Source organism: Achromobacter sp. D10 (assembly GCF_035282245.1).
Classification (GTDB): domain Bacteria; phylum Pseudomonadota; class Gammaproteobacteria; order Burkholderiales; family Burkholderiaceae_B; genus Achromobacter; species Achromobacter insolitus.
Genome location: NZ_JAYJLE010000002.1, coordinates 397,856 through 453,090, shown reverse-complemented (window position 1 = coordinate 453,090; position 55,235 = coordinate 397,856). Strand labels below are relative to the sequence as shown.

The 55,235-nt window shown below is 65.0% G+C and carries 58 protein-coding genes and 1 tRNA gene (2 of these 59 running past the window's edge); 24 read left to right on the top strand and 35 right to left on the bottom strand.

The genetic code is table 11. From position 1 onward, the window contains the following. Nucleotides 1-323, top strand: partial view of a LysR family transcriptional regulator gene (locus tag VCS63_RS08955; RefSeq protein ID WP_042796699.1) — the final stretch only. 583 nt of this gene lie to the left of the window's left edge; only the last 323 of its 906 coding nucleotides appear in the window; the start codon falls outside the window, past its left edge; the stop codon is at nt 321-323. 123 nt (nt 324-446) lie between these two features. Here the strand turns inward: VCS63_RS08955 and VCS63_RS08950 are convergent, their stop codons facing one another. The 3 genes from VCS63_RS08950 to VCS63_RS08940 all read right to left on the bottom strand — a co-directional run bounded on the left by VCS63_RS08950 (nt 447) and on the right by VCS63_RS08940 (nt 3,053). After that, nucleotides 447-890 (bottom strand): hypothetical protein, encoded by a 444-nt coding sequence (locus VCS63_RS08950; RefSeq protein ID WP_308022908.1) that lies wholly within the window; start codon nt 888-890, stop codon nt 447-449. A gap of 186 nt (nt 891-1,076) precedes the next feature. After that, nucleotides 1,077-1,799, bottom strand: coding sequence for an META and DUF4377 domain-containing protein (locus tag VCS63_RS08945; protein WP_076815942.1), 723 nt, complete (start codon nt 1,797-1,799; stop codon nt 1,077-1,079). 429 nt (nt 1,800-2,228) lie between these two features. Beyond that, nucleotides 2,229-3,053, bottom strand: a complete 825-nt coding sequence (locus VCS63_RS08940) for a lysozyme inhibitor LprI family protein (RefSeq protein WP_063642112.1) — start codon at nt 3,051-3,053, stop codon at nt 2,229-2,231. A gap of 295 nt (nt 3,054-3,348) precedes the next feature. Between VCS63_RS08940 and VCS63_RS08935 the strand changes: the two genes are divergently transcribed. Continuing rightward, nucleotides 3,349-4,116 carry a substrate-binding domain-containing protein gene (locus tag VCS63_RS08935; RefSeq protein ID WP_076815945.1) on the top strand — a complete coding sequence of 256 codons (768 nt, stop codon included), beginning with the start codon at nt 3,349-3,351 and terminating at the stop codon, nt 4,114-4,116. Nucleotides 4,117-4,215: 99 nt separating this feature from the next. Here VCS63_RS08935 and VCS63_RS08930 read toward each other — a convergent pair whose 3' ends face one another. Next, the gene (locus VCS63_RS08930) at nt 4,216-4,815 is read right to left on the bottom strand and encodes a nitroreductase family protein (protein WP_012478218.1); all 600 of its coding nucleotides are present in this window, start codon (nt 4,813-4,815) and stop codon (nt 4,216-4,218) included. Nucleotides 4,816-4,996: 181 nt separating this feature from the next. Between VCS63_RS08930 and VCS63_RS08925 the strand changes: the two genes are divergently transcribed. From VCS63_RS08925 to VCS63_RS08875, 11 genes are all read left to right on the top strand, one after another. Next, a complete protein-coding gene (locus tag VCS63_RS08925) occupies nt 4,997-5,368 on the top strand; it encodes a tRNA-binding protein (RefSeq protein WP_042796694.1) in 372 nt (123 codons plus the stop codon). Between the two features lie 112 nt (nt 5,369-5,480). Continuing rightward, nucleotides 5,481-6,617 (top strand): NAD(P)/FAD-dependent oxidoreductase, encoded by a 1,137-nt coding sequence (locus tag VCS63_RS08920; protein WP_042796692.1) that lies wholly within the window; start codon nt 5,481-5,483, stop codon nt 6,615-6,617. A 29-nt stretch (nt 6,618-6,646) separates the two neighbouring features. After that, nucleotides 6,647-7,063: a RidA family protein gene (locus tag VCS63_RS08915; protein ID WP_323879352.1), complete on the top strand. Its 417-nt coding sequence runs from the start codon at nt 6,647-6,649 to the stop codon at nt 7,061-7,063. Between the two features lie 126 nt (nt 7,064-7,189). Next, entirely contained in the window at nt 7,190-8,635 is a 1,446-nt protein-coding gene (locus VCS63_RS08910) for a M81 family metallopeptidase (protein WP_063960090.1), read from the top strand. 53 nt (nt 8,636-8,688) lie between these two features. Next, nucleotides 8,689-10,260: an ABC transporter substrate-binding protein gene (locus tag VCS63_RS08905; protein ID WP_063642115.1), complete on the top strand. Its 1,572-nt coding sequence runs from the start codon at nt 8,689-8,691 to the stop codon at nt 10,258-10,260. Between the two features lie 51 nt (nt 10,261-10,311). Then, on the top strand, nt 10,312-11,247 hold the full coding sequence (locus tag VCS63_RS08900) for an ABC transporter permease (RefSeq protein WP_042796689.1): 936 nt from the start codon (nt 10,312-10,314) through the stop codon (nt 11,245-11,247). Between the two features lie 12 nt (nt 11,248-11,259). Then, nucleotides 11,260-12,135, top strand: a complete 876-nt coding sequence (locus tag VCS63_RS08895) for an ABC transporter permease (RefSeq protein ID WP_063642116.1) — start codon at nt 11,260-11,262, stop codon at nt 12,133-12,135. 8 nt (nt 12,136-12,143) lie between these two features. Beyond that, nucleotides 12,144-13,151 carry an ABC transporter ATP-binding protein gene (locus tag VCS63_RS08890; RefSeq protein WP_063642117.1) on the top strand — a complete coding sequence of 336 codons (1,008 nt, stop codon included), beginning with the start codon at nt 12,144-12,146 and terminating at the stop codon, nt 13,149-13,151. An 8-nt stretch (nt 13,152-13,159) separates the two neighbouring features. After that, on the top strand, nt 13,160-14,173 hold the full coding sequence (locus VCS63_RS08885) for an ABC transporter ATP-binding protein (RefSeq protein WP_063960088.1): 1,014 nt from the start codon (nt 13,160-13,162) through the stop codon (nt 14,171-14,173). Nucleotides 14,174-14,185: 12 nt separating this feature from the next. Continuing rightward, nucleotides 14,186-15,640 carry an N-acyl-D-amino-acid deacylase family protein gene (locus tag VCS63_RS08880; RefSeq protein ID WP_063642119.1) on the top strand — a complete coding sequence of 485 codons (1,455 nt, stop codon included), beginning with the start codon at nt 14,186-14,188 and terminating at the stop codon, nt 15,638-15,640. Between the two features lie 84 nt (nt 15,641-15,724). Continuing rightward, nucleotides 15,725-16,360, top strand: coding sequence for an XRE family transcriptional regulator (locus tag VCS63_RS08875; RefSeq protein ID WP_323879349.1), 636 nt, complete (start codon nt 15,725-15,727; stop codon nt 16,358-16,360). Nucleotides 16,361-16,380: 20 nt separating this feature from the next. Here VCS63_RS08875 and VCS63_RS08870 read toward each other — a convergent pair whose 3' ends face one another. The 7 genes from VCS63_RS08870 to VCS63_RS08840 all read right to left on the bottom strand — a co-directional run bounded on the left by VCS63_RS08870 (nt 16,381) and on the right by VCS63_RS08840 (nt 23,513). Beyond that, entirely contained in the window at nt 16,381-17,517 is a 1,137-nt protein-coding gene (locus tag VCS63_RS08870; protein WP_042796686.1) for a CaiB/BaiF CoA transferase family protein, read from the bottom strand. Continuing rightward, entirely contained in the window at nt 17,514-18,755 is a 1,242-nt protein-coding gene (locus VCS63_RS08865; protein ID WP_323879348.1) for an acyl-CoA dehydrogenase family protein, read from the bottom strand. Before VCS63_RS08865 ends, VCS63_RS08870 begins: the two co-directional genes overlap by 4 nt. Before the next feature lie 28 nt (nt 18,756-18,783). Further along, entirely contained in the window at nt 18,784-19,740 is a 957-nt protein-coding gene (locus tag VCS63_RS08860) for a Bug family tripartite tricarboxylate transporter substrate binding protein (RefSeq protein WP_042796685.1), read from the bottom strand. Between the two features lie 65 nt (nt 19,741-19,805). Further along, nucleotides 19,806-20,816 carry an NADPH:quinone oxidoreductase family protein gene (locus tag VCS63_RS08855; RefSeq protein ID WP_076815958.1) on the bottom strand — a complete coding sequence of 337 codons (1,011 nt, stop codon included), beginning with the start codon at nt 20,814-20,816 and terminating at the stop codon, nt 19,806-19,808. 3 nt (nt 20,817-20,819) lie between these two features. Further along, a complete protein-coding gene (locus VCS63_RS08850) occupies nt 20,820-21,596 on the bottom strand; it encodes a crotonase/enoyl-CoA hydratase family protein (RefSeq protein WP_063642123.1) in 777 nt (258 codons plus the stop codon). A 94-nt stretch (nt 21,597-21,690) separates the two neighbouring features. Next, entirely contained in the window at nt 21,691-22,332 is a 642-nt protein-coding gene (locus VCS63_RS08845) for a TetR family transcriptional regulator (protein WP_063642124.1), read from the bottom strand. Nucleotides 22,333-22,373: 41 nt separating this feature from the next. Continuing rightward, nucleotides 22,374-23,513: a CaiB/BaiF CoA transferase family protein gene (locus tag VCS63_RS08840; protein ID WP_063960079.1), complete on the bottom strand. Its 1,140-nt coding sequence runs from the start codon at nt 23,511-23,513 to the stop codon at nt 22,374-22,376. Nucleotides 23,514-23,770: 257 nt separating this feature from the next. Here VCS63_RS08840 and VCS63_RS08835 point away from each other — a divergent pair, with 257 nt between their 5' ends. Next, on the top strand, nt 23,771-23,950 hold the full coding sequence (locus tag VCS63_RS08835) for a hypothetical protein (RefSeq protein WP_042796681.1): 180 nt from the start codon (nt 23,771-23,773) through the stop codon (nt 23,948-23,950). A 153-nt stretch (nt 23,951-24,103) separates the two neighbouring features. Next, nucleotides 24,104-25,312 (top strand): NAD(P)/FAD-dependent oxidoreductase, encoded by a 1,209-nt coding sequence (locus tag VCS63_RS08830; RefSeq protein WP_323879345.1) that lies wholly within the window; start codon nt 24,104-24,106, stop codon nt 25,310-25,312. A gap of 33 nt (nt 25,313-25,345) precedes the next feature. Here the strand turns inward: VCS63_RS08830 and VCS63_RS08825 are convergent, their stop codons facing one another. The 6 genes from VCS63_RS08825 to VCS63_RS08800 all read right to left on the bottom strand — a co-directional run bounded on the left by VCS63_RS08825 (nt 25,346) and on the right by VCS63_RS08800 (nt 29,784). Continuing rightward, nucleotides 25,346-25,912 carry a GrpB family protein gene (locus VCS63_RS08825; protein ID WP_323879342.1) on the bottom strand — a complete coding sequence of 189 codons (567 nt, stop codon included), beginning with the start codon at nt 25,910-25,912 and terminating at the stop codon, nt 25,346-25,348. Between the two features lie 41 nt (nt 25,913-25,953). Continuing rightward, on the bottom strand, nt 25,954-26,223 hold the full coding sequence (locus tag VCS63_RS08820; protein WP_076815964.1) for a hypothetical protein: 270 nt from the start codon (nt 26,221-26,223) through the stop codon (nt 25,954-25,956). Between the two features lie 103 nt (nt 26,224-26,326). Beyond that, on the bottom strand, nt 26,327-27,502 hold the full coding sequence (gene argE / locus VCS63_RS08815; protein ID WP_042796679.1) for an acetylornithine deacetylase: 1,176 nt from the start codon (nt 27,500-27,502) through the stop codon (nt 26,327-26,329). Between the two features lie 41 nt (nt 27,503-27,543). Beyond that, the gene (locus VCS63_RS08810; protein WP_042796678.1) at nt 27,544-28,509 is read right to left on the bottom strand and encodes a LysR substrate-binding domain-containing protein; all 966 of its coding nucleotides are present in this window, start codon (nt 28,507-28,509) and stop codon (nt 27,544-27,546) included. 169 nt (nt 28,510-28,678) lie between these two features. Next, nucleotides 28,679-29,350, bottom strand: a complete 672-nt coding sequence (locus tag VCS63_RS08805; protein WP_063642337.1) for a DUF1028 domain-containing protein — start codon at nt 29,348-29,350, stop codon at nt 28,679-28,681. 20 nt (nt 29,351-29,370) lie between these two features. Next, on the bottom strand, nt 29,371-29,784 hold the full coding sequence (locus VCS63_RS08800) for a RidA family protein (protein WP_063642128.1): 414 nt from the start codon (nt 29,782-29,784) through the stop codon (nt 29,371-29,373). Between the two features lie 381 nt (nt 29,785-30,165). Here VCS63_RS08800 and VCS63_RS08795 point away from each other — a divergent pair, with 381 nt between their 5' ends. The 8 genes from VCS63_RS08795 (at nt 30,166) to VCS63_RS08760 (ending at nt 36,900) form a co-directional block, all read left to right on the top strand. After that, complete coding sequence (locus VCS63_RS08795; protein ID WP_042796676.1) at nt 30,166-30,963, top strand: Asp/Glu racemase; 798 nt, start codon at nt 30,166-30,168, stop codon at nt 30,961-30,963. Nucleotides 30,964-31,008: 45 nt separating this feature from the next. Then, nucleotides 31,009-31,800 carry a transporter substrate-binding domain-containing protein gene (locus VCS63_RS08790; protein ID WP_063642130.1) on the top strand — a complete coding sequence of 264 codons (792 nt, stop codon included), beginning with the start codon at nt 31,009-31,011 and terminating at the stop codon, nt 31,798-31,800. An 84-nt stretch (nt 31,801-31,884) separates the two neighbouring features. Beyond that, nucleotides 31,885-32,598, top strand: coding sequence for an ABC transporter permease (locus VCS63_RS08785; RefSeq protein WP_042796674.1), 714 nt, complete (start codon nt 31,885-31,887; stop codon nt 32,596-32,598). Beyond that, nucleotides 32,588-33,277 (top strand): ABC transporter permease, encoded by a 690-nt coding sequence (locus VCS63_RS08780; protein WP_042796673.1) that lies wholly within the window; start codon nt 32,588-32,590, stop codon nt 33,275-33,277. Before VCS63_RS08785 ends, VCS63_RS08780 begins: the two co-directional genes overlap by 11 nt. 37 nt (nt 33,278-33,314) lie before the next feature. Next, nucleotides 33,315-34,100, top strand: coding sequence for an amino acid ABC transporter ATP-binding protein (locus tag VCS63_RS08775; RefSeq protein ID WP_063642131.1), 786 nt, complete (start codon nt 33,315-33,317; stop codon nt 34,098-34,100). Between the two features lie 25 nt (nt 34,101-34,125). Beyond that, nucleotides 34,126-35,151 carry an ABC transporter substrate-binding protein gene (locus VCS63_RS08770; protein WP_063642132.1) on the top strand — a complete coding sequence of 342 codons (1,026 nt, stop codon included), beginning with the start codon at nt 34,126-34,128 and terminating at the stop codon, nt 35,149-35,151. Nucleotides 35,152-35,222: 71 nt separating this feature from the next. Then, nucleotides 35,223-36,077 (top strand): ABC transporter permease, encoded by an 855-nt coding sequence (locus tag VCS63_RS08765; RefSeq protein WP_042796671.1) that lies wholly within the window; start codon nt 35,223-35,225, stop codon nt 36,075-36,077. 1 nt (nt 36,078) lies between these two features. Beyond that, nucleotides 36,079-36,900 (top strand): ABC transporter permease, encoded by an 822-nt coding sequence (locus VCS63_RS08760; protein WP_063642133.1) that lies wholly within the window; start codon nt 36,079-36,081, stop codon nt 36,898-36,900. A gap of 292 nt (nt 36,901-37,192) precedes the next feature. Here the strand turns inward: VCS63_RS08760 and VCS63_RS08755 are convergent, their stop codons facing one another. From VCS63_RS08755 to VCS63_RS08735, 5 genes are all read right to left on the bottom strand, one after another. After that, on the bottom strand, nt 37,193-38,152 hold the full coding sequence (locus VCS63_RS08755) for a 2-hydroxyacid dehydrogenase (protein ID WP_063642134.1): 960 nt from the start codon (nt 38,150-38,152) through the stop codon (nt 37,193-37,195). Between the two features lie 12 nt (nt 38,153-38,164). Then, entirely contained in the window at nt 38,165-38,635 is a 471-nt protein-coding gene (locus VCS63_RS08750) for a type II 3-dehydroquinate dehydratase (RefSeq protein ID WP_042796668.1), read from the bottom strand. A 10-nt stretch (nt 38,636-38,645) separates the two neighbouring features. Continuing rightward, a complete protein-coding gene (locus VCS63_RS08745) occupies nt 38,646-39,260 on the bottom strand; it encodes a glutathione S-transferase (RefSeq protein WP_063642135.1) in 615 nt (204 codons plus the stop codon). Nucleotides 39,261-39,274: 14 nt separating this feature from the next. Continuing rightward, on the bottom strand, nt 39,275-40,273 hold the full coding sequence (locus VCS63_RS08740; RefSeq protein WP_063642136.1) for an NAD(P)H-quinone oxidoreductase: 999 nt from the start codon (nt 40,271-40,273) through the stop codon (nt 39,275-39,277). 90 nt (nt 40,274-40,363) lie between these two features. Further along, nucleotides 40,364-41,485, bottom strand: coding sequence for an ABC transporter ATP-binding protein (locus VCS63_RS08735; protein WP_042796665.1), 1,122 nt, complete (start codon nt 41,483-41,485; stop codon nt 40,364-40,366). A 408-nt stretch (nt 41,486-41,893) separates the two neighbouring features. Here VCS63_RS08735 and VCS63_RS08730 point away from each other — a divergent pair, with 408 nt between their 5' ends. Then, nucleotides 41,894-43,144: a flavin-containing monooxygenase gene (locus VCS63_RS08730; RefSeq protein ID WP_042796664.1), complete on the top strand. Its 1,251-nt coding sequence runs from the start codon at nt 41,894-41,896 to the stop codon at nt 43,142-43,144. A 203-nt stretch (nt 43,145-43,347) separates the two neighbouring features. Here the strand turns inward: VCS63_RS08730 and VCS63_RS08725 are convergent, their stop codons facing one another. The 13 genes from VCS63_RS08725 to VCS63_RS08665 all read right to left on the bottom strand — a co-directional run. Continuing rightward, nucleotides 43,348-43,617, bottom strand: coding sequence for a hypothetical protein (locus VCS63_RS08725; RefSeq protein WP_042796663.1), 270 nt, complete (start codon nt 43,615-43,617; stop codon nt 43,348-43,350). A gap of 55 nt (nt 43,618-43,672) precedes the next feature. Further along, nucleotides 43,673-44,059 carry an Hsp20/alpha crystallin family protein gene (locus VCS63_RS08720; RefSeq protein ID WP_042797589.1) on the bottom strand — a complete coding sequence of 129 codons (387 nt, stop codon included), beginning with the start codon at nt 44,057-44,059 and terminating at the stop codon, nt 43,673-43,675. A 34-nt stretch (nt 44,060-44,093) separates the two neighbouring features. Beyond that, the gene (locus VCS63_RS08715; RefSeq protein WP_149065089.1) at nt 44,094-44,537 is read right to left on the bottom strand and encodes an Hsp20/alpha crystallin family protein; all 444 of its coding nucleotides are present in this window, start codon (nt 44,535-44,537) and stop codon (nt 44,094-44,096) included. A 310-nt stretch (nt 44,538-44,847) separates the two neighbouring features. Beyond that, a tRNA-Leu gene (locus VCS63_RS08710) sits at nt 44,848-44,932 on the bottom strand. Nucleotides 44,933-45,098: 166 nt separating this feature from the next. Beyond that, nucleotides 45,099-46,088: a Bug family tripartite tricarboxylate transporter substrate binding protein gene (locus VCS63_RS08705; RefSeq protein WP_042796662.1), complete on the bottom strand. Its 990-nt coding sequence runs from the start codon at nt 46,086-46,088 to the stop codon at nt 45,099-45,101. Between the two features lie 98 nt (nt 46,089-46,186). After that, complete coding sequence (locus VCS63_RS08700) at nt 46,187-47,362, bottom strand: alpha-hydroxy acid oxidase (protein ID WP_112966547.1); 1,176 nt, start codon at nt 47,360-47,362, stop codon at nt 46,187-46,189. Continuing rightward, entirely contained in the window at nt 47,359-48,756 is a 1,398-nt protein-coding gene (locus VCS63_RS08695) for a VOC family protein (RefSeq protein WP_323879335.1), read from the bottom strand. Before VCS63_RS08695 ends, VCS63_RS08700 begins: the two co-directional genes overlap by 4 nt. An 81-nt stretch (nt 48,757-48,837) precedes the next feature. Next, the gene (locus VCS63_RS08690) at nt 48,838-49,779 is read right to left on the bottom strand and encodes a LysR substrate-binding domain-containing protein (RefSeq protein WP_042796660.1); all 942 of its coding nucleotides are present in this window, start codon (nt 49,777-49,779) and stop codon (nt 48,838-48,840) included. Between the two features lie 171 nt (nt 49,780-49,950). Further along, the gene (locus VCS63_RS08685) at nt 49,951-52,206 is read right to left on the bottom strand and encodes a phosphocholine-specific phospholipase C (protein WP_164793346.1); all 2,256 of its coding nucleotides are present in this window, start codon (nt 52,204-52,206) and stop codon (nt 49,951-49,953) included. A gap of 37 nt (nt 52,207-52,243) precedes the next feature. Continuing rightward, complete coding sequence (locus VCS63_RS08680) at nt 52,244-52,414, bottom strand: hypothetical protein (RefSeq protein WP_165609263.1); 171 nt, start codon at nt 52,412-52,414, stop codon at nt 52,244-52,246. An 85-nt stretch (nt 52,415-52,499) separates the two neighbouring features. Continuing rightward, a complete protein-coding gene (gene phnE, locus VCS63_RS08675) occupies nt 52,500-53,492 on the bottom strand; it encodes a phosphonate ABC transporter, permease protein PhnE (RefSeq protein WP_323879333.1) in 993 nt (330 codons plus the stop codon). 11 nt (nt 53,493-53,503) lie between these two features. Continuing rightward, the gene (locus tag VCS63_RS08670) at nt 53,504-54,340 is read right to left on the bottom strand and encodes a phosphonate ABC transporter ATP-binding protein (protein WP_323879330.1); all 837 of its coding nucleotides are present in this window, start codon (nt 54,338-54,340) and stop codon (nt 53,504-53,506) included. A gap of 23 nt (nt 54,341-54,363) precedes the next feature. Continuing rightward, on the bottom strand, nt 54,364-55,235 hold the 3' portion of the coding sequence (locus VCS63_RS08665) for a phosphate/phosphite/phosphonate ABC transporter substrate-binding protein (RefSeq protein ID WP_063642141.1). The gene runs 64 nt beyond the window's last position; 872 of the gene's 936 nt are visible here — the last part of the coding sequence; its start codon lies beyond the right edge, outside the window — the gene reads right to left on this strand; the stop codon is at nt 54,364-54,366.

Sequence of the window (55,235 nt, the reverse complement as noted above, 5' to 3'; positions counted from 1 at the left end):
AGGAATACCCCTGGATCGCGCCCGGCGCTTCAACACCGATGCGGATCCGCATCGATTACGAACTGGCGCTGGCCGGCCAGCCCGCGCCCTGGCATCAGGTGGAATCGTCGTCGGTGCTGGTCAACCTGGCGCTGCTGGACGGATCCGACCTGGTGCTGCCGATCTCGGAGCGGCTGGCGCGACATTTCGCCAAGCAGCACATGATCAAGGTATTGCCGCTGGCGATGCGCAGCCGGGGCATTACCGGCATGGTGTGGCGCGATGCCGCGCTGGCCTCCGAACATGCGGCGTATTTCATGGAATGCCTGCGGCTGGCGCGCTAAGTCCGGCTCGGGAAAATGACAGATCATCCGCCGAATCCTGATCGCCTATCGGACCTATCCATGACCCAATCCGAGCCTTGCCGGCCTAGCCGCGCTGCCGCGCAACCCCGGCCGCAGGCGCGCTCACCAAGACACGTGGAACATTGCCTTGGCCAGCACCACGATGAACGCCATGTGGCAGAACACGCTGACATGCATGCGCCGGCTCAGGGCGCCGGTCAGATGCTGGCGCCGCGCCAAGGTCAACGCCGTGGCGACATGAACCAGCACGCTCAAGGCCAGCGCGATCTTCAGCAACAGCAGGATGCCAAAAGACGAGGCGAATGGATCCGCAAGCGCGCTGCGGTACTGCCAGGCCAGTCCCAGACCGGCCAGGTACAACACCACCACCGACCACGGCAGCACCGCTCGCACCCGCGGCGCCAACTGGCTGCCCAGCGCATGGCGCACCTCGGGTGGCAGACGTTTATGCACGGGCTCCAGGAACAGCACCTCGAAGGTGACGGTGCCGACGAAAAGAAAGGCGGCGAGCAGGTGCAGGATGAGCAGCAAGGGGTAGGTATTCATGGCTGCGTGTAGTTCCCACGGATGGGGGTGACCGTCAGTAGCAATTTTCCCATCCGGGCGCGACCCGTGAAGTGATGAATGTCAAACTCCTGCCGCACCGGCCCGCCAGAGCAACCCGCACGAAAAAAACGCGCCCGAGGGCGCGTTTATTGGGAGGGAGGCCTGCAGCAAACTGCGGCGCGCAGTCTACTTGCGCGACGCGTCCTGCTCCACCACCATATCCAGCACATACACCTGCTTGGGCGCATCCGCGGGCGGATTCTTCCAGTCGTAGCGCTTCACGCGCAGCACGGTGCGCACGCCGTCCTGGTGCTGGAAGCCTTCGATGGACTGATACAGCGGATGCCACTTGTCCTGGGTGGGCTGCTGCACGCCAGCGTCGTTGTAGCGGCGCTCGCGCACCATCAGGCACTGATAGTTGGGAATCAGCGGGTGGCTGCACTCGGTCTTCTTCGCGGCGACTTCCAGGAACATGATTTCGCCGGCGCTGCCGTACAGGGTCTCGGGCGTCGGTTCGCCGACGAACTTCAGCACGCTGCCGTCCTGCGCGACCAGTTCCAGCCCGGGTTCGGATGCTTGTCCGCTGAGCGTGGCACGCAGTTCGCCCTTCATGCGCTGGCCGATTTCGGCGTCCAGGCGCATCAGGCTTTGGTCGCAGGCTTTCATGGTCGACGCGAGGTTCGCCACGCGCAGCACGCCATTCGTGTAGGTGTAGCCGCCGAACTGCGCGTTGCAGCCGCCGCGGATATTCAGCGCGTCCTGCGTGAACGACAGGCGCAGTTGGTGTTCGACGCCGGCCTGCAGCGCGGCGATCGGCTTGCCCGCCGCATCGGTGGCGGAAGCCAGGCGCCAGTAGTAGGCGGGCAGGCTCACTTCAGGGCTGGCGGGCGTGGTGGCGGTAGTGGGCATGGAGGACGATCCTTCGCGGGGAGAGGAAGTCGGAGCGCAAGCTTGCAGCAGCGCGGCGCATACGGACGCAAGGAGGATGGTTTTCTTCATGGTTCGTTCCTGTCAGCCGGATGGCACTGATGAAAAGCGGGATTCTACGTTCGCGGGATGGACGTTTTGAACGCGCGGCCCTCCAGTGGGTTTCAAAATCTTGCCGCCGATCCGGCCCGAAAAATATCCTCCGGGCAACGTCTCCTACGGGTTTTCCCTAGGCAAACGCGTACTGCTCTAGTCTGCCAGCGAACAGCCGAGAGGTCTTCGCTGGCTTACAACTAAATACATAACCCTCAAAATACTGCAAGTATTGCCAATACACCGGGAACTGCACGCAATACGCGCAAACCGTCGCGACACCGGCCTGATCGCGCAGGCGCGATCAACTCACCGGCGTCAGTTGGCGGGGTAGGACGCGCCCGTCAGGCAGGCTCGGGCCCACTCATAGTCGTCATCGCCCACGATCTCTCCATCGATCTTGGGCAGCGGCTGGGAGGGATAGGAAAAGTCCGGCTTTTGCGGCTTCATGTTCCATTTTGTCTCGCCTGCCGTATCGGAGCATGCCTCGTCCGAGTTGCTGAACGAGCAGGACGCAGCCAACTGCGGTTTGCCGTGCACGATGTTGGCGACATAACGCTTGGTATAAACGCCGCCCGAAGCCCAGTACTCGTCGACCGAGCAGATGCGGTCATGGTTCTGGTAGTGGCGCGTCGCGAAGCAACCGTAGTAGGCATGTTCGCCCGGCAAGATGTCGCATGAAGTCGAGTAGCCGGCGTAGGCGCCGCCGGTGAATTGCGCCTGGAACTGCTGCTGGCGAACGGCGCTGCCGATCATGTCGGGCAGCGCGGCGCCCTTGTGTGTTTCCTTGAGTTGCGCCGTACGGCTTTGGATCAAATCGCGAGCAACGCCTGCAACCGTCTTGCCGGCGGGAACCGAACCCGGATCCTCGATCAGGTTCATCAGCGCGCCGTCGCGCGCCACAATCCAGCGCTTCTGGCTGTGCGCCAGCATGGCGCGGATATCGCCGTCGGGGGCCTGTTTCAGTATCGCGGCGTAAGCCCGGTTCAACTCGGCGTCCGCCGCCACGGTCTTGCGGTCCGAGCAGATCAGCTTTTCCACGGCGGTGGCGGCTTTGGCGCAATCGATCGCGTAGGCGGGCGCGGCAAGCGCGTATAGGCTCGCCAAGCACAACAGGCGGCCCGCGGAGATTCCAGATTTCATGTGACGTTTCCCTTTGAGGATGCGCCTCGCGTTGTCTCGATGCCTGAAGACGGTGTCGTCGTCCAGCGCGAAGCGGCAGCAAGGCTGCACTATGCACGCGACTTTTTAACAGACTGAAAACGGAGTTCATCCCTTTGCACCGCGGCGCGGATTGCAGGTCCGCTGGAATATTCCCCTTCCCCTGCTCGTCTACTCAGTGGCAAGCCGCGCAAGAGATCACGCGGCGCACCGCGTATCAACCAGCCGAACACGCCGGACGCCCGGCGTCGGTCAGCGCAGAAATGGAAGTCTTGATATGAAGTCGATCAGATCGTTTGCCTGCGGCATTGCCCTGGCTTGCACCGCCGCCGGCAACGCCTGGGCCGCTCCGAGCCTGAACGTATACGGCCCCGGCGGTCCCGCGCCCGCGATGAAGGAAGCGGCCGCTGCATTCGGCAAGCTGCACGGCATTGACGTCAGCGTCACCGCGGGCCCGACGCCGGCCTGGGCCGACCAGGCCAAACAGGACGCCGACGTGATCTACAGCGGCGCCGAAAACATGATGAGCGGCTTCGCCTCGGCGCTGCCGGGCGTGTTCGAGCTGCGCGAGGCCCGCACGCTGTACCTGCGGCCCTCGGCTATCCTGGTGCGGCCCGGCAATCCCAAGGCCATCAAGGGCTTCAAGGACCTGCTCCAGCCCGGCATCAAGGTCATGGCCGTGTCCGGCGCGGGCCAGACGGGACTGTGGGAAGACGTGGCCGGCCGTCTTGGCGACATCGAAACCGTGCGCGCCTTCCGCGCCAACCTCGTGCTGCCGGAGGCCGGCAACAGCGCGCAGGCGCGCACCCAATGGACCGAGGACAAGACCATAGACGCCTGGCTGATCTGGAACATCTGGCAGGTGTCCAACCCCGGGCTCGCCAGCGTGGTCGAGGTGGAAGAGCCGTACCGCATCTATCGCGACGCGGGCGCCGTCGTCACCAAAAAAGGCAAGGGCAATGCGCAGGCGCAAGCCTTTGTCGACTTCCTGACCGCAGCGGAAGGACGGGCGATCTTCAAGAAATGGGGCTGGAAGACGGATTGAAGTCCATCAGGAGCCGGACACAAAAAAAGCCCGCGATTCCCAGGGATTTGCGGGCTTTCGGAAAAGCTCGGACCGGGACGCGCAAGGCGCCCCGAGAACTCAGCCGACCACGCGGAAGCGCTCGGCGTCGTCCATGAACGCCTTCTCGCCGAAGCCGTTCTCGTTGGAGCCGAACGGCATCTGCGCACGCAGCTTCCAATAAGCCGGAACGTTCCATTCGCGGGCGACGGAGGCGTCGATCAGCGGGTTGTAGTGCTGCAGGCTGGCGCCCACGCCGGCGCTGGCCAGGGTGCTCCAGACCGACAACTGAGCCATGCCGCCCGCTTGCTCGGACCAGACCGGGAAGTTGTCCGCGTACAGCGCAAATTTTTCCTGCAGACCCTGCACCACGCCCTGGTCTTCGTAGAACAGCACGGTGCCCACGCCCGCGGCGAAGCTCTTGAGCTTGGCTTCGGTCTGGGCAAAGCTCTCGGCCGGCGCGACCTTGCGCACTTCTTCGATTGCGATGTTCCAGAGCTTCTCGCTCTCGGCGCCGAACAGGATCACGGCGCGCGAACTTTGCGAGTTGAACGACGAGGGGCTGTGCTTGATCGCGTCCTGGATCAGGGAGGTCAGTTCCTCCTTGGAGATCGACAGGTTGCGGCCCAGCGAATACTGCGTGCGACGCTGCTTGAGGGCGTCCAGATATGCGTTGCTCATGACGATTTGGCCTTCCGACGAGTAGATAGAGGAAAATGCATGAGGAATTCTAACGAGCGGCGATTGTTCCGAATACGTACCAGAGCTAAAAAAACCCCTCATCGTGCGGAACAAACTGTTCTGCCCATGAAGCTAATCTGCTCCGTACACAACAAGCGCTATCCCAATTCAAGGAGCCCGCGTGCATTACACCCAAGACCCGAACACCCCGGCCAGCGCCGACATCGGCTTTGACGATTTTCTCAAGGTCGACATCCGCGTCGGCACGATCCTGTCGGCGCAGGCCTTTCCCGAGGCCCGCAAGCCCGCTTACAAACTGACGATAGATTTCGGCTCCGGCGTGGGCATTCGAAAAAGTTCGGCGCAGATCACCGCGCGCTACGCGCTGCCAGAGCTGGCCGGCAAGCGCGTCATGGCGGTGGTGAATTTTCCGCCGCGCCAGATCGGGCCGGTGAAGTCCGAAGTACTGGTGCTGGGTTTCGCGGACGAAGCCGGCGGCATCGTGCTTGCGGTGCCGGATGACCAGGTTCCCAACGGCACGCGCCTGACCTGATCCCCCAAGCCCCGGAGTTCCTCCATCGGGGCTTTCCCCTATTACTTGTCTGCCGTCAAAAAACTATCGTATTCGAGAATTATCAAATAAGAGAATTCTCGCTTCCGACAAAATGACAGCAGAACCCCTATTCGATTACGCCGTGATCGGCGCCGGTATCGCCGGCGCTTCCGTGGCCTACCGCCTGAGTGCCACGGCCACGGTCGCCGTGTTGGAACGCGAAGCCCAGCCGGGCTACCACTCCACTGGCCGCTCCGCCGCCATGTTCATGGAAACCTACGGCACGGCCCAGATCAAGGCGCTTACCCGCGCCAGCCGCGCCTTCTACGAAAATCCGCCGCAAGGCTTCAGCGAGCATCCGCTGCTCAGCCCGCGCGGCGTGCTGTACATCGCCACGCCCGAACAGCAGGACCTGCTGCGCGAGGTCTACGACGACTTCCGCAGCCAATCGCCCAATGTGGCGCTGATCGACGCCGAACAGGCCGTCGAGCGTGTGCCCTGCCTGCGCGGCGACCAGATCTGCGGCGCCATCGAAGAACCGGACGCTCGCGACATCGACGTGCACGCCTTGCACCAGGGTTTTCTGCGCGGCATGGTCCGCCAAGGCGCGGTGCTGCACAACAATGCGGAAGTGGTGTCGGCCGCGCACGCTGGCGACGCCTGGACGCTGACCCTGGCCGACGGCCGCAGCCTTCGAGCGCGCGCGCTGGTCAATGCGGCCGGCGCCTGGGCGGACCATACCGCGGCCCTGTGCGGCGCGTCGCCCGTCGGCCTGCAGCCTTGCCGGCGCACCGCTTTTACCTTCTCCGGCCCGCAGGACATGGACTTTTCACATTGGCCGGCAGTGGTGGGAGTCGACGAAAGCTTTTACTTCAAGCCCGACGCGGGGCAGTTGCTGGGCTCGCCGGCCAACGCCGATCCAGTCGCGGCCCACGACGTGGTACCGGAGGAGCTGGACGTCGCTACCGGCATTTACCGCATCGAAACCGCCACCTCGCTCACCATCCGCCGTCCCAAGCACACGTGGGCCGGCCTGCGCTCCTTTGTGCGCGACGGCGATTTCGTCGTCGGGTGGGACGCCGATGCGCCCGCTTTCTTCTGGCTGGCGGCGCAAGGCGGCTATGGTATCCAGACGGCCGCGGCGACCTCCGAACTGGCTGCTGCCCTGCTCACGCGCCAACCGGTGCCCGCCCATCTGCATGCGCACGGCGTGGACGCCGAAGCCGTGCGTCCCGCGCGCCTGCGCTGACCCCTCCCCTTGCCTCCAGAGAGCCCATCATGACTTCCATCGTCCGCTACCCCAGCCCTCTTCCCCTGCCGTTCTCCCGCGCCACCCAGGCCGGCGGCTTCCTGTTCCTGTCGGGCCAGATTCCGATGGACGCCAACGGCCAGGTCGTGCGCGGTGACATCACCGTCCAGACCCATGCCGCTATCGAGCGCATCAAGGAAACGCTGGCCCTGACGGGCGCCACGCTCAAGGACGTCGTGCGCGTGACGGTATGGCTGTCGGACCTGGCGCTGTTCGCGCAATTCAACGACGCCTACCGCAGCCACTTTTCGTCTGACTTCCCCTCTCGTTCGACGGTCGAGGCCAAGCTCGCCTTGGACGTGGACGTGGAAATCGAAGTGCAGGCCTGGCAGGGCGCGGCGGCGGGCCACGGCGGCTTCACGCCCGGCCCTGTGTCCGAAGCCTGAGCCCGCGCCGCGGGCTTGTTCGATCGCTTGACATCGCCAGGCCCCCGCGCCAGGCGGTGCGGCCTTTCCCTCGCGCTCGCGGCAACGCCTGCGCCCCCTGTGCACATCTTTACGCGGAGCGGCAGCATGAAAATTTTTTCCGGGTCCCTGGCGACCGAGACGAACACCTTCTCTCCCATCCCGACCGGGCTGTCCGCCTATCGGGCGCGTGGCTACTATCCCGCGGGCCAGCACCCGGACCGCATGCAGATGTTCTCCGGGCCGCTGTGGGCGGCGCGCCAGCGCGCGCAAGGCAAGAACTGGACCCTGATCGAAGGCCTGACCGCGGGCGCCACGCCGGCCGGCATCACCACGCGCCACGCCTATGAGACCCTGCGCGACGAACTGCTGGGAGACCTGAAGCGCGCGGGCAAGGTCGACATCGCGTTGTTCGGCCTGCACGGCGCCATGGTGGCAGACGGCTATGACGATTGCGAAGGCGATCTGCTGCGCCGGGCGCGCGAGATCGTCGGTCCCGACGCCGTGATCGGCGCCGAGCTGGACCCGCATTGCCACATGACGGCCGACATGATGGAAAGCGCCGACTTCCTGGTCTGCTTCAAGGAATATCCACACACCGACATCCTGGAACGCGCCTACGACCTGGTGGACCTGTGCGTAGCGCGCGCCGAAGGCCGCATCAAGCCCACGCGCGCCGTGTACGACTGCGAGATGATCTCCATCATGCACACCAGCCGCGAACCGATGCGCGGCTTCGTGGACCGCCTGCTTGCCATGGAAGGCAAGGAAGGCGTGCTGTCCGTATCCATTGCACATGGCTTCCCCTGGGGCGACACGCCCGACATGGGTTCCAAGGTGCTGGTCTACACGGATGGCGACCAGGCGCAGGCCGATGCCCTGGCGCGCGCGCTGGGCGAAGAGATCATCGGTTTTCGCGACCAGTTGGCGCCGCCCTACCCCGGCGCCGACGAAGCGCTGGACCAGGCGCTGGCACTGAACGACTTCCCCGTGGTCCTGGCCGACTCCGCCGATAACGCGGGCGGCGGCGCGCCCAGCGACGCCACTTTCATCCTGGAGCGCGTGCTGGCGCGCGGCATCACCGATGTGGCGACTGGTCCGTTCTGGGACCCGGTGGCCGTGCAGCTGTGTTTCGAGGCCGGCGAAGGCGCGCGCATCCAGCTGCGCATCGGCGGCAAGGTAGCGCCCGTATCCGGCCAGCCGCTGGACCTGGACTGCGAGATCGTGGCGCTCAAGCGCGACGCCATCATGACCGGGCTGGCCGGCACGCCAGCGCTGCTGGGCGACGTGGCCGTCGTGCGCAGCCAGGGCGTGACCATCGCGCTGACCACCAACCGGACCCAGGCCATGGGCACCGACCTGTTCACACAGTTCGGCGTGGACCTGCAGGCCATGAAGCTCATCATCGTGAAGTCGTCGCAGCATTTCTACGCCTCGTACTCGAAGGTCGGCCGCCACGTCATCTATGTGGAAACGCCGGGCGCCATCACGCAAAACTACAACGCGCTGCCTTACACCAAGCGCAAATTGCCGAAGTGGCCATTCACGGCCTGAGGCGCCATCCATCGCCGCCCGGCATGGACACGGGAACAACCTAGGGGATAACAATGATCAGACGTTTCAGTTTGCTGGGCGCAGCCGCCCTGCTGGCCATGGGGGCCGCCACGGGCGCGTTCGCGCAGACCAAGACCCTGCGCCTGGTTCCGCATGCGGACCTCAAGACGCTCGACCCGCTCTTCAACACGGCCTACATCACGCGCAACCACGGCTACATGGTGTTCGACACCCTGTTCTCGCAGGATAGCCGCGGCCAGGTCAAGCCGCAGATGGTGGACAGCTGGACCGCCTCGGAAGACGGCAAGAGCTGGAGTTTCACGCTGCGTCCCGGCCTGAAATTCAACGACGGCACGCCGGTCAAGGCCGAGGACTGCGTGGCGTCGATCCAGCGCTGGGCCAAAAAGGACACCCTGGGCCAGGCTTTGATGGCCGCGGGCGCCGAATTCGCGGTTACGGGCGACAACAGCTTCACGCTCACGCTCAAGGAACCTTTCGGCCTCGTGCTGGATGCCTTGTCCAAGCCTTCGGGCATGCCGCCCTTCATCATGCCCAAGCGCCTGGCCGTGACGGATCCGAACACCCAGGTCACCGAGATGGTCGGCTCGGGCCCCTTCCTGTTCAAGCGCGACGAATGGGTGCCCGGCAACAAGGTCGTCTATGTGAAGAACCCGGCCTACGTGCCGCGCGCCGAGCCCGCGGATGGCCTGGCAGGCGGCAAGAACGTCAAGGTTGACCGCGTCGAATGGGTCTACATCCCGGATGGCAACACGGCCACCGCTGCCCTGATGAACGGCGAAGTCGACATGATCGAACAGACCACGCCGGACTTCCTGCCTGTACTGGAAAGCAACAAGGACATCACCCTGAACACGTCGGTGGCGACGCAGGGCATGGTCATCCTCAATTCGCTGCATCCGCCGTTCGACAACCCGCTCGCCCGCCAGGCGCTGTACCACCTGGTCAACCAGAAAGAAATGCTGTCGGCCATGGGCTACCCGGAAAAATACCGCGTGGACTATTGCCCCAGCCTCTTTGTCTGCGGTTCGCCCCTGGCCAGCGACGCCGGCGCCGCGCCCTATGCCAAGACCGATCCGGCGCGCGCCAAGCAGCTGCTGCAGGAAGCCGGATACAAGGGCGAGAAGGTTGTGGTCCTGTATCCCACGGACCACCTGAGCGCACCCGCCGTCATGGTACTGACGCAGAACATGAAAAAGGCCGGTATCAACGTCGACCTGCAGTCCATGGACTGGGCTTCGCTGGCTGGACGCCGCCTGAAGAAGGATCCTCCCGCGCAAGGCGGCTGGAACGTGTTCCTCACCTGGGGCGGCTATTACGACGCCAGCACGCCGGTGACCAACCCCTGGATGTCCGCCGCCTGCGGCAACAGCCTGCCGGGCTGGCCCTGCGACAAAGAGCTCGATGCATTGCGCACCAGCTGGATCCGCGAGACCGACGCAGCCAAGCGCAAGGACATCGCCGCGCAGATGCAGGCGCGCGCCTACCAGACCGTGCCTTATGTCATGTGGGGCGAATTCAAGCCCGTGTCCGCGTTCCGCGGCCTCGCGCATACCGAGCTGCTGAAGACCGGCATCCCGGTGATGTGGAACATCGAGAAGCAGTAAGGCACGTGCCGGGCGCCGCGCGCGCCCGGCCGCAAGCCGGGGGAAAACAGCGTGAAATACATACTGCGCCGCATCGCGGCCGTCATTCCTGTCATGGCCGTGGTCGCGGTCGTGGTGTTCCTGCTGATCCACCTGTCGCCAGGTGATCCCGCAGCCGTGATCGCGGGCGACAACGCCACCGCAGACGACGTGGAGAAGATCCGCCAGAACCTGGGCCTGGACAAACCGCTGCTGCAGCAGTTCGGGATCTGGGTCAGCCATATCGCCACGGGCGATCTGGGTACCTCGATCTCTACGCAGATGCCTGTCTCGCAACTGATCGGCCAGCGCATGGGGCCGACGCTGTCCATTGCCATCTTCACCATGCTCTTCGCGGTGATCGCGGCGATTCCGCTGGGCGTGCTGGCGGCCTGGCACGCTGGACGCTGGCTGGACCGGCTGGTCATGATCGGCGCGGTCTGCGCGTTTTCGGTGCCGGTGTTCCTGATCGGCTACAGCCTCGTCTACGGATTTTCCATCAAACTGGGCTGGCTGCCGGTGCAAGGCTACAAGCCGCTGGCGGACGGCGTGGCGCCCTATCTGCGCCATCTGGTGCTGCCCTGCCTGTCCCTGGGCCTCGTTTACATGGCGCTGCTGACACGCATGACGCGCGCCACCATGCTGGAAGCCTTGTCCGAGGACTACATCCGCACCGCCCGTGCCAAGGGCCTGGCAGCGGGGCCCATCGTCTGGCATGCGCTGAAGAATGCCGCCAATCCCATCGTCACCACGATCGGCGTGGGCGTGGCCCTGCTGATCGGCGGCGTCGTGGTCACGGAAACCGTGTTCGCCATACCCGGCCTCGGCCGGCTGACCATCGACGCCGTGCTGCGGCACGACTATCCCGTGATCCAGGGCGTGTTGCTGGTGGCCTCGGGCATCTATGTACTGATCAACCTGCTGGTCGACCTGAGCTACCGGCTCTTCGATCCGCGCATCCGCTATTGAACGGGGCAACGCATGACTACCACTACCCTGTCCCTGCCCGCGCGGCGTCCGCGCCACCGGCGCCTGCTGCGGTCGCTGCGCCGCCATCCCATGCTGTACCTGGGCGGCGTCATCCTGCTGGCGCTGGCCGCGATTGCGCTGGCCGCCCCCTGGCTGGCCACCGTCGACCCGCAAGACATCAATCCGCTGGCGCGCATGAAGCCGCCCTCATCGGAACACTACTTCGGCACCGATGCGCTGGGCCGCGATGTCTATTCACGCACCGTCTGGGGCGCCCGCGTCTCGCTTGTGGTCGGCATCGTCGTGGCGGTGGTATCCACCGTCGCCGGCGTGGCGCTGGGCATGGCGGCGGGCTACTTCCGCCGCATCGACGCCTTCATCATGCGCATCATGGACGGCCTCATGGCCATTCCGGGCGTTTTGCTGGCCATTGCGCTGATGGCCACCCTGAAGGGCGGCCTGGGTACCGTGATCATCGCCATCGTCATTCCGGAAGTACCGCGCGTGGTGCGCCTGGTGCGGGCGCTGGTGCTGACGATACGCGAACAACCGTACATCGAGGCGGCGGTCTCCTGCGGCACGCGCGTGCCCGCCATACTGCTGCGCCACATCCTGCCCAACCTGTTCGCCCCGCTGATGGTGCAAGCCACCTTCATCGCGGCATCCGCCATCCTGACCGAAGCGGTGCTCAGCTTCCTGGGCGTGGGCATTCCGCCCCAGATCCCCAGCTGGGGCAACATCATGGCCGAAGGCCGCAACTTCGTCGCCGTGGCTTTCCACATCATCCTGTATCCAGGCCTGTTCCTGGGCGTGGCCGTCCTGGCCGTCAATCTGGTGGGCGACGGGTTGCGCGACATGCTCGATCCCCGCCTGGCCAAGAAGCTGTAGGAGCACACATGCAAACCCAACCCGTCTTGCGCGTGCGCGACCTCACCACCTGTTTCGACGGCGACGAAACCACCGTGGTCGCCGTGGACCGCCTGTCCTTCGACCTGATGCCCGGCGAAACGCTGGGCCTGGTCGGCGAATCCGGCTGCGGCAAGAGCGTCACGTCCCTGTCCATCATGCGCCTCCTGCGCGCCCCCGGACGCGTGGCCGGCGGCAACATCGAATTCGACGGCCAGGATCTGCTGGCGCTGCCCGAGAAGTCCATGCGCTCGATCCGCGGCAACCAGATTTCGATGATCTTCCAGGAGCCCATGACCTCGTTGAACCCCGTGTTCACGGTCGGCCGGCAGATCTGCGAATCGCTCATGCTGCACCAGGGCATGTCGCGGCGCGCGGCCATGGCGCAGGCTGAGTCGCTGCTGGAGCTGGTGCAGATCTCCGATCCGGCGCGCCGCGTGCGCGAGTATCCCTATCAGCTTTCCGGCGGCATGCGTCAACGCGCCATGATCGCCATGGCGCTGGCCTGCCAGCCCAAGGTCCTGATCGCCGACGAGCCGACCACCGCGCTGGACGTCACCATCCAGGCGCAGATCCTGCACCTGTTGCGCGAAATCCAGCAACGGCTGGGCACGTCCATCGTGCTCATCACCCACGACCTGGGCGTGGTGGCACAGATGTGCCAACGCGTCATCGTGATGTACGCCGGACGCAAGGTCGAAGAAGGCAGCGTGGATGACATCCTGGACCGCGCCCAACATCCCTATACCCAGGCGTTGATCCGTTCGCTGCCGGATTTCGCCGAAGGCCAGGACCACACGGCGCGGCTGGCCGAATTGCCCGGCATCGTGCCGGTCATGACGCCGCAGTCGCGCGGCTGCGCCTTCGCGGCGCGCTGCCCGGAAGCGCAGCCGCGCTGCGCCGAGCAGGCGCCCAGCGCAGCCGACGCCGGCAATCGCCACCGCGTCTGGTGCTGGGCCCGCGAGGCCGCCCCCGCGTCCGCCGCACTGACCGCCTGAGGCCCGCCATGAATCTGCACGACATCCCCCTTTCGAGCGCCGTTCCGGCGACCGCCGCCGAGGCCCCGCCCATGCTGGAAGTCATCGGCCTGAAGAAGCACTACCCCGTGGACAGCGGCAGCGGCGCCAAGGTATTGCGCGCAGTCGACGGCGTGTCCTTGTCGGTGCCGCGCGGCCAGACGCTGAGCCTGGTCGGCGAGTCCGGTTGCGGCAAGTCCACCACAGGCAAATGCCTGATCCGACTGACGGACCCTACCGAGGGCCGTATCCTTCTGGAAGGACGCGACCTGGCCGCGATGAACAGCGGCGAACTGCGCGCCATGCGCCAACGCATGCAGTTCATCTTCCAGGATCCGTTTTCCTCGATGAACCCGCGCATGCGGGTGCGCGACATCATCGGCGAGCCCCTGCGCGCCTTTGGCCACGGCCGCGCCGCGATCCGCGACCGCGTCACGCAGTTGCTGGCCCGCGTCAGCCTGCGCCCGGACGCCGCCGACCGCTACCCCCACGAGTTTTCGGGCGGGCAGCGCCAGCGCATCGTGATCGCCCGCGCGCTGGCGCTGGACCCGGGCCTGATCGTCTGCGATGAACCGGTGTCGGCGCTGGATGTGTCGGTACAGGCACAGGTCATCAATTTGTTGATGGATCTGCAGCGCGATCTGGGACTGACCTATGTCTTCATTTCGCATGACCTGAGCGTGGTGCGCCACATCAGCCACCGCGTCGCCGTGATGTACCTGGGCAAGATCGTCGAGACCGGCACGCGCGATGCCATCTTTGAACGCCCCGCCCACCCCTATACCCGCGCCCTGTTGGCCGCCGTGCCTTCCGCCCGCCAAGGCGAGCGCAAGCCCGTGGAAGTGCTGAAGGGGGAAATTCCCAGCCCCTTGTCGCCCCCCTCGGGCTGCGCTTTCCGCACCCGCTGCCCGATGGCGCAGCCACGCTGCGCGGAAGAAACACCTCAGCCTCGCCAGATCGCCCCCGAGCAACAGGTCGCCTGTCATTTCGCCACCCCCATTTAGCCGGAGAACCGCATGTCCCAGCCCGACGCCACCCCGTTCGACTACATACTTTCCGGCGGCACCGTCATCGACGGCACGAACGCGCCAGGCCGGCTCGCCGACGTGGGCGTGCGGGGCGATCGGATTGCCGCCGTCGGCGACCTGAGCGCCAGCAGCGCCCGCCGGCGCATCGACGTGGCGGGAAAAGTGGTGTCTCCGGGCTTCATCGACTCGCACACGCATGACGACAACTACCTGCTGAAACACCGCGACATGACGCCCAAGATCTCGCAGGGCGTCACCACCGTGGTCACGGGCAACTGCGGTATCAGTCTCGCCCCGCTGGCGCACGCCAATCCGCCCGCGCCGCTGGATCTGCTGGACGAAGGCGGCTCGTTCCGCTTTGCACGCTTCTCGGACTACCTCGAAGCCCTGCGCGCCGCGCCGCCTGCCGTCAACGCCGCCTGCATGGTGGGCCATTCCACCCTGCGCGCCGCCGTCATGCCCGACTTGCGGCGCGAAGCCACGGCCGATGAAATCCAGGCCATGCAGGCGCTGGCCGACGATGCGCTGGCCAGTGGCGCCATCGGCATTTCCACAGGCGCCTTCTATCCGCCCGCCGCCCATGCCAGCACCGAGGAAATCATCGAAGTCTGCCGCCCCCTGAACACGCATGGCGGCGTATACGCCACCCATATGCGCGATGAGGGCGAACATATCGTCCAGGCGCTGGAGGAGACCTTCCGCATCGGCCGCGAACTGGACGTGCCGGTCGTTATCTCGCACCACAAGGTCATGGGCAAGCCCAATTTCGGGCGCTCCAAGGAAACGCTCGCCTTGATCGAGGCGGCCATGGCCAGCCAGGACGTATCGCTGGACGCCTATCCCTACGTGGCGGGCTCCACCATGCTCAAGCAGGACCGCGTCCTGCTTGCCGGCCGCACGCTTATCACCTGGTGCAAGCCCTATCCCGAACTGAGCGGACGCGACCTGGAAGAAATCGCCGCCGAGCGAGGCAAGTCCAAGTACGACGTGGTGCCCGAACTGCAGCCCGCCGGCGCCATCTACTTCATGATGGACGAGCCCGACGTGCAGCGCATCCTGGCGTTCGGCCCCACCATGATCGGGTCCGATGGCCTGCCCCACGACGAGCGCCCCCACCCTCGCCTGTGGGGAACGTTTCCCCGGGTGCTGGGCCACTACTCGCGCGACCTGGGCCTGTTCCCATTGGAGACCGCGGTCTGGAAAATGACCGGCCTGACCGCCGCCAAATTCGGCCTGGCCGAACGGGGCCAGGTGCAGCCCGGCTACTACGCCGACCTGGTGGTCTTCGACCCGGCCACGGTGGCGGACTCGGCCACGTTCGAGCATCCCACCGAGCGCGCCGCGGGCATCCATTCGGTCTACGTCAACGGCGCGGCCGTCTGGGAAGACCAGTCGTTCACTGGCCAGCATGCCGGCCGCGTCCTCAACCGGGCCGGAGCCTGAGCCCCGCCAGCCTTTACAATCCGGCATACGCAGCGGGGCTTGCGGGCCCTGCCCCCAACCACCCCCTACCTGCCAGATCGCTACATGCCCCTACCCGGCACTACATCCCCACCCGAGATCGTGGGCAAGGAAGAAATGGGCGCTCGCCTGCGGGCCGAGCGCAAGGCGCGGAAAATGACCTTGCAGGCGCTGTCCCGCGCCAGCGGCATCGCGGTTTCGACGCTATCGAAAGCGGAGCTGGGGCAGATCGCCCTCAGCTACGAGAAATTCGCCGCGCTGGCGCGCGCGCTCGGCATAGACATGACCCGCATGTTCATGCTGCCAGACGCCTCGCAGGCCGCCGTCGCCCCTACTTTCGTCAAGAACAAGCTCAGCGACGCCCGCGACTACGTCACGGAGAACTACCATTACCGCTTGCTCATGGGCGAGTACCCCGGCAAGAAAATGACGCCCATGCTGGCGCTGATCGATTCTCGCAAGGTCGTCGAATTCGAGGACTACATCCGGCACCCTGGCCAGGAATTCGCAGTCGTGCTGTCCGGCAAGGTCCGTATCCAATTCGAGAACGGCGACAGCGTCGTGCTGGGCAAGCTGGAAACCGCCTACTTCGATAGCAGCATCGGCCACATCTACCTGTCGATGAGCAAAAAGCCCGCCGAGGTCCTGGCAGTGTGCAGCGACGTCGGCGAAGTGCCGTCCCGGCTCAAGCCTCCCGCCTGAGCCGTCGCGGGGCCCGACGCCTAGCGCAGCAGGTCCGCGTTATGCTCGCCCAGTCCCGGCGCGACGCCAGCTCGTGCCCGGGGGCTCGCCGAAAACCGGAACGGCGTGGCAGCGCAAAGCAGCTCCCCTTCCGTCGGGTGCTCGACGGTCTCGAAGAAGCCCACGTCCGCCAGATGCGGATCGCGCAGCAGGTCGCCCAGGCCATTGGCCGGACCGGCGGGGATGTCATGCTCAAGAAACAGCGCCAGCCATTGCGCCGCGTCGCGTTCCAGCAGGCTCCGGCTGACTTCCTCGTACAAGGGTTCGGCATGGCGAATGCGGTCCCCCATGGTCGCGAACCGGGGGTCGGCGGCCAGCTCGGGACGGCCCAGCAAGGCAAACAGGCGCTGCCATTGCGCATCGGTGTTGGCCACCAGGCATACATAGCCCTCGCGTGTCTTCAAAGGCCGGTGATAACGGCTGAAGACCCGCTCATAGCCACGCGGCTCGGCCTCCTGGACGCCGCCGAACATGCTGTCCGCCAGATGTTCAACCAGGTTGAACGAGGCCATGGTTTCGAACATGGGGACCTCCACCTGCTGCCCTTGACCGGTGGCGGCTCGCGCCACCAGCGCCGACGCAATGGCGCCCGCCAGGTAAACGCCGCAGAGCTTGTCGGTAAACAGCATGGGAATGAAGCCCGGCTCGCCATACATTCTTGCGTGCAGGCCGGACACACCGCTCATGCCCTGGATCACATCGTCATAGGCAGGGCGTTCGGCATACCGCCCATCCTGGTGGAAGCCCAGCGCCACGGCATAGACCAGCCGCGGGTGACGCAAAGCCAGGCTGTCATAGTCGATGCCCAGGCGCCTGGCGGCCGCCGGCCGCATGTTGTGCACGAAAACGTCGGCGGTGGCCAGCAATTCATCCAGCCGCGCGACGTCCGCCGCCTGCTTCAGATCCAGGACCACGCTGCGCTTGCCGCGATTCAGGTTCAGGAAGAATGACCCCATTCTGGCATTGCGCGATTTGCCGACCATGCGCATCGGATCGCCCTGTGGAGGCTCCACCTTGATCACCTCGGCGCCCATGTCGGCAAGCAGTTGCGTCGCCATCGGTCCAAAAACGAAATTGCTGGCGTCGATGACGCGCACACCGGACAAAGGGCCAGTCATGGCTGCTCCTGGTTGATTGCCGCCCTGTTCGGGCTCTGGGAGATTGAAAGGGACGCCGCCGGCGCGGACCGTTCGCGCGCGTCGCGCAGCAGATCGCGTCCGATGATCAGATGCTGGACTTCGGTCGCGCCCTCGTAGATGCGCAGCGCCCGCACATCCCGGTACAACTGCTCCATGATGTGACCTGTGCGCACGCCCAGCCCGCCATGCATCTGCAACGCCGCGTCCACCACCTGCTGCGCGTGTTCGGTCGCGGCCAGCTTGGCCATGGCGGCGTCGCGCGACGAGCCGAGTCCTGCGTCGCGGGCCCATGCGGCGCGATAGACCAGCAGCGCCGAAGCGTCCGTCTGGATCGCCATCTGACTCAGCTTCGCCTGGGTCAGCTGGAAATCGGCCAGCGTCTTGCCGAACATCTTGCGCGCCAGCGCGTGCCCTGTGGCCTCGTGCAGCGCCCGGCGCGAAAAGCCCAGCGCCGCCGCGCCCACCGAGGTGCGGAAAATATCCAGCGTGCGCATGGCGAGCTTGAATCCCTGCCCAGGCTCGCCCAACAATTGACCTCCTCCGACGCGGCATGCGCTGAACGTCAATGTGGCCAGGGGATGCGGGGAAACGACGTCGATGCGTTCCGAAATATGCAGGCCAGGCGTACCGGCATCCACGATGAAGGCCGATATCCCCTTGGTGCCGGCGCTCTCCGGCTCGCGCGCGAAGACGACGTACTGGTCTGCGATGCCGCCGTTGGAAATCCAGGTTTTCTCCCCATCCAGGACGTAGGCGTCGCCATCCCGCCTGGCGACGCACGACAACGCGCCCACGTCGGAACCCGCCTGCGCCTCCGACAGCGCAAACGCCGCCACGTGCCGCCCTTCCCGGGCCGGCGTCAGATAGCGCGCGCGCTGCGCGGCCGTGCCGTCCAGCGCAATGGCGGCCGCCCCCAGGCCCTGCATGGCAAACGCAAAATCGAATAGCGCGCCATGTTGCGCCAGCCGGTCACGCAGCAGGCAGATGGCTCGCGCGTCGATGCCCGCGCCGGGCTCGCGCGGGTCGGGCACCGCATAGGCCAGCAACCCGGCCTCGCCCATGCCGGCCACCAGGCGCCGGCATTGCGCATCCATCTGTGGCCGGCCCTGCGGGGCGGGCCCGGCAGGCATGCTCGCCAGCCAGGCGTCGGCCTGCCGCAGCAGCGTCTGGTGGCGAGGCTCGAAGAACGGCCACGCGAGCGTTGCCTGCATGTTCATGAAGAAACGTCCTGTGGTGGATGCCGCGCTACTGCTTGGGAATGTTGGCGCTCTGGGCGGTGGCGATTTCAAGTTCGATTTCCTTCTTCTGGAACTTGGCCAACGCGGCCGCATCGCCGATGAAGGAAATGAAATTGCTCTGCGCCAGGAAAGCCTGCGTCTTGGGATCGGCATAGATCTCGAGAAGAGCGTCCTGCAGCGTCTTCACGACCGGCGCGGGCGTCTTGGCCGGCGCGAACATGGCCCACCATGCGACCTTGAAGAAGTCCTTGAAACCGAGCTCCTGCAGGGTGGGCACGTCCGGCGCGCTGGCCAGCCGCTTGTCGGTTGTCACCGCCAGCAGGCGCAGCTTGCCCGCCTGCACCAGGGCCTGCGCCCCGCTGTACTCGGCAATCACAAAATCGACCTGCTTGCCCGCCAGGTCATTGAGCGCCGGGCCCGCCCCCTTGTAGGAAATGCCGTTGGCGCTGGCCTGCGCCAGTGACAGGAACCATTCGGTGGCAATCTGGTAGGTAGCGCTACCCGCTCCGTAGTTCAGTTTCTTCGGATCCTTCCTGGCGGCGGCAACCAGATCCGCGACCGTCTTGTAAGGCGAGTCCTGATAGACGTAGAAGCCCATCGGCGCCTGCGCCAGCACTGCGACCGGCGCCAGATCGACCAGCGGATCGTAGGGCAGCTTGGCGAACGCCGCGACATTGGTGGCCACCGGCGCATTGGCCGCGAGCAACAGCGTATAGCCGTCGGGCGCCGCCGACACGACCGTCTGGGTCGCAATGATGCCGCTTGCTCCGGGCCGGTTCTCCGCGATCACGGGTTGGCCAAGCTTGGCCTCCAGTTGGCGCGCGGTGTAGCGGGCCAAGGTGTCCGTGCCGGTACCGGGAGGATACGGAACGATCAGCCGGATCGGCTTGTCCGGAAAAGCGTGGCTAAGCTGGGCGCCCAGCGCCAGCACGGCGCCTGCGAGCATGGTGGTCAATCGCTTCATGTCTCCAACTCCTTTGATGGTGCCTTGTTATCGGTTTTTGGTATTGCGGGCGCCTGTGCCCGCGGTCAGGAAAACGACTGTGGATGCAACGCAACCCGTCCAATGACCTCACGCGAAGCCAGCGCGGCCAATGCGTCCTCGTAGGCTTCCAGCGCGTAGGTCTGCTGGGTGTAGGGTTTCAGCGCCCCCTCGACGACCCAATCGAACATCGTGGCGAAGGCGGCGCGCACCGCCGCGCGGCGCTCGGGAGGAACGGCCACCCTGCCCCAGCCCATGTAGTAGCCCCAATAGATGCCGATGGCGGTGGCGTTCTTGACCAGCAGGATGTTGGCGGGGATCTGCGGAATCTCGCCGCCGGCGAATCCCATGGGAATCAACCGGCCTTCCGGCGCGACGCAGCGCAGGGATTCCTCGAACACCTTGCCGCCTACCGGGTCGAAGATGACGTCGGCGCCCCGCCCGCCGGTCAGCGACAGCACCGCGTCGCGGAACCCGCCTGTCCGATAATTCAGTCCCTCGTCGGCGCCATGGGCCCGCGCCGCATCGAGCTTGGCCTGAGTGCTGGCGCATGCGATCACGTGCGCGCCCAGTCGCTTGGCGATTTCAATCGCCGCCAGCCCGCTGCCTCCGCTGGCGCCATGCACCAGCACGGTCTCGCCCGGTTGCAGATGCGCGCGCCAGCGCAAGGCGCCGTAAGCCGTGGCGTAAATGGTCGGAAACTGCACGGCACTGTCGAAGTCCACGCCGTCCGGCAAAGCGAAGGTCGTGTCGACCGGCGCCACCACTTCGCTGGCGAAGCCGCCCGACTGCACACCTGCCACCACGCGGTCGCCCGGCCGGAACAGCGTCACCCCGGGCCCGCATTCCCGCACGATGCCCGCGACTTCCGTGCCCGGAGTCAGGGGCAGCGGCGGCCGATTCTGGTGCTTGCCCTGCAGCACCAGCAGGTTAGCGAAACTCACGCCGCAGGAATGCACTTCGATGCGCACGCTGTCCGCCCGCAAGGGCGGCGCGTCGCAGGTCTCGACGCTGACTTGGCTCGGATCGTCCAGTCCCCGGCAGATAACGGCTCGCATGGTCTACTCCTGATCGGTCTCGGGCAACGCGCCATGGCGGCCCGCCCCCTGTTCGAAACGCTGTGCGCCGGCACGCGCCTCCAGCTTGCGCGCGGCGGCGGCGTAAGCCATCTCTGCGGCCACTGCGTCCCGCTCGGACAGCGCTGCCTGGGCATAGGCCGACTGCCTGTCCGAACGCATGGCGATCTGCGGAAACTGCGCCATCTGATGGGCAAGCGCCTCGGCTTCGGCGCGTGCGCGTCCGTCTGGCACTACCCGATTGACCAGCCCAAAGCGCTCGGCCTCCGGGGCTTGCACGATACGGGCGGTCAACAACATGTCCAGCGCTCGGCTCATGCCTATCAGACGCGGCAGGCGCACGGTCGTGCCGTCGCTCATGGGCACGCCCCAGCGTCGCGACAGCACGGCGAACGAAGCGCTCTCCTCCGCGATGCGAAGATCGCACCACAGAGCCACCCCCAGCCCGCCCGCGCAGGCGTGCCCGGCCACCGCCGCGATGACGGGCTTGGATAGCGGCGCGTGCAAGGGTCCCTCCGGGCTGCCCGCCCACGGCTCGTAATCGGTGCCCGCAGCCAGCTCTTTCAGGTCCGCGCCGGAACAGAAGGCGCCGCCAGCGCCGCACAAGACGGCCACCCGGGCTTGCTCGTCGGCATCGAATTCGCGTAGCGCGCGCGCCAGCTCGAAGGCTGCTTCGCGGTCCAGCGCATTGCGCACTTCGGGCCGGTTGATGATGACCGTAGTTACAAAACCTGCGCGTTCCACCAGGATTTTCGGAGCCATGAATCGCTGTCGTCCGTTATTTAAATAATACTAAGCAGTATTAAAACGAGTTAAAAAAAGCCGCGCGCATTGGCTTGTCGGCGCGGCATGGCGTTTACTGCGGATGCGGCAACAAGGCGCTGACCGCAAAACCGGCCAGCTCGCTGGCGACACGCTCGCGATCCTTGGCGGTTTCGTTCTTGCGCGGGTGATACCAGCGCGACGTCCAGTTCAGGGCACCAAGGAGCGGCTTGACCAGCAGCTTCGCATCCATCGCACGGAAATCGCCGCTCTCCACTCCTTCTTCGATGACTCGAACATAGAGCGCTTCGTTCGCGGCGCGCAGTTTGAGGATCTCTTCCAGTTCGGCGCGCTCGGATGCGGTGGTGCGGCCCGTCAGGTGCAGCTCCAGGCCTTGCGCGGCAACGCGCAAATAAGCCAGGTGCTCCATCATCAGCACGGTGTGATCGTGCGCCATTTTCCGCAGCTTGACGGCCGGCAGCTCCGCGGACAGGGCATGCGGCTCGATCGCTTCGCGGGTGAGCTCCATGGCGCGCCGCTGCACGGCGAAGAACAGCGCCGACTTGTTGCGGTAGTAGTAATAAATGATGCCTTTGGTGGCGCCGTAGGCCACGCTGATGTCGTCCAGCGATGCCGCGGAGAAGCCCAGGTTCATGAACACGGACGCGGCCGCATCGAGAATGCCGAGCCGCTTCTCGATTCCTTCCGTGCTGTCTATCAGGCTAGGCCGTCCCATAATGTCCTTGCTGTACCGGAAACAAACGCGAAATTCTACCCTCAGCCCTGCTTGCCGGCGCCCGCGAACTCAGCGCGGATCGCCTGCGTGTGGGCGCCGATTGCGGGCACGTCGCCCAGGCGCCGCGGTTCTCCGCGCACCTGCGCGGGCGGCGCCACAATGGATGCCACGCCATGCGCGGTGCGCACTTCCGAGCGGCGCAGGTGCGGATGCGCGGACAATTCCTTGACGCCATTGACCGAGGCGAAGGCAATCTTCGCCAGCGTCAGGCGCCGCCGCAGTTCCGCCAGGTCCACCGAGCCGAGCACGGTTTCGATAGCGGTTTTCAGTTCTTCCGAGTGCTGCACGCGGTCGCGGTTGCTGCGGTAGCGCGCGTCGTCGACCCATTCGGGTTTCAGCAGGACGTCGCAGGCAAAGCGACGCCACTCACCGTCGTTCTGCACGCCGATCAATAGCGACTGGCCGCCCTGGCACGTAAAGGCGCCGTACGGCGCGATGGTGGGGTGTCCAAGGCCCACGCGCGGCCAGACGGTGCCAGCGTAGTCGTAATGCAGCAAGGGCACCGTCATCCAGTCGGCCATTGCATCGAACAACGACACGTGCAGCGCGCTGCCCTCTCCCGTCCGTTCACGCTGCAGCAGCGCTTCCAGGATGGCCGCATGCGCATACATGCCGGTGCCGATATCGCAGGCGGATATGCCGACCCGGCCGGGCGCCTCCGGCGTACCCGTCACCGACGCAATGCCCGACTCCGCTTGCACCAGCAGATCGTAGGCCCGCATGTCCGCATACGGACCGGACTCACCATAACCGGTGATGTCGCAAGTGATCAGCCGGGGATTCGCGGCGCGCATTTCCTTCCAGCCGAAGCCGGCGCGTTCTGCCGCGCCCGGCCCCAGGTTCTGGATCAGCACGTCGGCCTGCAGGATCAGCGTGCGCAATAGCGCCAGGTCTTGCGGCTGCGTGAAGTCCAGCACGATGGATTCCTTGCCGCGGTTGAGCCAGACGAAGTAGGTGCTGTCGCCCATTACCGCGCCGTCGTAGCCGCGCGCGAAATCGCCAGCCGCGCGTTCGATCTTGATCACGCGCGCGCCGGCATCGGCCAGGCGCGACGATGCGTAGGGCGCCGCGGCAGCCTGCTCCACCGCGATCACCAGCAGACCTTCCAAGGGCAATGCCATTTCCGTCTCCGATCCAGCATTCGTTTTTTTAATGCTACCGCGTAGTATTAGAATTCACAAGCATCCTGGGGAAGACCCCATGGCCGCATGGCATATGGCTGTCATACTCGCGCGCCATACTGGCGTTCGGAAATCCGGAACCCGCAGGGCGGGCACGCCCCGGATATCCATATGAAAGGTATTTCGTTGGCCGCCGCTCCTGGCCGACTTACGATGCCTGGCATCGACTGGGCCTGGCGCCCGCAGGAATGCTCCACATGCAACGTTTGATATCCCCGATCCTTACCCGCCGTCCCGTGCTGCTGGCCGGCCCGCTCAGCGCGCGCCGCTACGACGCCGTGGCTTCCCTGAACGCCCACCGCGAAGCGCGCATGCTGCGCGAATCCGCCCAGCGCATCCTGGCCGTTTCCGCCCGCTACATGCTGCCGGGCGCCTGAGCCCGGTTTTTCCCTGCCGCGCAAGGGCGCGGCAGGCGTTCCCCAATGCGCGCAACGCCCGCCACCTCCTCTTCATGCCGCCCTTCCCGCCGCCACCTGCGGTAGGATTGCCGATTCCGCCCGCAACCGGGCCAGGCAGAACAGGAGTCACGCATGCAAAAGGTGGTCATTGTCGGCGGCGGCCACGCGGCGGCGCAATTGTGCGCCAGCCTGATCGAAGGCGGCTTTCCCGGCAGCCTCACGCTGGTGTGCGAGGAAGCCTCGCTGCCCTACCACCGGCCGCCGCTCTCCAAGACTTTCATCAAGGATCCGGAAGCCCCGATCCAATTGCTGCGCCCAGAGACCGCCTACGCCAACGCTGGCGTGCAGGTCCTGCTGGCGGATCCCGCCGTCGGCATAGACCGCGATGCGCGCCGCCTGACGCTGGCCTCGGGCACGCAACTGGACTACGACGCCCTGGTACTCGCTACGGGCACCCGCGCGCGGCGCCTGCCCGACGTGCCTGACGATCTGCAGAACCTGATCTACCTGCGCAACGCCGACGATGCCGCGCGCCTGCGCGCCGCGATCGCCGATGCGCCTTCGGTCACCGTCGTGGGAGGCGGTTTCATCGGCCTGGAAATTGCCGCCACGGCCGGCGCCCTGGGCCGGCCGGTCACCGTCTTCGAATCCGCGCCCCGGCTGCTGGCCCGTTCCGTGTCGCCCGAGGCCTCGGAACATGTCGCCCGCGTGCTGCATGAGTCCGGCGTCGATCTGCGCCTGTCCTCGGACCTGCAACATATCCGGACGGAGAACGGCCGCGTGCGCAGCATCGTGGTCAATGACGCAGAGCACCCGGTCGACCTGCTGGTCGCCGGCATCGGCGCCGTGCCCGAAATCACGCTGGCGCAGGCCGCCGGCCTGGACTGCCTGAACGGCATCGTGGTCGACGCCCTGATGCAGACCTCGGCGCCCGGCATCTACGCCATAGGCGACTGCACCTCTTTTCCGTATGCGCGCTGGGGCAAGACCCTGCGGCTGGAGTCGGTCCAGAACGCCAATGATCAGGCCCGCACGCTGGCCGGCGTCCTGCTCGGCACAAAAACGCCCTATCACGCCCTGCCCTGGTTCTGGTCCGACCAAGGCGCCTTGCGTCTGCAGATCGCCGGCCTGGCTCCGCCGGACACCGAACGCTTGCTGCGCCCGGGCGCCAAGCCAGGCAGTTTCTCGATCCTGCATTTCGCTGACGGCCACCTCGTCTGCGTCGAATCCATCAACGCTCCGATGGACCATCTGGCGGCGCGCAAACTCCTGGAACTGGGGCTGAATCCGCCCCGGGAAGCGCTGGCCGACCCGGCCGTGCCGCTCAAGAGCCACTATTGAAACGGGCAGCGGGCGCGCCCGCTGCGGCGCGCCTCAGATGAACCCAGCCGCGCGGAACATGCGTTCGTAGATCTGGCGCAAGACCGCCTCTTTGCGCTTGTTGTATTCCATGACCTGCATCACGCCGCTGGCGGCGTCGTGCTTGGCCTGGGCATACAGATCGCGGTCCGCTTCATGCTCTCGCAGCCAGTCCCGGAACATTCGGTGACGGATGTTCTCCGGGCAATCGGGGCCGAATACATGCAAGTTCACGCGCGGCGACGCCAATTGCAGCAGGCGGTGCTGATGCCAGGATGGCTCCCGCAAGACCAGCACGTAACCGATGGCCTCCAGCGCCGGCACATACGCGTCCTCGCGCACGGGATCGGCCACGGCCAGATCGATGTCTATTACCGGCTTGGCGGGCAGGCCAGGGACCGCGGTCGAACCCATATGCTCGACCGAGAGCGCGGCCGTTCCCAATGCCTGGCGCACCTGTGCTTCCAGCCGGCCATAACAGACGGGCCACGCCGGGTCATAGGCTACGACCATGACCGGCTCCGGCGCAGGTTTGCCGCGAACCCAGGGGTCTTCGTCCGGGTCCGCGTCGTAGTGCCGCATGATTTCTTCAGGCGTGGGCGCGCGCCGGTTTCCTGCCTGGTTCAATTGCCGAAAGCGCGGCGCAGGCGCTCCAGTTCGGCCATGTTCAGGCGCTTGGCTTCCGCTTCGGCGTAGTTCCGTTCCCCCGACTCGTAAGCGCCCTTGTAGATGCACTTGCTGCGGCTCGCACACTCGCCGCCAGCGCGGGCGGTGGACGAATACGACTTAGCGGCCCCCTTATCCGGAGTCTTGGAACCGCTCGAAGAACAGCCCGCCATCAGCGCAGCCGCAAAAATCGCCACACCCCAGCGGCTCAACGTTTGAATGGACATTTCCTGGCCCTACAGAAAAGCTGTAGCCGCTTTTATAGCAGGCTCTCGAAGCCAGGGCTCACGTGGCGATTGATTCAAAACGTTGCCGCGCGGCGGGCGAGCCCTAAACCATCAGATACTCCGTCAGTTTCTCCAGCATGGCGTCGCAGGCGTGCAGCTGCGTGAGCTCGACGTATTCGTCGGCCTTGTGCGCCACTTCGATGCTGCCAGGTCCGCAGATCAGCACCGAGGTCTGCGCCCACAGTTGTTGGAACAGCCCGCCTTCGGTACCGAAGGCCGCCTTGGTGAGCGGCGTTTCCGGCGGCAGCCACGAGGCCAGCAGCGCCACGGCCGCCGAGTCGTCGGCCGTGGCCAGGCCAGGGTAGCTGTTGACCACTTCGACCCGGGGCGGCTCCGCTTCCTGCCGGGCGCCCGCAGCGCGCATCTTCGCCTTGGTCAACGCCAGCACCCGCTCCAGGATCTGATTCGGATCATCCTGCGCGACGTTGCGGATCTCGAAATTGACTTCGCATTCCGCAGGCACGATGTTCAGCGCCGTGCCGCCCTTGATGGTGCCGGCATGCACCGTGGTGTACGGCACGTCATAGCCGGCCTCGCGCGGCCCGTGTTCGGCGAGGTCGCGCTGTACGTCGCGCAGCGCGCCGATCAGATCGCTGGCCGTATGGATGGCATTGACGAAATGCGGCGCCAGCCCGGAATGGCCCGCCTGGCCGCAACATATGGCCCGGTAGGCCGCCTTGCCCTTGTTGCCGGTGCCTATCTTCATCAACGTGGGCTCGCCCACCACGCACAGCAGGGGCGCCGGCTCCACGTTTTCCAGCGCACGCAGCAGATGGCGCACGCCGACGCAGCCGATTTCCTCATCGAACGAGAGCGCCAGATGCAGAGGGCGCGCCAGCGGCAGGCGGGCCGCGCGGATCATGGCCATCACGGCGCATGCGACGAAGCCCTTCATGTCGGCACTGCCCCGCCCATAGATGCGGCCGTCTCGCTCGGTCGCCTCGAAGGGCGGCGTGGTCCAGGGCTGCCCCGCCACGGGCACCACGTCGGTGTGGCCCGAGAGCAGGATGCCGGGCACATCCGAGGGACCGACAGAGGCATACAGATTGCTGCGCCTGGCGTCCTGCGGATCCGCCACCAGCGTGGACGGGATTCCCGCCCGCGACAGCAATTCCCGTATCCGTTCTATGAGTTCGATATTGGGCGTCAGCGTGACGGATTGAAACGCGAGCAATTCGCGCAATAGGTCTGGACTGTTGTCCGGGGAAGGCTTGTTCATGGCATGGGACCTGCGGAAGACGGACGGCGTGCGCCGCCCATTCATTTGTTTTCGGGAGGCACGTAGGGATCGAAGAAACTGCCTTCGCTCATGCCCGGAATGTACTGATCCGAGATATAGGCGCGGCAACGCTGCATGAACACTTCGGTCAGGCGCGACGGCTTCATCGGTTTGTAGGTGGTGAGGCCGAGCAGCATGGGGCGGTGTTCGCCCACCAGGCGCAGCCGCACCAGCCGCTTGCCGTCCAGCGCCTGGGTGGACTTGGGCCGCACATTGAACAAGGCGTAGCCGATGCCGTTGGCCACCATGGATCGCACCACTTCCTCCGAACGCGAGCGCGCCACGATATTCGGCTCCAGGCCGAATTTCGCGAACAAGGACATGAAGTAATCGCGGCTCAGGGGCAGGTCCAGCAGCACCATGGGCAAGCGCGCCAGCTCTTCCAGCGTTACCGCGATCTGCTGCGACAGCGGATGCAGTTCGCTGACCACCACATGAGGCGGCAGGCGCGCCAGCGCCTCGAACGATATCTCGTCGCCCAGCCTCAAGTCGTAACTGAGGGCAACGTCGATCTCCAGCGTATGCAGCTTGTCGATCAGCAACTGCTGGTCACCTTCGACCATGTGCAGCTCGACCTTTTCGAATGCGCGCGAAAACCCGAATATCACCTCGGGCGCGATCATGGCCGTGAGCGACTGGAAGCAGCCCACGCGCAAGGTGCCCTGGATGGTGTTGCTGGAGACGGACGCGATCTTGTAGAGACGCGACGCGCGCTCGAGCAGATCTTCGCATTCGCTCATGACCTGCTGGCCCAGCACCGTCAGGGCAAGGCCCTTGGACGGATGCCGCACGAATAGCTGCACGTCCAGCTCGGTTTCGACATGCGCGATGGCAGCCGAGATCGACGGCGCCGAAATGTGGATCTGGCTGGATGCCGCGGCGATACTGCCATGCTTGGCCGTGGCGACGAAGTACTCCATCTGGCGCAGCGAAATGCGATTGAGCATAGTCCGAAGTGAGAAAACTGGAGCAGGCTGGAGGGAGGCGGCGGTCCGCTGTGCGGGCCGCCGGCGCGGCCCGGCGCCAGCGTCCACCGCACCGAGCAAAAGTGTATCCACTATGCCCTGACAGCGGGGCATGGCGCTCCTCGGGTTTTCTCGCACTCGCCGCAAGCGCTCACGGATTGCCCGGCACGCCAAAGGTCGGCGCGGCGCGCGGATCCCTGGCGCGGGTGATGTAGGCCTGGATCTGCGGTTCGTAAACCTTCCAGGCCTCATAGAGCCGCTCGACCGGACCCTCCTCGACCCAGTCCATGCGCAGATCGACGATAGGCCAATCCAGGTCCGCCACCACCAGCAGTCCCGCCGAATGCACGGGCCCTTCCTCCCCGCCAGCCGCCTGGCCCGCCAGCATGGCCTGCATCAGGCGTTCGGCCAATGAACCTGACGCCTGCTCGAAGGCCGCCAGCATGGCTGCGGGCACATCCAGCGACGCCAGCATATTGCCGGCGCAGGCGGCGTTTTCACCCCGCGCGTCGGCCAGCCGGCCCAGCGCGTTCGAACCGGTGTAGATGGCCGGCGCCTGCGTGGCGTCGATGGCCATCAGTTGCCGGTAGCTGATGAAAGGACGTTCCGCCAGGGCCTGCAGCGCGCTCTGCGGGGTGCTGCCCTCGCCCATGGCGTCCAGGATGAGCGGCCCCAGGGCCGGGTCGGTAATGTTCTGGCTGACCGCCGCGCCCACGCCCGAACGCGCGCGGATGCAACGCGCCGCGACCGCGGGCGAGGAGGACGAGACGGCCGCGCCGAATTGGCCAGTGGCCGGGCAGCGGGCAATGATGGAGAAAGTCATGACCAGGGCCTCCTGCGGCGTCAATCCGGAATTACGGCAGTCGCGTCGATCTCTACCAGCCATTCGGGACGGGCCAGCGCGGACACCACGATGCCGGTGGACACCGGGAATACGCCCTTGAGCCATTTGCCGACCACGCGATAGACCTGCTCGCGGTAGCGCGGATCGATGATGTAGATGGTGATCTTGCAAATATCCTGCAACTCGCCGCCGGCCTCTTTGAGCAGCATGTCGATGTTCTTCATCGCCTGCTCCGCCTGGCCCGCCGCGTCGCCTATGCAGACGCTCTCAGACGTGTCCAGGTTCTGGCCGATCTGCCCGCGCAAAAAGACGGTGCTGCCGCGTGCAATGACGGCCTGGCACAGATCGTTGTCGAGGTTCTGTTCAGGGTAGGTCGCCTTGGTATTGAAGGTGCGTATGCGCTTGTGCTTCATGGCTCGTATCTGCATTAGGGTTTATCCGGAGACCCTGCACCCGCCTGGCTGGCGGCATCGCAAGGCCGTGAGCTGCCCACTGATGGTCGGCCCAAGCGACACCGCAGCCTATTTGTTTTTTCCGGCGTCCCGTCTCGGAAATCCTGACGCGGGCGGCACCCTGCGCGATGTGCCTCGGTCCTGCTTCGCCGGCGTCGCCGGGGCATCAGGAAAATCTATCCATGCCAACGGAAAAGGCGACTTGGTGCCTCGGATCGCCTCTCGCATCATTGGTTTTCGCTGGCATGGCCGGTGCGGCGGGCGCGGCAATGCCCGCCCCCGGATCGACGGCCGACGCCATCTGATGCAATCCGCAGCAACCTCACCTTACAAGGGATCCGGATGAACACCGCCTCAACGCCCGCGCAAGCCGCCTATCCCCGATTCCGCTATGACGGCTCGGGCGATCTGGCCCGCATCGGGTTGATCTACATCGCTTCCAGCGTCGTCATGGAAGAAGAAATGTGGGCCATGTCCGCTCCAGGGGTTTCCACCCATACGGCGCGCATCAAGCTGCCCAAGGTCACCGTGCAAGGCATCGAAGAGATGATGAACGCGCCGGAACTCGAACAGGCCGCCCGGCTGGCCGGCGCCGCTCCCATCGACGTGCTGCTGTTCGGCGGCACCAGCGCCTCGTTCCTGCACGGAACCGCCTACGATCAGGCGCTCATCCAGAAGCTGCGGCAATGGGTGCCGGGGCCTCAGATCACCACCGCCTCCACCGCGACGCTCGCTGCGTTGAAGAAAGTCCAGGCGGGCAAGGTTGCACTGGCCACCCCCTATCTTCCGGAGATCCATGAGCGCGCCATCCGCTTCCTGCAGGAAAACGGCCATGAAGTGGTCAAGAGCGCCTGCCTCGGCATCTCGGACGATCACGCGCTGGCCGAGGTCTCGCTGGAGAAGGTCTACGACCACGTGCTCTCGGTCGACCACCCCGATGCGACGGCCATCTTCGTCTCGTGCACGAACTTCCGCACCGTCGGCGCCATCGAGGCGCTGGAACAGAAGCTCGGCAAGCCGGTGATCTCGGCCATCCAGGCCTCGTTCTGGCATTGCCTGGATCTCACCGGAGCAGCGGGCGCCAAGCCCGGCTACGGCTCGCTGTTCGACGGCAACCTGAGCAAGGCCGCAGCGATGTAGACCATTTAACGAAGTGCATGACCAATAAATAAGCAAGGGGAAATAATGCATCTACACCAAACCATCACGGCGCTGACACTCGCAGGCGCCTCCCTGTTCGCTGTAACGTCCGCCCAGGCCGAGAAGCTGGTGCTGGGCAACGAAGGCAGCTATCCGCCCTTCAGCATGGTCGACCCTTCAGGCCGCCTGACCGGCTTTGAACCCGATCTGGCGCGCGAGATGTGCAAGCGGATGAAGGTCGATTGCGAAATCGTCGTCATGGACTTCAAGGCGCTGATCCCGGCACTGCTGCAGAAGAAACTGGACGCCGTGGTCAGCCAGACCAAGCCGTTGCCCGAGCGCAAGGAAAAAGTGCTGTTCGGCCGCCCGGTGCTGTTCAATCCGGACTCCTATGTGGTGCCCGAGGCCAAGAACTACACCTTCACGCCCGAGGGCCTGAAGGGCGTGCGCATCGGCCTGCAACGCGGCTCGGCCCAAGCCAAGTACGTGGGTGAGACATTTGGCAACGCGGTGCAGATCGTGTTCTATGACAACCCGGACCAGATCCGGCTCGACCTGGCCAACGGCCGGCTGGACATGAGCCTGGGTCCCAAGATCAGCTGGACCAACGAATTCCTGTCCAAGCCCCAGGGCAAGAACTGGAAATTCGCCGGCGGCGATCTGTGGACCGGCGGCGGCGAAGCCGGTTCGAGCTGGATCGCCCGCAAGGACAGTGGCGACCTGCTCAACCGCATGAACGCCACGCTGGAAACCATCATCAAGGACTGCACCTTCACCAAGCTGCGCAAGCCCTACCTGGAAGTGGAGCTCCTGCCAGAGGAAAAGGCCTGCCGCTAGCAGGATCCGCTCGCGCCGCCCGGGTCCCTGGCACGAGTTCGCCGGGTCGGGCGGAACTCTCCACACGCTTGCCAGGAATACCTCATGCCTTCGATGGGTTTCGTGCAGCAACTCGCGACCGGCGCGATGATGACGATCCAGGTCGCCGTCTGCGCCTATCTGCTGGCGCTCGCGATCGGGACGTTCTTCGCCCTGATCACGCTGCGGCCGACCTGGCTGGCCAGAATCGTCTGGATTCCGTATGCCTCGATCTTCACGGGCGTGCCTTCGCTGCTGGTCGGCTTCCTGTTCTATTACGGCGGCTCGCAGATCGTCGCCAGCCTGCTCGCGCCGTTCGGCATAGGCCAGCGCATCGAGGTGACGCCGTTCATGGCGGCGGTGGCGGCACTGGGCATGGTGTATGGCGCCTACCTGGCCGACCTGATCCGCAGCGCGATACAGAACGTACCCCACGGCCAGTTTGAAGCCGCGCGGGTGCTGCTGGTGCCGCGCACCGCCATCTGGCTGAAGGTGATCCTGCCGCAGATGCTGCGGCTGGCCTTGCCCGGCATGACCAATATGTGGATCGTCGTGCTCAAGGACACCGCCCTCATCTCCCTGATCGGCCTGAAGGAAATCATGGCCTACGCCAAGCTCGCCTCCGGCGTGACCAAGGAACCCTTTGTCTACTACCTGCTCGCGGCCGCCTTCTTCCTGGCGATGACCTGGCTCACCTACTACGTGGCCCGCCGCGTCGAAACATGGGCTGCGCGCGGCTTCCATCCTGTCGTGACCAAGGGAGCGTCGCATGCACTTTGACTTCCAGGTAGCCTGGGACAGCCTGCCCAAACTGCTGGCCGGCGCCGGCACCACCTTCGCGGTGCTGTTGCCGGTGCTGGTCATCGGTCTGCTGCTGGCGCTGCCGGTGGCCCTGGCAAGTTTCCGGCCCGGCCCGCGCGCCCTCTTCGCCAGCAGCTACATCGGCTTCTTCCGCGGCGTGCCCAGCCTCGTGCTGCTGTACTTGATCTACAGCGGACTGCCGCAATTCTCCATCGTGCGCGACACCGTGCTGTGGAACGTCTTCTCCAATGCCTATGTCTGCGCGTGGCTGGGCCTGGCTTTGACGCACTCCGGCTTCATGGCGGAAATCATCCGCGGGGGCCTGGCGGCGATACCCCGGGGCACGATCGAGGCCGCGCAGACGCTGGGCCTGAAGCCCGCGCAGATCCTGTTCCGCCTAAAGCTCCCGCTGGTGGCGCGCTATGTGCTGCGCGCCTATCAGAATGAGTTGCTGATCATGGTGAAAAGCACGGCGGCCGTCAGCGCCATCACGCTGGTCGACCTCACCGCGGCGGCCAACACCGTGTTCGACTACACCTATGACCCGTTCACGCCTTTGATCACGGCGGCGGCCATCTACTGGTGCATCACCAATTGCATACGCCTGGGCTTCTCGATCGCGGATCGCAAGTTGAACCGCTACCTCGCCAGGACCTGAGCCGCCCGGCCGAACGATCATCAGAGCGCGAACCATCATGACTGCCATTCTGTCCCGCATCACGCCGCCTGCCGCCTCCACCCTGTCCGATTGCGCGCCAGCGGTCTCTATCTCGGGTTTGAACAAGTTCTACGGCACGTTCCACGCGCTGCGGAATATCCACCTCGAAGTCTCGAACGGAGAGATCGTCATTCTTTGCGGTCCCTCCGGGTCGGGCAAGTCGTCCCTCATACGCTGCATCAACCATCTGGAGCAGCATGACTCGGGCGACATACGCGTCAACGGCGCCGAACTGACACGGCGCCCCGAAGACGTGGAGAAAGTCCGGCGCCAGCTGGGCATGGTGTTCCAGAACTTCAACCTCTTTCCGCATATGACGGTGCTGGACAACTGCACCTTCGCGCTCAAGATCGCCTTGAAGGTCCCGGCTCGCGAAGCGGAAGAAACAGCGCGCGAGTATCTTGCCAAAGTCAATGTGATCGAACAGGCCGCCAAGTATCCGATCCAGCTCTCCGGCGGGCAGCAGCAGCGCGTGGCCATCGCGCGCGCGCTCTGCCTGCGCCCGCGCATCATGCTCTTTGACGAGCCGACCTCGGCGCTCGATCCGGAATCGGTGGGCTCGGTACTGCGCATTATGGAAAACCTGGCGCAAACCGGCATCACCATGATCTGCGTCACCCACGAAATCGGCTTTGCCCGCAGGGTGGCCGACCGCTGCGTCTTCATGGAGCGAGGCGAAATCATCGAGACCGCGCCCACTGAACAGTTCTTTGGTTCGCCCCGAAACGAGCGCCTGAAGAATTTCCTCGAGCAGGTTCTGTAGTCAACCATATAGACAAGGGGTTGTCATGATCAAGAAACTCATTTGCGCCGGAATACTTGCCGGCGCGGCTCTTACCGGCGCGGCGCAGGCGCAGGACGCGCTGGTGGTCAGCACCTGGGGCGGCAGCTTCCGGGATCTCATCGACGAGAATATCGGTCGCGAGTTCACGCGGCAGACCGGCGTCCCCGTGAAGTACATCACCGGCGGCACCATAGACCGCCTGAACAAGGCCAAGCTCGCCACCAAGCCGGAAAGCGACATCACGTTCACCACGTCGCACATCGGCTGGCTCTATGTCAACGCCGGCCTGTACGAGAAACTGGATCTGAGCAAGATCCCCAATTACTCGCACCTGGTCGACCGCGCCAAGATCAGCCCGTACCACATCGGCAGCTGGGCCTACGTGTACACCATCGGCTACCGTCCCGACCTGGTTCCCGCCGGCATCACCTTCAACAGCTGGAACGATCTCTGGAACCCGGCATTGAAAGGCAAGCTGTCCGCGCCCGATTTCGACCCCAGCCATATCATCGACGTTTCCGCCCTGCTCTCCGGCGGGGACGCCACCACCTGGGAAAAGGGACAGGACAAACTCAAAGCCTTGAAACCCAACTTCAAGGCCTTCTACACCAACGATGCCAACAGCCAGCAGTTGATCGCCGCCGGCGAAACGCCCGTGCAGGTCGTGCTGTCCATGAACGCGTACTACATGATCGGCCAGGGCGTGCCCATCAAGGTGGCAATGCCCAAGGAGGGCGCGGTGCTGGGCGTGGATACCATGGCTATCATGAAAGGCAGCGCCAAGAACGACCTTGCCCATAAGTTCATGAACATCGCGCTGTCGCCAGAGGTACAGGCCAAGATCGTGGCCGCCAAGAAGGCCAGCCCCGTCATCGACAACGCCAAGGTGTCGCCAGAAGACGCCGCGCTTCCTGGCGTCTTCACGACCAAACAGCAATGGGACACCCAGGCCATTGTTATCGACGACAAGCTGCGCGCCGAAAAAACTGCCGAATGGCGCAAGTGGTTTACCGAGAACATCATGAACTGATGGCTGGAGGCTGCGGCCCGGGAGGCCGCGGCGCCGCTATGTCCTCAACGTAAGCCTAGGATGGGTCCACCATGGATGCGCGTTCCACCCTGAGGGGATGGTTGATATCCCCGGCAAGCTTCATCGCCCTGTGCATCTGCGTCGCCATGGCGGCGGTGCTGCAGTACAGCTTGCGCACCTTCATTCCAGGCTCACTGGACGTCGGCGGCCTCACGCTGACGAACTTTTCGGGCATGGGCAAGCAGATCTACCTCGATGCCTTCACCAATACTTTGCGCCTGAGCGTGGAGACCACGGTCTGCTCCCTGCTCGTGGCCTACCCGCTGGCGTATGCCCTGGTCCGGGTGCGCAACCGCTACATCAAGTCCTTCATCCTGATCGTATCCATCACGCCGCTGTTCCTGGGCGAGATCGTGCGCACCTATTCCTGGATCATCGTGCTGGGCAGCACGGGCTTCATCAACTCGATGCTGCTCAAAATGGGCCTGATCGATACGCCGCTCAAGCTGATGTTCAGCCACCTGGGCGTGCTGGTGGCGCTGGTGCACGTCACCATCCCGGTCGTGGTGCTGATGCTGGCCACCGCCATCTCGCACATAGACCGCGATTACGAAAAAGCCGCGGAAAGCCTGGGCGCAGGTCCGGTACGCACCTTTCTGACTATCACCCTGCCGCTGTCCATGCCAGGCATCCTGGCCAGCATCACGACCTCGTTCGCCTGGACCTTCAGCGCCTTCGCCACGCCGCAGATGATAGGCGGCGGCCGCGTGCCTACGGTCTCGACGCTGGTCTACCAGCTGGGATTCTCTTCGATGAACTTCCCCCTGGCGGCCAGTCTGAGCGTTATGGGCCTGGGCCTGACGGCTATCGCGCTGATGCTGCTCGGCAGGGTCACGCGACGACTCAAAGTCATCGGAGGACACTGACATGAGCATCCGCAAATCCCTGCCCCTATGGCTGCGCATCGGCGCGCCGGTGCTGATCACGCTGATCCTCGCGTTCGTGCTGCTGCCGGTCGTCGTGGTGACCCTGGCCTCCTTCAACGACAGGGCCCTGCTCACTTTTCCACCGCAGGCCTGGTCCTGGCGCTGGTTCGAGCGCGTGTTCACCTACGCTGACTTCCGCGACGGCTTTCGCGCCAGCATGGTTGTCACGCTTTGGTCTTCGCTGCTGGCGCTGGTCATCGGCACTGGCCTGGCGATCGCGGTCAAGCGCATGGCGTTTCCGGGCAAGAATATCCTTCAGGCCATCCTGCTCTCGCCGTTGGTTATTCCCCATTTCACCGTCGGATTGGGCCTGCTGATCCTCGCGGCGCAGTTGAACGTGGACCGCGGCTACGGCATCGTGATCCTGTGCCACGTCATCCTCGTGCTGCCTTTCGTGCTGCGCAGCGTCTATGTGTCGATGGAGAACCTGGACGAGCGCCTCGAACAGAGCGCCGCCAGCCTGGGCGCTTCACCCGTGCGGGTGCTATTCACGATTACCGTTCCCTTGCTGGCGCCCGGGCTGTTCGGCGGCTGGCTGTTCGCGGCCATCATGTCGTTCAGCGAATTCACTGCCTCGCTGTTCGTGACCACCCAGAGCACGCAGACCCTTCCGGTGACCATGTACAACTACGTGCGCGAGTTCGCCGACCCGACGCTGGCCGCGCTGTCTGTGGTGTACATCGTCGTGACGGCCGCGCTGTTGATCTTCGCCAACCGATTTCTCGGGCTGGGCAGGATCCTCAATATCGAGGACAACCACTAGAGAATTCTGGGTGGAATATTGCCGATTGGTTTTGTGAGGTCAGGTTCCTGAGCCGCCGGCGTCCGGACTGCGGAATTCCGATGCTCGCCCAATGGGGCTGCGCTTCGGATCCCTCCGTCCGGTCACCGGCTCACGGCATCTGCTCACGAAGGGGGTCCAACACCAACGCATTAGGCTACTGCCAGCCGAGGACCCCGGAGCCATACGAAGCGCAGCCCCACCGGGGCGAGCATCGGAATGGCGCAGGGCAGCCTCGGCGGTTGAAGAGCGCTGACATCCGCAAGACACAACTTCAATACCCGCGCGCTGGATCGACGCGGTTGGCGGGTTCCAGGCCTTGGCTGACTCGTAGTACGTTGTCGGCGATCTGTCCGGCGGCGGATGCCGGAATGGCCACCGAAGCCAGGTGCGGCGTAATCAGCACGTTGTCCATCCCCCAGAGCGGGTCGCCAATCGGCAGGGGCTCGCGCTCGAATACGTCCAGCGTCGCACCGCCTAGATGGCCGTTGCGCAGCAGATCCGTCAGGGCGGCCTGATCCACCAGCGCGCCCCGGGCCACATTGATCAGGGCCGCGCCGCGCGGCAGGCGCTGCAAGCGTTCGCGGTCCAGCAGGCCGCGGGTCTGCGGCGTGAGCGGAAGCATCACCACCAGGATGTCGGCGCGCGACAGCACCGTGTCCAGCGACTCCATGCCGCTGTGGCACTCGACGCCATCGATGCTGCGCGGGCTGCGCGACCAACCCAGCACGGTCAGCCCCTGGCGGCGCAGCTCCTGCGCCGCGCATGCGCCCAGCTCGCCCAGGCCCAGCACGGCCACGCATACGTCTTCGGGAGAACGCGGATGACGATAGGCCCACTCGCCGCGCCGCTGCGCCGCTTCAAAGTACGGAATATCGCGGGCATAGCGCAGCGTGGCGAACAGCACATAGCCTGCCATCATGCGTGCCATGTTCGGATCGGTGATGCGGGTGATGGGCACTCCGGCGGGAAGGTCCTCGCGCCCCACCAGCGAATCCACCCCCGCGCCCAGGTTCACGATGAGGCGCAGGTTCTTCATGCGATCAAAGAAGCCCTGCGGCGCCTTCCAGGCCAGCGCGTAGTGGATACTGGCCGGGTCATGCGCTTCGCTGCCGTGCACCATCCGCAAGTCCGGCAGGCGCGCCTGCATGGCGTCGCGCCAGGCCGCGTAGTCGTCGAACTCGCTGTAGAAGATCATTGCGCCCGACACGGCGGGGCGGGAGGATGCATGCATGGACGGTCGACCTCAGGTACTGCGGTTTATCAGACGCGACATGGCCTCGATGGCCAATTCATAGCCATCTCCGCCCAGCCCCGCGATGACGCCATCGGCGGCCTTGGAAATATACGAATGATGGCGGAAGGCCTCGCGCCGCCAGATATTGCTCATGTGGACCTCGATGATCCTGCCCGGAAAGGATAGCAAGGCATCGAGTATGGGCACCGACGAATAGGTCAGACCGGCCGCGTTGATGATCACGCCCTGCGCCGTGCCGCGCGCCTCCTGTATCCAGTCGACCAACTGGCCCTCGTAATTGGATTGGACGAAGTTCAGCTGGATGCCCAGCGAGGCGGCCTTGCTCTCGCAGCGCTGCTGCAACACGGGAAAGCTGTCGGAACCATAGGTCTTGTTGGCGTCCAGCCCGTAGAGATTGGCGTTGGGCCCGTTTAGGAACCAGACCCTGGAGGATGAAGGGGTTGCGCTCGGCGTCGTCATGGCGGCGGTCTCAGGCTTCGTGGGGAAGGGTGGCCTGCATGGCAGGCATTTGGTTGAATACGGCAAACCAGGCCGCGGCGCGCGGATGCGCCGCGCGCCAGTCCAGCTCGGGAAAGCGGAAATCCAGATATCCCAAGGCGCAACCGATGGTCAGGCTGCCGATGTCAGGATCCGCTTGCGGCAGTTCGTCCGCCTGCGCCTCGATTTCGTCCAGGCACGCCCGCACCTTGACCAGTTGCGCCTCCCGCCACTGCGGCCATTGGATCTCGGCCGGCCGCGCAGTATGTTCGTAGCGAGCCAGCAGCGCGGCATCCAGCAGGCCGTCGCCCAGGGCCTGGCGCGTCAATGCCAGCCAGCGGGCCGCGCCAGCCGGGAATAGCTGCGTATCGCCGGCGGCATCCGCCAGGTATTCGCAGATCACGCGGCTGTCATATAGCGCCCTGCCGTCCGGCAGGATCAAAGTCGGCACCTTGGCTAGCGGATTGTGGGCGGCGATGCGGGCATCGCGGTTGACCGGATGCGCGGCGCTGGGCAGCCATTCGATCCGTCCGGCCTGGCCGGTCAGGTGCGCGCAGATCATGACCTTGCGCACGAAGGGGGACGTAGGGGCGTAGAGGAGTTTCAATCCAGTCTCCGAGCTCAGGGTTTGAGGACCAGCTTGCCGAACACCTTGCCGCTTTCCAGCAGTTGATGCGCGCGGACGGCGTCGGCCAGAGGCAGGCTCTGCGCCATTTTGGGCCGGATGCGACCAGCGGCGACCAGGGGCAGCACATGGCGCCTGAGCGCGGCGGCCATGCGGGCCTTCTCGGCATCGGTCTGCGGACGCATGGTCGACGAATGCAGGCTCAGCTGCTTCTGCATCAGGGTCAGCAACTCGACATTGACGGCCGAACCCTGCAGGAAGGAAAGGCTGACGTGGCGCCCGCCGAAAGCCAGCGCCTGCAGATTGCGCCGCACATAATCGCCGCCGACGATATCCAGCACCACGTCCACGCCGCGGCCCTCGGTCTGGGCCTCGCAGGCCTGCACGAAATCCGTGTCATGAAAGCAGATCACCTCCGCCGCGCCGAGTCCGCGCAGGGCGTCACTGCGGTCACGTTCGCCATCCGTCACGATCACCCTCGCCCCCGCCGCATGCGCCATCTGGATCGCCAGGGTGCCTATGCCGCCGCCTCCGCCATGGATCAGCACGGTCTCGCCCATACGCAGGCGGCCCAGCTCGAACAGGTTGTGCCATACCGTGTACAGACCTTCCGGCAACGCGCTCGCCTCGGCGTCGTCCAGGCCCGCGGGCACGGCCAGGGAATGATCCACGCGCGCCACGCACCACGGCGCGTAGCCGCCACCCGCCAGCAGGCTCATGAAGCGCTGCCCGACCAGGGACTCCGGCACGCCGGGCCCGCAGGCTGCCACCTCGCCGCAAGCCTCCAGCCCGAGCACGTCGGTCACGCCCGGCGCCGGCTTGCTCAGGCCCTGGCGCTGCATGATGTCGGGCCGGTTGATGCCGGCAGACAGAACACGCAACAGCACCTCGCCGGGACCCGGCGCCGGAACCGGCCGGGTGGCCAGCGTCAACACCGTGGCATCGCCAGGCTCGCGGGCAATGATGGCTTGCATCTCAACGGGAATCTGATTCATGGACTTGTGTCTCGCGGAAAAATGGATGCAGCGCGGCTGCGCAGGCGCGGCCGCTGCGTAGGATGGAAAGGCGCGCGGGGAGCCGGTCTGTCAGGACGACGCGTTGAACACGCTGACCCCATGGCCAGGCAGGGCAAGTCCCGCCACGGCGCCCACCGGCCATTCATGAATGCAGTTCAGGTCGGCGGTGCGCACCATCACGTGCTGACGCCCCTCCACGGGAATATGCACCTCCAGGTACAGATCCACGTGATCGCCCTGGAATACGTGGTTGACCACCGTGCCGCTCAACACCGACCCGCTATGCAGGGTTTCCAGCTTGATGTGTTCGGGCCGCACATAAAGATCCAGCCGGTGTCCCTCGTGCGAGCCGCCCACCAGGCGGTGGCGGGGAATGTGCGTCAGTCCCGCACCCAAGCGCAGTTGGATGGTCTCCGCGCTGGAACCGTGATAATGCGCTGGCAAGATATTGACGTCGCCCAGGAACGAGGCCACGAACGGGTCCTGCGGATTGCGATACAACTCGTCGGGTGCTGCGACCTGCCGGATCACTCCCTGGTTCATCACTGCAATACGGTCCGACATGCTGAGCGCCTCGCCCTGGTCATGCGTGACGAAAATCGTCGTCACTCCCAGCTTGCGCTGGATGTCACGGATCTCTACCTGCATGGCGCCGCGCAGCCCCTTGTCCAGCGCGGAAAACGGCTCGTCGAGCAGCAGCACCTTGGGACGGATCACCAGCGCCCGCGCCAGCGCCACCCGCTGCTGCTGGCCGCCCGACAGCTCGCGCGGCTTGCGCTCGCCCAGGCCATTCAGCTTCACCAGGGCCATGGCTTCGGCCACCCGCCGCTCGATCTCGGCAGTCGGCACGCGCCGCATCCGCAGGCCATAAGCGATATTGCGCGCCACCGTCATGTGTGGGAACAGCGCGTAGTTCTGGAACACGATGCCGATCTGGCGCTGGTACGGCGGCAAGGCCGTGACCGGGGTGCCGTCGATGAAAATCTCGCCTTCGTCCGCGTCGGCAAAGCCCGCGATCAGGTTCAGCAAGGTGGTCTTGCCGCAGCCGGATGGACCCAGCAGCGTCAGGAACTCCCCGCTTTCGATCTTCAGGGAAACTTTCTGGAGCACCGCGTGATCGCGGTATCTCTTGACGACTCCCTCCAGGCTGAGCGCGCTGGAAGTGTCGGAGGAAAAGGGGCGATTCGGCATGGCTGCTGCACTCACAGAGTTCAACTTCCCGGTTCGAGAAATTCCGGGAAAAACAGGCGATGGCCGCATGGCACGCAAGGAAGCGTCGTCAGCGTTGGGGTGGATTCAAGAATACGGCAAAGCCTTTTTTCAAGTGCATTGCCGATGCTGATGGGGGCCATCGGAAAAAAGAAATCGCGCTATGCCGGATGCCGCGTCGCCCCCTGCCCGCGCAAACCTGCCCCTTTGCTTTTTCCTAAGTCAGCCGTCCGAAAAACGAAGTTATCAACTCAGGCCTTCGGGGTCACACTGCGTGCCTATCGTTCTGCGCGCCGTTTGACCATCGCGCGGTTCGCCGGCCTTCCGTTTCTTGATCTTCGTGTCAGCCTCGAGACGCACCAGGGTCTCGGTATTCTTTAGGATGTTCAAATGTCAATTGAAAAAACCAATACGCTGGTGATCGGCGCCGGTCAGGCCGGCATCGCAATGAGCGAACACCTCGGCGCCATGGGCATTGCGCACATCGTGCTCGAACGCAAGCGGATCGCCGAACGCTGGCGCTCCGAACGCTGGGACTCGCTGGTCGCCAACGGCCCCGCCTGGCACGACCGCTTTCCCGGCCTGAAATTCGATGACGTCGGGCCCGATGTCTTTCCGCCCAAGGAGCGCATGGCCCAGTACTTCGAAGACTATGCCAAAATGCTCAAGGCGCCGGTGCGCACCGGCGTCGAAGTCCTGCGCGTCCAGCGCAATGACAAGCGTCCAGGCTTCACCGTCACCACCTCCGCAGGCACCATCGAAGCCCAGCACGTCGTCGCCGCGACCGGCCCCTTCCAGATACCCACCTATCCGAAGATCGTGCCGCAGGACGCGGGCATCCAGCAACTTCATTCCTCGGCCTACAAGAACCCGGGGCAGTTGGCCGATGGCGCGGTGCTCGTCGTCGGCGCGGGCGCATCCGGCTCGCAGATTGCCGAAGAACTCCGCCAGGCAGGCCGCACCGTCTACCTGTCGGTGGGCGAACACTACCGCCCTCCCCGGTCCTACCGCGAGCGCGACTACTGCTGGTGGCTGGGCGCCCTGGGCATGTGGGATGAAGTCAAGAAAAAACCCAAGCGCGAACACGTCGCCTTCGCCGTAAGCGGGTACGAAAACGGCAAAACCGTGGACTTCCGGCGCCTGGCGCGAGACGGCATCCAGCTCGTGGGCATCACCACCTCCTATGAAAACGGCGTGCTGCATTTTGCCGACAACCTCGGTCGCGACGTTGCCCAGGGCGACGCCGACTACTTCGAGGTCCTGCGCGAAGCCGACGCCTACATCGAGCAGAACGGCCTGGACCTTCCACCCGAGCCCGATGCCTGGAAACTGCTGCCCGATCCGGAATGCCTCACCTACCCGATCCTCAGCCTGAACCTGGCCGAGGCCGGCATCAAGACCATACTGTGGGCCACGGGCTTCAAGGTCGACTTCAGCTGGATCGACGTCGACACCTTCGACGAGAATGGCTACCCCATCCACAAGCGCGGCATCTCGGCCGAAAAAGGCATTTACTTCCTCGGTCTACCCAACCTCACCAATCGCAGTTCCTCATTCATCTGGGGGGTTTGGCACGACGCCCGCTACATCGCGGACCATATCGGCATCCATCTCGACTACCTGGCGTACCGGAAGGAATGATGACGGCGGCGTCTGGCCTGTTTCGGGGCCAGACGCGGAAAAACCCGCAACTCGATCGAGGATGCGGGTCTTTACTGGCGTCTGCCCGATTCTATTTCCCCGGATGCCGCAAACCGCGCCGCATATCGAACCCATAGTCCTGCCCGTCATTGCCGAGGACCGTGCGTACCGTCCACCTGGACAGCGCGCGTAGTTTTCGGCGATTACGTTGTAGCAACGCAGTGACTGATCTGGCCCGAATCGATCAACAGCTTTAAATACGCCGTGCCTTCCGAAATGGCACGCGTCGGCGTATCGCGAGGCGTGAGCGGGCAGGGAATACACCAATCCAGAAGCACCAACGTCGAATAGGCGACCTGAACCAGCGGAAGAAACCCTTCGGGCAAATTGCCGAACTGTTCCAGGCAGCGTAACGGCACGGCTCGGACGGCCAGGCGAAATCCCTTATGCTCCGTAAGGACGAGTTCGTTCATAGAGCGTCTCCGGCCTGCCGCAGCGGGCTAGCGCCGCTGCGGCGGGCTTATTGAATCACAGCACCGTCACCGGGATTCTGCGCGGCTGCGCCTCGCGAACCCGTGGCACCCGCAGCGTCAGGATGCCTTGTTTCAGGCTGGCGCTGATCGCATCCTTGTCGAACTCCGGCCCCAACCTGAAGGAACGGCGAAATAGCGGTTCCCGCAGTTCGCCATGGATTAGCCGGACATCGCTGGGGACCTGCACCGACGCCTCTCCCTCTATGACCAGCATCTCCGATTCCACTTTGACGTTCAGCCGTTCCTTCGTGACGCCGGGAAGGTCCGCAATAACGGTGACTCCCGTCGCATCCTCAAAAATATCGACTGCCGGCAGTGTGGCGGGACGTTGCTCTTTGGAGCGACCGTCCTGTTCGACAACGAGTTTGTTGCGCTCATTCATGATCATCTCTCCTTGATGCTTCCCTACGCGGGTGTCACTGAATAGCGATAAGCCGCGGTTTCGACGACTCCTTCTTCTTGATGGATATCATCAAGCAGCCATCGACGTAGCGCGCCTCGACGTTGTCCGAATCGATGTCGCCGGGCAACTCGATCACGCGCGTGAAATCGCCCTGGGCACGTTCCCGAGCGTAGTAGCGCCCCCCCTCGGGCAGAGCCTGCGCTTTGCGCGAGCCGCCGATCGTGAGCAGCCCCTTCTCCATGGATACTTTCAAAGTCTCGGGCTCAATGCCGGGGACGAAGCAGACGACCACGGCAGCATCATCCGAAACCCCAATATTGACTGGCGGGAAGCGTCCGCTTGGCAATGATCGCAGTGTGGCTGGCGATGCTGCATTACCAAGCACGCGCTCCATCTGCTCCTGGATTGCGTCAAAAAGAGACCCGACACCGCTGTCGCTGAAAGGGTAGTTCGCCATAATTTCCTCCCAAGAAAGTCCTTGAAGGATCGAGACCCTGCCCGGTCGCCAAGAGCGACCAGCAACTCGATCGCCTCAGTACCGGTATATGAATTCACGGCGCGGATTCAAGACCCTGCATTTTTGATTTGAAAAATGGCTCGGCGGCGCGCAATAGGTTTTTTCATAACGCCCGCTCCGAAGGGGCGCTGGCCCGGAATGTCGAAGACCGGGCAGGGTGCGCTGCGCAAAACGCAGGCAATAAAAAACCCGCGATCTCATGGAGAAAGCGGGTTCTTTACACGCCCAGGAACAACCTGGGACAAATTCTTGGTGCCGACGGCGAGACTCGAACTCGCACAGCTTTCGCCACTACCCCCTCAAGATAGCGTGTCTACCAATTTCACCACGTCGGCTAAATCAAGCCAGAAAAGCGTGCTTTCCTGGAAAGTCGAACATTCTATCACGCAATTTAAAAATCAGGGGACTTCGGAGCACTTTGTCGTTCCAACGCCACCCATCCGTCCCCCGCAGGCATGCAGACAGGGGAGCGGGCCGCGGGCAGCCCTTTCCCCCAGCCTCTCAGTTGATCTGCAGGTTGGTCGCCTTGACGACTTCTCCCCACTTGCGGGTTTCGCTTTCCATAAAGGCCTTGAACGCTTGCGGCGTGTTGGGCGGCGGGGGCATCAGGAAGCCGTTGGTCTGGTAGCTGGCGGCCAGGGCGGCGTCGGAGGTCAGGGCCTTGTTGATCGCGGCGTTGACCTTCTGGACGATTTCCGGCGGGGTGCCGGCCGGCGCAAACAGGCCGAACCAGGCCGCCACGTCGAAGCCTTCCACGCCGGATTCCGCGATGGTGGGGATTTCCGGAGCGAACGGCACGCGCGTACCGGTGGTGACGGCCAGGCCGGTCAGCTTGCCCGCGCGCACGTGCGGCAGCAGCGGCGGCAGGTTGTCGAAAATGGAATCCACCTGGCCGCCCAGCAGGTCCGCCACGGCCGGACCGCTACCGCGATACGGCACATGCAGGATATCAATGCCGGTCTTCATCTTGAAGAGCTCGCAGCCCAAGTGCGCGGACGAACCGTTGCCGGGCGAGGCGCAGGTGAGCTTGCCGGGGTTCTTCTTGGCGTAGGCGATGTATTCCTGCACCGACTTGACCGGCACGCTGGCATTGACGGCCAGGATGTTGGGCACCACGTTGAGCAAGGCGACGGCGTCCAGGTCCTTGAGCGCGTCGTACGACATCTTGGAATAGAGCGACTGGTTGATCGCGGTGGAGATCGACCCCACGAAAAGGGTGTAACCGTCGGCAGGCGAACGAGCGACGGACTCTGCGCCGATGTTGCTGTTGGCGCCGGGCTTGTTCTCGACCACGAAGGTCTGGCCGAACTCCTTGCCCAGCACGTCGGCGATCATCCGTGCGCTGATGTCGGTGGTGCCGCCTGGGGCATAGCCCACGACCAGGCGCACCGGCTTGGTCGGATAGGCGCCGGCCTGAGCCTGCGCCGGCCCGCTGGCGATGCAGGCAAGCACCGCTGCCGCGCCGGCCAGTTTGGTATAGATCTTCTTCATGTTTCCTCCTGTCGAAAACGGATGGGTGGGCATGGGGATGCCCACCTTTTTTTGTTGTTGTGCGGGCAGTCTTGCCCAGGGCGGCGACGCCGCCCGCCTCAGGCCGCGCCTGCAGGTCGCAAGGGCGCGATCAAGTCCGGCGTGAGGTCGGCCAGCGTGGCGCAGCCCAACAGCGCCATGTTGGTCGAGATCTCGCTGCGGAATATCTCCGTGACCTTGCGGATGCCGGCGCTGCCGCCCACGGCCGCGCCGAAGAGCTGCGGCCGGCCTGTGAAGACCATGCGCGCGCCCAGGGCCACCGCCTTGAGCACATCGGATCCCCGGCGAAAGCCCCCGTCCACCATGACCGGAAAGCCCGGCGGCACGGCGGCCACCACATCGGGCAACGCCTGCAGGGGTGAAATGCAGCCATCAAGCTGCCGTCCGCCGTGGTTCGACACGATCACGCCGTCGGCGCCCGCCGCGCAGGCCAGCCGCGCATCGTCGGGATGCATCACGCCCTTGAGCACCAGCTTGCCCGGCCAGTTCTCCCGGATCCAGCGGATGTGCTCCCACGAGAGCTTGTCGCGCTCGCCGCGAAAGCCGTTGGGCGGGTCCTGGGTGATGGGCGGGCCGATCTCTTCGTACAGGTTCGAGAACCTGGGGATGCCGCTGCCCAGCAGCGTGCGCAGGAAGACGTTGAAGCTCCAGCGGGGGTGACGCATGCCGTCCAGCATCACGCTGGGGCTGAGTTTGAAGGGTACGGTGAACGACAGCTTCTGCAGGTTCTCGCGATTGGCGCCCACACAGGTGTCTATGGTCACCACCAGCACTGGAATCTCGGCCTTGCGCAGCCGCGCCATCAGCCGGGAAATGCGCTCGATATTGCCCGGCAGATAGGCTTGATACCAGCAACGCTTGCCCGTGGCCTGCTGCAAGCGCTCCAACGGCACACTGGAGGCGCCGCTGATGATGAAGGGAATGGCCGCCTGCTGGGCTACCTGCGCCAGCGCCAGGTCGCATTCATGCATGACGATGGCCGAAAAGCCTGTGGGCGCAAAACCCACGGGCATGGCGTAGGCTTGGCCGTACAGCTCGACCTGGCTGCTGCGCTGGTCGACCACGCGCAAGCCGCGCGGCCGGAAACCGACGTCGCCCAGGGCGCGCACGCTCTCGGCCAGCGAAGCGCCGTCTTCGGTGCCGCCGCAGACGTAGCCTTCGACGCAGCGCGGCATGATGCGCCGCGCCTCGCGCTCGAAGTCGCGCACGGACAGGCAACGGTCCAGACGGCTCATGCGGCCACCGGCGAGCCGGCCTGCGCGGCCAGCCCCTGCATGCACGCCGCCAGCGAACGGTCCTGCGTGTCCTGATAGAGCGCCAGCTCGTCCTGCACCGAAGCGCCCAGCGCCTGCTCGAAGGCCGCCTGGCTGGCATTCAGCGCGTACTCGGCCTGGGCCTTGTCGCCCAGGTTCGACTGGAAGATTCCGGCGGCGCTGACGGGCAGGAAATCCTCATACACGAGAGGTTCAAAGCGGATGTAGCCCTCGGCGATCAGCGCCTGCGCGCTGGCTTCGGGGTCGGCCCCTTCCTTGCCGGTGAGGAAGTAGCGGAAATAGGCCAGCCCCTCGGCGTGCAGCTGTTCATAGTCGTCCGGGAATGCGGCAAAACAGTCCTGCAGGTTCTGCATGTAGGCCGCGGCATTGCCTTCGTTGGGCGCGCCGCTGATGCGGCTGCGGGCCAGATCCAGCAACTGGTCGTACAGCGCCCTGCCCTTGCGGGTCAAAGCCACGCCACGCTGCTCGATCTCGCCGAAACGCGCTGTGTGGCTGCCGACCGCGGACTGGCCGTCGGCGCCGGTGAAGCGGACCGCTTCCTCCAGCGCCTTGAAGCTGGTCTGGCGCAACAGGATCGGGCACTTGCGCGGCGGCGGGCCTTCGATCACGGCCTTGGCGGACACGCCGCGGCGCGGCATCTCGGCCTGGGCTTCGTCGATGTCCAGGGTGCGCGGCGTCAGATGGTTGATGTGCGGGCCCTTGAAGGCCACCACGTCGGCGATCAGGCGATGCTGGCCATGCAGTTCCTGGTAGTCGTCCAGGCTGACGGTCGCCTCGCTGTGCCAGCGGAACGTGTGCAGCGCCTCTGCCACGAATTCGCGGGCATCGGTCTCAATCAGGCCGCCCTGCGTCTCGTGGCGGGCCGCGAGCTCCAGCGCGCGCTCGGTAAAGATCCGACGCGCGGCCAGGATGCGGGCGGCTTTCTCGCGCAAGGCCTCGTCATCGATCAGTTCCAGCCGCAGCAGCGAAGTGAAAACCCGGAATGGGCTGGCCTGCAGCGAGGCTTCGTGAGTGGCGCGAAAGGCGGTGGAGTGCACCGGCACGCCAGCGGGCGACAGGTCGTAGTAACCCACCGGCTGCATGCCCATCACGGCGAACACGCGCCGCATGTTGGAGAGCTCCTGCGCGGTGCCGACGCGGATCGCGCCGTGGCGCTCGATGTCCAGGCGCTCGATCTCGCCCGTGCGCGCCAATTGCGCGGCCAGTTCAGGCTGTGCTGCCAGGGTCTGGGCATTGACCTGGGCGACCAGGTCCAGCAGCGTGTCGTACAGCGGCACTTCCGACTTGTACATGTCGGACATGGCGCGGGAGAACCAGGCGCGGATCTGATCCGGATTGACGAAATTCTGACTCATGGCGGGCTCGGCACATCGGTAAACAAGGATGGCCCGCATGAAATCATGCGCAGCGCCCGCGATCAAATGAAAAAAATCGGCTTAATCAGTCCGTTTTTTCATGGACCGCACCCGCTGGGCGTCGCGCTCCCGCTTGCGCGCGGCCTCGTCCTCCACCCACGCCACGAACTGCTTGATCTTGGGCACTTCGGCCGAGTGCTCGGAATACGCGACGAAATACGCGCCGTCGCTGGGCTGCACATAGTCCCAGGGAATAACCAGTTTGCCGGCCTGCAATTCCTCTTCGGCCAGCAGGCGCGGCGTCAGGGCCACCCCGCAACCGCCTTCGGCCGCGCGCACGCACATGTAGAAAGTGTCGAAGCGAGGGCCGTGATAACTGCGGTCCGACTGGAATTGCTGGTGCGAGAAGTAATCGTGCCAGGCCTCCGGGCGCGAGGCGCACTGGATCAGGGCCTGCGCGCTCAGGGCCTCGAGGCTGTCCACCTTGTCCCCCGGCAGGAATCCCGGCGCGCATACGGGCACCACCTCGGCCTCGAACAATTCCCGGCATTGGGCCCCGGGCAGGGTGCCGTGGCCGAAGAAAAAGGAAATGTCGATCTTGGCCTGCATCAGGTCGAAAGGCCGGGTTTCGCTGCGCACCTTGACCTGGACGTCAGGGTGCGCGGCCATGAATCCTTGCAGGCGGGGGATCAGCCAGCGCGCGCCGAAAGTGGGCTGAGTGCCTATGGTGAGCACCTGGGTTTCACTGCCGTAGGTCAGGATGTACCGAGAGGACATGTCCACCTGGTTCAGGATGGCCCGGACCTCGGACTGATACAAGGCCCCCGCCGGCGTCAGCTGCAGGCGCCGCCGCACGCGCAAGAACAGCGGATTGCGCAGCAGCGCCTCCAGTTGGGCGATCTGCTTGCTGATCGCGCTCTGGGTCATGTGCAGTTCCTCGGCGGCGCGCGTGAAGCTCATGTGCCGCGCCACCGCCTCGAAACATTGCAGCGCCATCATCGATGGCATCAAACGCTTTTCCATGGGGCCGATCCGGGTATGCCTGTGCTGGCGGCGGGCTGCAACGCTTGGCAGCCCGCCGCGCAAGCGGCATTATCGCAGGCCCCGCCTTACCACTGGTATCCGACCCGTTTGTTGTTCTGGGCCGGCCGGGCACGCACCCCGATGCGCGCCCGGCCGCTTATGCCTGGACGGTCACAGATGCAGCGCCATGGCCGGGTCGCTGACGCCGGGACGCCCGTTCTCCATGCGTCCGGCGAAACGGCGCTCGAAGCCTTCGGCGGTCACGGAGAAGTCGTACCAATTGCCGCTTTCCTTGATGGACCAATGGTGTTCGGCCACCGCGCCCGGCTCGACCGCCAGCGTCCAGGGGCCGTCCGTGCGGTAGGCGTTGGACTGCAACGTTGCCTGCAGGCGGGCCGTGCCACGGTTGGAAACCTTCACGTACAACGCACTGCCGGCGGGTTCGTAGCAGACCTGCACTTCCAGGGCCGTGCCGCGCTGCGTGTTGCCAGCGAAGGTCCGGACGAAGCCGTTGCTGCTGTAGACCCACAGGTCGTAGTCGCCGCCGGTCCAGGTATCGGACAACGTCTTGCCCGCTTCAACGGTGTAGCGTCGCGGAATCAGGTCCAGGTTGCGCTTGTCGTAGACGTGGAACACGGCGCCCGCTTCGCCCGTGTTGCTGAACAGCAGCTCCACGGCGCCGTCCTGCCCCAGCCGGGCGCTGGTGTGCAGTTCATAGGGCAGCGCGCGGGACAGCCGCGTGCCGGTCTCCTGGTACAGCGGCTGCGGGATGGCGGGCGCCTGGGTCACCGCCGTGGTCGGCAGGAGCTTCTGGGCCGCGTTGATCGCGGGATAGTTGCTCGTGTCAGGCAGCTTGGGAACGCTCGGGTCATTCGGGTTGGCGAAATCGAAGCAGGTGGTCAGGTCGCCGCAGACTGCGCGGCTCCACGGACTGATGGCGTCCACCTGAATGCCGAAGCGCTGCTCCAGGAACCGGCCTACCGAGGTGTGGTCGAACACTTGCGAATTGACCCAGCCTCCCTTGCTCCACGGCGACACCACGTACATCGGCACGCGCGAACTCAGGCCCCACGGGCGGATGTTGCCGGTGATGCTGTCCTCGGCCTTCAGGTAATTGCCGACCGAAGCATCGAAGTACTCGCCCTCCAGCGGCACGGTGGACTTGCCCATCAGCACGCCGTTGGCGTCAAAGGATGGCACGGCGGGCATCGCCGCATGGTCGAAGAAGCCGTCGTTCTCGTCGAAAGTCACGAACAGCGCAGTCTTGCTCCAGACGTCGGGATTGGAGGTCAGCGCATCCAGCACGTCGGCAATGAAGTCGGCCGCGCCGGCCACGCCTTCGCTGCTGCCCGGGTGCTCGGCCAGCGCCTGCGTCGGCAACACCCACGACACCTCCGGCAAAGTGCCATTGGCCACGTCCTGCTTCAGCTGGGCCAGGAAATTCACGGCGCCGTCGTTCTTTTCAGGGCCGCCCGTCAGGCCGTGCTCATAGAGGGGAGAACCGGGCTGCGCGGTGCGGAAACTCTGGAAGGCCAGGCAGCCGTGCATGGCGCCCGTCCAGTTGTTGTTCATGTTCTGGTAGATGTGCCAGCTGACACCCGCACGCTGCAACAGATCGGGCAAGGTGTCCCACTTGAAGGCGCTGTTCTTGTACTTGTAGTTGTAGGCGCCGGTCACCGGGTCGATCTGGCCAGAGCCGTCCACCTCCTGCGCGCGGCCCGCCACCCAGTTGGAGGGGCTGGGCCAGCAGCGCGAGTTGACGGGCTCGGAGTCGGTGTCCGTGCAATTGACGCCCAGCTTGCGCAGTTCGGGATTGGCGTTGGCGCCCGACCAGAACACGATGCGGTTCGGGTCGGTGCCGGTCAGGATGGAACAGTGATAGCCATCGCAGACAGTGAAAGCGTCGGCCAGCGCGAACTGGAACGGAATGTCCTCGCGCATGAAAAAGCCCATGGTTGCCTGGTTCTTGAACTGGATCCACTGGTCCATCTTTCCCTGGTTCCAGGCTGCCTGCTGGTCGGGAAAATTGTGCGGCGTGCCCGATCCGATCAGCGCGTTGCTGGTTCGGGAATCGCGGCGGAAGGGCTGGATATCCTGGCCACCCTTGGGGTCGGGCTGGAAGAACACCGACTTGCCCGTGGCCAACGGAATCGGAAAACGGTCGCCGAAGCCACGCACGCCGCGCATGGTGCCGAAATAGTGGTCGAACGAGCGGTTCTCCTGCATCAGGATCACGATGTGCTTGATGTCCTTGATCGTGCCGCTGTCGACCGCTGCGGGAATCGCCAGCGCGCGCTGGATCGAGGCGGGCAGCAACGCCATCGCCGAGAGGGCGCCAGCCGCCTGGGCCGATGCGCGGAAGAACTGGCGGCGGCCCGGCAAGGACGGGGACGCGCTGGCGGAATGCGAGATAGGGGTCTTGGTCATGGGGCTACTCATGCGTTGGGTTGGGCGGAACGACTGTTCAAGGCGCGCAGCGCAGCTGCGGTTGAGGCGGCTGCGGTTCGGGCTGTTCGGTCTCGGGCGGCGAGGCCGTGTCGTCATCCGAGTCGTCGTCGCCGCCGCAGGCGGCAAGGGTCAGGCTCAGGGCGATGGCCGCAACAAGGGCGCGGCCCAGTGCAAAGTACGGGGTCATGAAAACTCCTGGTCAGGGAACGTTGCCGGGTCGGTCCGGCAGGAAACCTATCGAGGCGCGACGGCCGGCGGGCCGCCGCGCCGGCTCAGCTCAAGCGGCGCCGCAAGCGCGCGGCAACCTGGTCCAGCAAGAACACAGTGATGAAGATCACGACGAGAATGGTCCCGACGTGGGCGTACTGGTACATGTCATAGCGGCCCTTCAATTCCTGCCCGATGCCGCCCGCCCCCACCAGGCCGACAACCGTGGCCATGCGCACGTTTCGGTCCAGGATGTAGAGCGTGTAGCCGGTGAACTTCGGCAGGACCTGCGGCAGCACGGCGTAGGCCAGCACGCGCGGCCTGCTGGCGCCGATTGCGGCCAGCGCCTCTTGCGGCTTGGTGTCGGCTGTCTCGATATCCTCGGCGTAGAACTTGCCCAGGAATCCCATCGAATGAATGGCCAGCGCCAGCACCCCGGCAATCGGGCCAAAGCCGTAGGCCAGCACCAGGAACAGCGCGCATATCAGTTCCGGCATGGCGCGGAACATGCTGACCAGCGCCCGCGCCGCCACGTAAAGCAGCCGGTTGGGTGCGTAGTTGCGCGCGCTGCAATAGGCCAGCGGCAGGCTGCCCAACACGGCCAGGAGCGTCGCCCAGATCGCGATCTCGAACGTCTCGACCATCTTGACCGCCACCCGCCACAAATAACCCAACGGTTCCACCAGGTAGGTCTGCGTGGATACCTCGTTTTCCATTTTCAGCGTGTGCGGATTCAGCCGGCTTTCGGTCATCTGCACCGTTTCCACACGCGACAGCCAGGGCAGCTTCTCGGGATTGAAGCCTTCGATGCGGGAGGTCTCCGTGCGATACGAAACCTGTAGCGGGAACAAGTTGTCGGCCAGGGCGCCCAGGCCAGAGGTGACCTGGGACTGCTTCTTCAATCCGACCGCAGCCAGCGCGCCGTCCAGGGTCAACGCCGCCATGCGGCCCATCTCCACCCGCTGGCCGGTGTAGAGGAACAACATCAGCGCCGCAATCACAATCAACAATGTCCGGGCGCCGTAGGGCGGATCCAGGCGCCATGCAGTGTTTTCCACGTGAGAGTTCATTAGGCGCCTCCCGCGGACAAAGCCACCGGCCGTATCGTTGGCGCGGTGCGGGGGCCGGCAGCGCCAGGGCTCGCCAATCCGGGCGACACGTCGGCGATTTCCGCCCGCGCGGCCTGATACAGCGCGCGGGCGGTGGCCTCATCGAACTGGCTGGCCGGTCCGTCGAACACCATGACGCCGTGGCGCAAGGCAACGATGCGGTCCGCGAACTCCCGCGCCAGGTCGACTTGATGCAGGCTGCATAGCACCGTCGCGCCGCGTTCGCGCGCCTGATTGCGCAGCAGTTCCAGAATGTCGCGGCTGATGCGCGGGTCCAGACTGGCCACGGGTTCGTCGGCCAGCAACAAGGCGGGGGCCAACATAAAAGCGCGGGCGATGCCCACACGCTGTTGCTGGCCGCCGGACAATTCGCTGACGCGGCGTTGCAGATGTTCGGGCTGCAGGCCCACCTCTCGCACCAACTGGCAGGCGCGCTCGCGCAGCTCTGCCGGAAAGCGCATCAGATAAGCGCGCCATGCGGGCAGGCCGGGCAGCGCGCCCGACAGCACGTTGGTCGCCACCGTGGCCCGCGACACCAGGTTGAAGTGCTGATGCACCATGCCGATCCTGGGCCGCAGGGCTGCCAGCGTCGATGCCTGGACCTGCCTGCCATCGACCCACACTTCCCCTTGGGTCGGCGTAGTCAGCCCGTTGGCCATGCGCAGCAGCGTCGATTTGCCGGCGCCCGAGGCGCCCAGGATCACGCAGAACTGGCCGCGCGGCACCCGTAGCGAAACCGAATCCAGGGCGGCAGTCCCATCGGCGTAGCGCATGCCCACGGATTGGTAGCGCAGCATGTCCATTTCCATTGCGCCGGCGTTCACCGCTGTGCCGCCTTCTGCAGGATCTCGCCCTTGATCTCGTCGGTCAGCAGAGCCATCTTCGACGCGGGACCAGCGAACTGCGCCTCGGAAAACTCGGTATCGAAGCGGTCGAGCTTGGCGCCGCCATAGCCGCGCACCATGTCGGGAGTCACGCCAGGCGCCTGGTGCACCGTGGAGAATGCCTGCTTGAGCGTGGCCTTCAGCGACTCCGGCAGCTTGGTGTTCATCGCCAGCGGCGGGTACGGAATGGGCTCGCTCTTGAAAATCACCTTCACCGACTTCGGATCCACCGCGCCCTGGCGCACGGCCTTGTCGAAGGAATCGAACGACAACGCAGCCGCGTCGACCTGGCCTTGCACCAGCGCGGCGAGGCTACTGGCATGGCTGCCGGTCAGTTGCAATGCCGCCAGGTCCTTGGCCGGGTCCATGCCGTCCTTGATCATGGACGCCACCTGGAAGGTGAAGCTGGAGGCCGAGTTCACGTCGCCGAATGCGGCACGCTTGCCCTTCAGGTCGGCAAGCGTATTGATCGGCGAATCCGCCTTGGCGAACATCGCGGCGTAGTAAGCGGATTCGCCCTTCTGCACGCCCACGGCCAGCAATTGCGCGCATTGACGTTCATGCGCCTGCACATAAGAGACCGGGCCAAGGAATGCGACCTCGGCCAGCTGATTGCACATGCCTTCCACTACGGCGCCGTAGGACTGGCCCACCGTCAACTGGAAATGCAGGCCCGTGCTGCGTGTGATGGCGTTGAAGATCGGAGCGTAGTCGGCCTTGGTGCCCGACTCGGTGCCGCCATCCGCGGGAATGAGCAGTACCCGCAGCGGGCGCTGTTGCGAGCCGTCGGCCAGGGATTGGGCTTGCG

Excerpts from the sequence above, each read along its gene's own strand:
- VCS63_RS08950 (WP_308022908.1), bottom strand. The coding sequence starts at position 890 with ATGAATACCTACCCCTTGCTGCTCATCCTGCACCTGCTCGCCGCCTTT.
- VCS63_RS08695 (WP_323879335.1), bottom strand. The coding sequence starts at position 48,756 with ATGAGTCAGAATTTCGTCAATCCGGATCAGATCCGCGCCTGGTTCTCC.
- VCS63_RS08725 (WP_042796663.1), bottom strand. The coding sequence starts at position 43,617 with ATGAACGAACTCGTCCTTACGGAGCATAAGGGATTTCGCCTGGCCGTC.
- VCS63_RS08790 (WP_063642130.1), top strand. The coding sequence starts at position 31,009 with ATGCATCTACACCAAACCATCACGGCGCTGACACTCGCAGGCGCCTCC.
- VCS63_RS08770 (WP_063642132.1), top strand. The coding sequence starts at position 34,126 with ATGATCAAGAAACTCATTTGCGCCGGAATACTTGCCGGCGCGGCTCTT.
- VCS63_RS08895 (WP_063642116.1), top strand. The coding sequence starts at position 11,260 with ATGACTACCACTACCCTGTCCCTGCCCGCGCGGCGTCCGCGCCACCGG.
- VCS63_RS08800 (WP_063642128.1), bottom strand. The coding sequence starts at position 29,784 with ATGAAGCACAAGCGCATACGCACCTTCAATACCAAGGCGACCTACCCT.
- VCS63_RS08810 (WP_042796678.1), bottom strand. The coding sequence starts at position 28,509 with ATGCTCAATCGCATTTCGCTGCGCCAGATGGAGTACTTCGTCGCCACG.
- VCS63_RS08785 (WP_042796674.1), top strand. The coding sequence starts at position 31,885 with ATGCCTTCGATGGGTTTCGTGCAGCAACTCGCGACCGGCGCGATGATG.
- VCS63_RS08795 (WP_042796676.1), top strand. The coding sequence starts at position 30,166 with ATGAACACCGCCTCAACGCCCGCGCAAGCCGCCTATCCCCGATTCCGC.
- VCS63_RS08835 (WP_042796681.1), top strand. The coding sequence starts at position 23,771 with ATGCAACGTTTGATATCCCCGATCCTTACCCGCCGTCCCGTGCTGCTG.
- VCS63_RS08775 (WP_063642131.1), top strand. The coding sequence starts at position 33,315 with ATGACTGCCATTCTGTCCCGCATCACGCCGCCTGCCGCCTCCACCCTG.
- VCS63_RS08865 (WP_323879348.1), bottom strand. The coding sequence starts at position 18,755 with ATGAACATGCAGGCAACGCTCGCGTGGCCGTTCTTCGAGCCTCGCCAC.
- VCS63_RS08780 (WP_042796673.1), top strand. The coding sequence starts at position 32,588 with ATGCACTTTGACTTCCAGGTAGCCTGGGACAGCCTGCCCAAACTGCTG.
- argE (WP_042796679.1), bottom strand. The coding sequence starts at position 27,502 with ATGAACAAGCCTTCCCCGGACAACAGTCCAGACCTATTGCGCGAATTG.
- VCS63_RS08940 (WP_063642112.1), bottom strand. The coding sequence starts at position 3,053 with ATGAAATCTGGAATCTCCGCGGGCCGCCTGTTGTGCTTGGCGAGCCTA.
- VCS63_RS08945 (WP_076815942.1), bottom strand. The coding sequence starts at position 1,799 with ATGCCCACTACCGCCACCACGCCCGCCAGCCCTGAAGTGAGCCTGCCC.
- VCS63_RS08750 (WP_042796668.1), bottom strand. The coding sequence starts at position 38,635 with ATGACGACGCCGAGCGCAACCCCTTCATCCTCCAGGGTCTGGTTCCTA.
- VCS63_RS08715 (WP_149065089.1), bottom strand. The coding sequence starts at position 44,537 with ATGGCGAACTACCCTTTCAGCGACAGCGGTGTCGGGTCTCTTTTTGAC.
- VCS63_RS08830 (WP_323879345.1), top strand. The coding sequence starts at position 24,104 with ATGCAAAAGGTGGTCATTGTCGGCGGCGGCCACGCGGCGGCGCAATTG.
- VCS63_RS08910 (WP_063960090.1), top strand. The coding sequence starts at position 7,190 with ATGAAAATTTTTTCCGGGTCCCTGGCGACCGAGACGAACACCTTCTCT.
- VCS63_RS08920 (WP_042796692.1), top strand. The coding sequence starts at position 5,481 with ATGACAGCAGAACCCCTATTCGATTACGCCGTGATCGGCGCCGGTATC.
- VCS63_RS08805 (WP_063642337.1), bottom strand. The coding sequence starts at position 29,350 with ATGACTTTCTCCATCATTGCCCGCTGCCCGGCCACTGGCCAATTCGGC.
- VCS63_RS08860 (WP_042796685.1), bottom strand. The coding sequence starts at position 19,740 with ATGAAGCGATTGACCACCATGCTCGCAGGCGCCGTGCTGGCGCTGGGC.
- VCS63_RS08905 (WP_063642115.1), top strand. The coding sequence starts at position 8,689 with ATGATCAGACGTTTCAGTTTGCTGGGCGCAGCCGCCCTGCTGGCCATG.
- VCS63_RS08840 (WP_063960079.1), bottom strand. The coding sequence starts at position 23,513 with ATGGCATTGCCCTTGGAAGGTCTGCTGGTGATCGCGGTGGAGCAGGCT.
- VCS63_RS08890 (WP_063642117.1), top strand. The coding sequence starts at position 12,144 with ATGCAAACCCAACCCGTCTTGCGCGTGCGCGACCTCACCACCTGTTTC.
- VCS63_RS08880 (WP_063642119.1), top strand. The coding sequence starts at position 14,186 with ATGTCCCAGCCCGACGCCACCCCGTTCGACTACATACTTTCCGGCGGC.
- VCS63_RS08870 (WP_042796686.1), bottom strand. The coding sequence starts at position 17,517 with ATGACTGGCCCTTTGTCCGGTGTGCGCGTCATCGACGCCAGCAATTTC.
- VCS63_RS08740 (WP_063642136.1), bottom strand. The coding sequence starts at position 40,273 with ATGAATCAGATTCCCGTTGAGATGCAAGCCATCATTGCCCGCGAGCCT.
- VCS63_RS08875 (WP_323879349.1), top strand. The coding sequence starts at position 15,725 with ATGCCCCTACCCGGCACTACATCCCCACCCGAGATCGTGGGCAAGGAA.
- VCS63_RS08855 (WP_076815958.1), bottom strand. The coding sequence starts at position 20,816 with ATGCGAGCCGTTATCTGCCGGGGACTGGACGATCCGAGCCAAGTCAGC.
- VCS63_RS08735 (WP_042796665.1), bottom strand. The coding sequence starts at position 41,485 with ATGCCGAATCGCCCCTTTTCCTCCGACACTTCCAGCGCGCTCAGCCTG.
- VCS63_RS08845 (WP_063642124.1), bottom strand. The coding sequence starts at position 22,332 with ATGGGACGGCCTAGCCTGATAGACAGCACGGAAGGAATCGAGAAGCGG.
- VCS63_RS08690 (WP_042796660.1), bottom strand. The coding sequence starts at position 49,779 with ATGGAAAAGCGTTTGATGCCATCGATGATGGCGCTGCAATGTTTCGAG.
- VCS63_RS08825 (WP_323879342.1), bottom strand. The coding sequence starts at position 25,912 with ATGCGGCACTACGACGCGGACCCGGACGAAGACCCCTGGGTTCGCGGC.
- VCS63_RS08885 (WP_063960088.1), top strand. The coding sequence starts at position 13,160 with ATGAATCTGCACGACATCCCCCTTTCGAGCGCCGTTCCGGCGACCGCC.
- VCS63_RS08730 (WP_042796664.1), top strand. The coding sequence starts at position 41,894 with ATGTCAATTGAAAAAACCAATACGCTGGTGATCGGCGCCGGTCAGGCC.
- VCS63_RS08680 (WP_165609263.1), bottom strand. The coding sequence starts at position 52,414 with ATGACCCCGTACTTTGCACTGGGCCGCGCCCTTGTTGCGGCCATCGCC.
- VCS63_RS08820 (WP_076815964.1), bottom strand. The coding sequence starts at position 26,223 with ATGTCCATTCAAACGTTGAGCCGCTGGGGTGTGGCGATTTTTGCGGCT.
- VCS63_RS08700 (WP_112966547.1), bottom strand. The coding sequence starts at position 47,362 with ATGAGCCGTCTGGACCGTTGCCTGTCCGTGCGCGACTTCGAGCGCGAG.
- VCS63_RS08850 (WP_063642123.1), bottom strand. The coding sequence starts at position 21,596 with ATGGCTCCGAAAATCCTGGTGGAACGCGCAGGTTTTGTAACTACGGTC.
- VCS63_RS08720 (WP_042797589.1), bottom strand. The coding sequence starts at position 44,059 with ATGAATGAGCGCAACAAACTCGTTGTCGAACAGGACGGTCGCTCCAAA.
- VCS63_RS08765 (WP_042796671.1), top strand. The coding sequence starts at position 35,223 with ATGGATGCGCGTTCCACCCTGAGGGGATGGTTGATATCCCCGGCAAGC.
- VCS63_RS08670 (WP_323879330.1), bottom strand. The coding sequence starts at position 54,340 with ATGCTGCGCTACCAATCCGTGGGCATGCGCTACGCCGATGGGACTGCC.
- VCS63_RS08760 (WP_063642133.1), top strand. The coding sequence starts at position 36,079 with ATGAGCATCCGCAAATCCCTGCCCCTATGGCTGCGCATCGGCGCGCCG.
- VCS63_RS08685 (WP_164793346.1), bottom strand. The coding sequence starts at position 52,206 with ATGACCAAGACCCCTATCTCGCATTCCGCCAGCGCGTCCCCGTCCTTG.
- VCS63_RS08930 (WP_012478218.1), bottom strand. The coding sequence starts at position 4,815 with ATGAGCAACGCATATCTGGACGCCCTCAAGCAGCGTCGCACGCAGTAT.
- VCS63_RS08915 (WP_323879352.1), top strand. The coding sequence starts at position 6,647 with ATGACTTCCATCGTCCGCTACCCCAGCCCTCTTCCCCTGCCGTTCTCC.
- VCS63_RS08755 (WP_063642134.1), bottom strand. The coding sequence starts at position 38,152 with ATGCATGCATCCTCCCGCCCCGCCGTGTCGGGCGCAATGATCTTCTAC.
- VCS63_RS08705 (WP_042796662.1), bottom strand. The coding sequence starts at position 46,088 with ATGAAGAAGATCTATACCAAACTGGCCGGCGCGGCAGCGGTGCTTGCC.
- VCS63_RS08935 (WP_076815945.1), top strand. The coding sequence starts at position 3,349 with ATGAAGTCGATCAGATCGTTTGCCTGCGGCATTGCCCTGGCTTGCACC.